This is a genomic window from Spirabiliibacterium mucosae (assembly GCF_014884965.1).
Classification (GTDB): Bacteria; Pseudomonadota; Gammaproteobacteria; order Enterobacterales; family Pasteurellaceae; genus Spirabiliibacterium; species Spirabiliibacterium mucosae.
The window spans coordinates 57,672-110,029 of the sequence record NZ_JABTBO010000005.1 but is presented as its reverse complement, the minus strand read 5'-3'; the positions used below and the strand labels follow the sequence as shown (position 1 = coordinate 110,029).

Here is a 52,358-nt window from a genome sequence, read left to right as displayed (position 1 = left end):
CTGATCCGCGAGATTGAAGATCTCGAGCACAAATCTCGTCGGCGGGATATTTTGGTTGACGAGCGCGAGCTGTTTGCGTTTTATGACCAGCGCATCGCGCCCGAGGTGGTCTCGCAAAAGCATTTTGACCGCTGGTGGCAGCAGGTGTCAAAACGTGAGCCTGAGTTGCTTAATTTTGAAAAATCCTTTTTGACCCGCGATGACGCGCAAACAGTCAGCCAGCTCGACTTCCCGAATTTTTGGTATCAAGGGGATATCAAGCTCAAACTCAGCTACCAATTTGAGCCAGGCAGCGACGCCGACGGCGTGACGGTGCACATCCCGCTGGCGCTGCTCAACCAAATTGAGCCCAAAGGGTTTGATTGGCAAATCCCAGGGCTGCGCCGAGAGCTGGTGATGGCGCTGATTAAAGGCCTGCCGAAAGCATTGCGGCGCAATTTTGTGCCCGCGCCGAATTATGCCGAGGCGTTTTTAGGCCGTGTTGAGCCACTCAGCGCGCCGCTGTTGGAAAGCCTCAGCCATGAACTGCGGCGCATGACCGGCGTGCAAGTGGACGTGGATGAATGGCAAGTGGCACAGTTGCCGGCGCATTTGCGCATGAATTTTCGCATCATCGACGACAAAGGGCGCAAAATCAATGAGAGCACCGATCTCGATGCGTTGAAGTTTTCGCTCAAAGACAAAGTGCAGCAAACGCTTTCGGCCGTGGCAGACGATGGCATCGAACAAAGCGGCATTCATATTTGGAATTTCGACACGCTACCGCACTTTTATGAGCAGAAAAAACGCGGCTACAGCGTCAAGGCCTACCCCGCGCTGGTGGACGAGCGCGATGCGGTGGGGATAAAGCTGTTTGAAACCGAGTTTGAACAACAGCGCGCGATGCAAGCCGGCCTGCGCCGTTTGCTGCTGCTCAACGTGCCTTCGCCGATTAAATACTTGCATGAAAAGCTGCCAAACAAAGCTAAATTGGGGCTTTATTTCACGCCGTTTGGGCAGGTGCTGGCGCTGATTGATGACTGCATCGCCGCGGCGGTGGACAAATTAATTGCCGACTTTGGCGGCGTGGTGTGGCAAGAAACGGAATTTGACCGCCTGCGTGAGTACGTGCGCGCACACCTCAACGACACCACGGTGATGATTGCCGAGCAAGTGGAGCAGATTTTGAGCTTGAACTTTCAGATCAGCAAGCGCTTAAAAGGCAAGCTGGATTTCACCATGGCGTTTGCGCTGTCGGATATTAAATCCCAGCTTTCAGGCCTGATTTATCCGCACTTTGTGCAGCAAACGGGCGTGGCGCGCTTGGGTGATATTTTGCGTTATCTCAAAGCGGTGGAAAAGCGCCTCGACAAACTGCTGCAAGATGTCAATCGCGATCGCGCTAATATGCTGCGTGTTGAAAAGGTGACGCAAGCCTATCAGCAACTGCTGGCGAAATTGCCGAAATCCAAGCCCGTGAGTGACGAGGTGGCGGAGATTCGTTACATGATTGAAGAGCTGCGCGTGAGCCTGTTTGCCCAGCAGCTGGGCACGCCGTACCCAATTTCAGACAAGCGCGTGCTCAACGCCATTGAGGCGCAAAGCTAAGCAGATGACCGCACTTGTACTTTTTCGGTTAAAAGTGCGGTCAATCTGTGTTATGTTGAGCATATAATCTAAGGAGAGCCTATGCATTGCCCATTTTGTTCAGCCATCGACACCAAAGTGATTGACTCGCGCTTGGTCTCCGACGGCTACCAAGTGCGCCGCCGGCGGGAATGCCTGCAATGCCGTGAGCGGTTCACCACCTTTGAATCGGCGGAGTTGATTATCCCCAAGGTGATTAAAAACAACGGCAACCGTGAGCCCTTTGACGAAAACAAACTGCGCGCGGGGCTTTCGCGCGCGCTGGAAAAGCGCCCGGTGAGCGAAGAAGATGTGCAAAAGGCCGTCAACCACATTATTCACGAGCTGCAAGCCACCGGCGAGCGCGAAGTGCCGAGCCAATTTGTGGGCACGTTGGTGATGAACGAGCTGAAAAAGCTCGACAAAGTGGCCTACATCCGCTTTGCCTCGGTGTATTTGAGCTTTGATGATATTCAACAATTTGGTGATGAAATCGCCAAACTGACAGAAGAGAGTGACAAGGATTAACATGACAGCGGCAGAATTTGATCGCAAAGCGATGCAGCGAGCCATTGATTTGGCGTGGCTGGGGCAATACACCACCAGCCCAAACCCGATGGTGGGCTGCGTGATTGTGAAAAACGGCGAAATCATCGGCGAGGGCTACCACCAAAAAGCGGGCGAAGCCCACGCCGAGGTGGCCGCCTTGCAAGACTGCGCGCTGCGCTGCATCAACCCGCGGGGGGCGACAATTTATGTCACCCTTGAGCCGTGCGCTCACACAGGGCGCACGCCACCGTGCGTTGAGCGCATTTTAGCTGCCAATGTTGAGCGCGTTGTGATCGCCCTCGAAGACCCCAACCCGAAAGTCGCAGGTAAAAGCATTGCGCGCCTGCGTGAAGCGGGCATTCAGGTGGATGTCGGGCTGCTCGGCGAGCAGGTGGAGGCACAAAACAAGGGCTTTTTAAAACGTATGCGCACAGGCATGCCGTTTGTACAGCTGAAAATGGCGATGACCATCGACGGCAAAACCGCCACCGCCAGCGGCGAGAGCCAATGGATCACCAATGCCGAATCACGCCAAGACGTGCAACGCCAACGCGCCAGCGCCTGCGCGATTTTATCCGCCAGCGGCACCGTGCTGGTGGACAACCCAAGTTTGAACGTACGCTGGGCAGAATTGCCCGAGCACGTGCAGCAGCGCTACCCTGAAAACACGCTGCGCCAGCCGGTGCGTATTATCATGGATTCCAAGCACCGCATTCGCGCTAATTTGAAGCTGTTTGAATCTCAAAGTGCGGTCTGGCTGGTCGGGCCTGACAACCGCCCGCGGGAGATGAGCGCCTTCCCTGATTTTTGCCAGGCTTTACAGCTGCCGCACAACGAGGAGCAGCTGACCGCACTTTTGCGCACCCTCAGCGAGCGAGAAATCAACTTAGTGTGGATTGAAGCGGGCGCCAATTTAGCCGGCTCACTGATTTCAGCCGGCGTGGTGGACGAACTGATTGTGTACATTGCGCCGAAATTGCTCGGCGACCAAGCCCAAGGCCTGTGTCACCTGCCTGATGTGCACACACTCTCAGGCGCACCGCACTTTGCTTTGTGTGATTGCGCGCGTTTTGGCGACGACATCAAACTCACTTATCGCCCTGTGCGCAAGGAGGCATCATGCTGAAAAAATTGCTGCAAGCGGTGGTTGTGGGGCTGTGCGCCGCGGCGATTGTGCTACTGGCCTTGCCGTTGGTTGAAAAGCGCGAAGGCGCCTTTTGGCATAAAAGTGGTGAGATTGTCAGCTATTCTGATGCCGTGCGCATCGCCGCGCCTGCGGTGGTGAACGTGTATAACCAATCGCTGCAAAACCGCACTTTGGATCAAAACCAAGGCGATCAACTGCGCGTCAACAACCTCGGCTCTGGCGTGATTATGCGCAAAAACGGCTACATTCTCACCAATCGCCATGTAATCGACAATGCCGATCAAATCGTGGTGGCGCTGCAAAACGGCCAAATCTATGAGGCGCATTTAATCGGCTCAGATTCGCTGACCGATTTAGCCGTGCTGAAAATTGAGGCCGACAATTTGCCGACCATCCCGCAAAATGCCAAGCGCCAGCCCCATGTGGGCGATGTGGCACTGGCGATCGGCAACCCGTATAATCTTGGGCAAAGCGTTAGCCAAGGCATCATCAGTGCCCTTGGCCGCAGCGCCTTGGGTGAAATTGGCCGGCAAAACTTTATCCAAACCGATGCCTCGATCAACCGCGGCAACTCAGGCGGCGCGCTGATTAACACCGCCGGTGAATTGGTTGGGATCAATACCTTAACCCTGGGTAAAGATCAAAACGAAATCGCCGAGGGTTTGAGCTTTGCGATCCCGGTGAGCATTGCCGATACCATTTTGGATAAAATCATCAAAGACGGGCGGGTGATCCGCGGCTTTTTCGGGGTGGAGAGCCAAATTTTCTACAACAATGATGAGCAAATCGGCCTAAACAAACAAGGCGTGCTGGTAACGGCCGTCACACCAAATGGGCCGGCGGCGCAAGCGGGCATTCTGCCTGGCGATTTGATCCGCGAGTTTGACCAGCACAAAGTCAACTCGCCAACGGAATTGATGCAAGAAATTGCTGAAATGAAGCCCGGCAGCCAAGTGAGCGTGCAAATTGAGCGCCTAGGCAAGGTGATGGACTTGCCTGTGACCATTGCGGAGTACCCAAGAAGTGAGTAGTGAAAACACCCCTGTTAGCCATTTTTTTGCTTGCCTTGACCGCTTGAAGTTGATTCAGCGCTGGTCATTAATGCGCAAAATTGAAAGCGAAAACCTCGCCGAGCACAGCCTGCAAGTGGCATTGGTGGCGCACGCGTTGGCGATCATTAAAAATCGCTTTTTTGCAGGCGACGTCAACCCTGAAAAGGTCGCGCTGGTGGCGCTTTATCACGACACTAGCGAGATTTTTACAGGCGATTTGCCAACGCCGGTGAAATATTTCAACCCTGAAATCACCAGCGCGTATAAGCAAATTGAGGCACAAGCCGAGCGCCATTTGCTCTCGCTACTGCCAAGCGAGTTGCAGGCGGATTTTGAACCGATTTTGTGCAGCGAGCACATTGATGCGCAAACTCATCATCTGGTGAAACAAGCTGATGTGATTTGCGCGTTTATCAAAGCCAAAGCTGAGCTTTACAACGGCAATCAAGAGTTCAAACCCGCCCTTGCCCGGCTTGAAAAACTGCTTGAGCAGTGGCACAGTGAGGAAATGGCCTACTTCCTCAATGTGTTTGTCCCCAGCTTTGGCAAAGCGATTGATGAGTTCGCCCTATGATAACAGTGTGGTGCGCGGATGAAACTTGAAGGCATTTATCAAAGTGCGGTTAAACTGGCGTTACTGGTCATTACCGCACTTTTACTCAGTCTAGCGGTGTGTGTGGCGCTGGATGTGGCGGTGCCGTCAGTGCTTGGGGCGGTGTTGGCTGGGGTGTTGTATTTGCTCCTCACCCCGAGCGTGTTGCTGCATTACCCCTTGGCGCACGGCGAGTTTTTGCCCCTGCCGGGCAGCTGGCTTGGCTGGGTGCTGGGCGTGCTATTTTTATTTTTATGTTATTTACCATTAGCCTGGCCATGGTGTTGGCTTGGCGTTTATTGAGAGTAAAACGATGATTGATTTTGATTATTTCTGCCTGCCAAAAGGCATTACACCTGAAATTTTCCTGCGTGATTATTGGCAAAAAAAGCCCCTGTTGATTAAACAAGGCTTGCCGCAAATTAAAGGGCTGTTGGAGCCGCAAGACATTATCGAGCTGGCGCAGCAAGACGACGTGACCGCGCGCTTGGTGCAAACCACCGAGCAAGATGGCGAAGAGCGCTGGACGCTAAAAACCAGCCCGCTGGCGGCAAGTGATTTTGACAACTTGCCTGAAAAATGGTCCGTACTGGTGCAAAACCTCGAGCAGTGGTCGCCAGAACTCGGCGATTTGTGGCGCGCGTTTCAGTTTATCCCACAATGGCAGCGCGATGACATTATGGTGTCTTACGCGCCAGCCGGCGGCTCGGTGGGCAAGCATTATGACGAATATGACGTGTTTTTGGTACAAGCTTATGGCCATCGCCGTTGGCAGCTGGGCAAATGGTGTGACCCAAGCACCGAGTTTAAAGAAAACCAGCCGATTCGCATTTTTGATGATATGGGCGAGCTGATTTTTGACGAAGTGATGGCGCCCGGTGACGTGCTTTATGTGCCATCGCGCTTGTCGCATTTTGGCGTGGCGCAAGACGAGTGCCTGACCGTGTCTTTCGGGCTGCGTTACCCGAATTTGGGTGATTTGATTGAGGGCATCAGCTGTACGCTCAATCACAGCTCACCGCACTTTAATGCCAGCGAGTTTGCCATCCCACTGCGTATGGCGCCAGAGATGCAACCTCTCGGCGAGTTAGATGAAGCAATGGTGCAAACCATGAAGCGCGAGCTGCTCAACACGTTAAGCCAATCGGCTGAGTTTGATAAATTATTCCGCCACGCGGTGGCACGCGCGGTGAGCACGCGGCGCTATGAATTGCTCCAAAGCGATGACGAATTTTACCCCGACGAGCTCAAACAAGCGCTGCAAAATGGTGCACGCATTGTGCAAGACAGCAACTGCAAAATGCTCTATATCGAAAAACCGTTCGCGTTTTATGTCAACGGCGAATGGCTCGATGAGCTCAACCCGATTGAGTGCGGCGTGTTGGCCTCCCTTGCCAACGGCAGTGCGCTGGATTGGGCGATGATCGAGAGCTTTGCCCCAAGCAGTAATGAAACCGCGCAAACCTTGCTGCTCGATTCATTGTGCGATTGGTTAGAAAACGGCTGGCTGCTGCTCGTGGATTGATATGGCTGAGACGATTTACAGCGTATCCCAACTCAACCAACGCGCCAAAAACGTGCTGGAAAGCCAGCTTGGGCGTGTGTGGTTGACGGGGGAAATCTCCAATTTTGTGCAGCCGATTTCAGGCCACTGGTATTTGACCTTGAAAGACGAGCAAGCGCAGGTGCGTTGTGCGATGTTCCGCAACACCAACGCGCGTGTCACCTTTCGCCCTGAAAATGGCATGCAGGTGCTGGTGCGCGCGCAAGTGAGCATGTACGCACCACGCGGGGATTATCAGCTGATTATCGACTCGATGCAGCCCGCCGGCGACGGCTTGTTGCAGCAAAAATTTGACAAACTCAAACGCACCCTTGCCGCGGAGGGCTTGTTTGACCAGCAATTCAAACAAAGCCTACCGCACTTTTGCAACACGGTGGGCGTGGTGACCTCGAAAAGTGGCGCGGCGCTGCATGATATCCTCAACATTCTCGCACGGCGCAGCCCGATGACGCGTGTGATCATCTACCCAACCCAGGTGCAAGGGCAAAGTGCGGCCTCAGAGATTGCCGAGGCGATTGCGCTGGCCAACGCACGCGATGAGGTGGACGTATTAATTGTTGGGCGCGGCGGTGGCTCGCTGGAGGATTTATGGTGCTTTAATGAAGAGGTGGTGGCGCGCGCAATTTTTGCCTCACGCTTGCCGATCATCTCCGCCGTGGGGCATGAAACTGACGTCACTATCGCGGATTTTGTCGCGGACCTGCGCGCGCCAACGCCATCGGCCGCGGCCGAGCTTGTCAGCCAAGACAAACAGGCGCTGACGCAACAGCTCGCCAATCAACTGCAAAATCTGTTTATCGCCTTTGATCGCCAAAGCGAACGTTTGAGGGGGCAGCTCAACACCTTGTTGCTGCGCTTGAATCATCAGCACCCCAGCCGCTTGCTTGGCGAGCAGCACACCGCCTTGCGCCACTGGGTGCAGCGCATGCAAAGTGCGGTCAAGCTCACGCTTAATCAATCCACGCAACGCATGGCGCTGGCCAACCAACGCCTTGGTGCCCAGCACCCCAAGCGCCAGCTGCAAGCCCAAACAGACAAGCTCACGCAGGCCCATCATCAACTCAAAAGTGCGGTTTTGCGCCAGCTGCAACAGGCTACGCAACGCCAGCGTTATCTCAACCAGCGCCTTGCGGCCACGCCGCTGAGTTTTCAACTTCGCCAAACGCAGCAGCACTTAGCCCAATCCAACGCCGCCTTGCAAAGCGCCATGCAGCGCCAACTCAATATGAGATCGCAACAATTTAGCGACAAAGTGAGAATGCTCGACAACCTCAGCCCGCTGAAGGTGCTCACTCGCGGCTATTCCATCACCTTAGATGCTAGGGGCAACAGCGTTAAAAGTGCGGTTGCGCTGCGCCCAGGCGATGTGATCACCACCCGCCTAATGGCAGGGCAGGTGACAAGCCAGGTGGTTTCAGTGCAAAAGAAAAGCGAGTAAACACTCGCTTTTGCTTATTTTTTCTTCGATTTTTTGATGAATTTCATCAGCCGTTTGCGTTTGCGCAGCTGGGTTGGGGTCAGCGTGTTGCGCTTGCCGGCATACGGGTTCGCCCCTTCTTGGAACTGAATACGAATTGGCGTGCCGATGATTTTCAAACTGCGGCGGTAATAATTAGCCAAATAGCGCTTGTACGAATCGAGTAGTTTTTCAACCTGATTGCCGTGGATCACGATAATCGGCGGGTTGTGGCCACCTGGGTGGGCGTATTTCAATTTCACACGCCGGCCTGAGACTAACGGCGGCTGGTGCTCGTCGGTCGCCATTTGCAAAATGCGCGTGAGCATCGAGGTGGAGTAGCGCTTGATCGCGCAAGCATAGGCCTCTTGCACCGATTTGAACAAGTTGCCCACGCCGCTGCCGTGCAAGGCCGAGATAAAATGCACCCGCGCAAAATCAATAAAATCCAGCCGGCGGTCAAGCTCGGATTTGATGCGATCTTTCGCATCCATATCCAGCCCATCCCATTTGTTGACCACAATCACCAGCGAGCGCCCCGCGTTGAGGATAAAGCCCAACAGCGAAAGATCTTGATCCGAAATGCCTTCGCGCGCGTCAATCACCAGCAACACCACATTGGCATCTTCAATCGCTTGCAGCGTTTTGATCACGGAGAATTTTTCCACCGCGAGGGTGACTTTGCCGCGCTTGCGCACACCGGCGGTGTCAATCAAGGTGTATTCTTGCCCGTCGCGCTCCATCGGGATGTAAACACTGTCACGCGTGGTGCCTGGCAGATCGTAAACCACCACGCGATCTTCACCCAAAATGCGGTTTGTCAGCGTGGATTTGCCTACATTTGGCCGCCCCACAATGGCGATTTTGATATTGCGCTGGGTGATGTCTTCAGGGTCGTCTTCTTCGTCGTCTTGATCTAAAAGTGCGGTCAGCGCGTCATCATCAAGGTTGAATTCCTCATCCCACTCATCATCTTCGTCATCATTGTCGAGCGCACTTTCATCTTGCGCGAGCTGCTCTTGCGCCAGTGGGGCGAGCACTTGCTCGATCAACGCGTTCACGCCACGCCCTTGGGAGGCGGCGATTTGCACAATCTCGCCAAGGCCTAACTGATAAAATTCCGCACAGTGGGAGTCGGCATCAATGCCGTCGGTTTTGTTGGCCACCACCACCGTGGTTTTGTCACGTTGGCGTAGATAGTTCGCCAAGCCAATGTCGGCAGGCATCAAGCCTGCGCGAGCGTCCACCATAAACAACACCACATCGGCTTCATCAATGGCCAGCAGCGACTGCTCGGCCATTTTTTCTTCCACGCCTTCCTCGCTGCCGTCAATCCCGCCGGTGTCAATCACGATAAAATCATGGCCGCTCAAATGCGCTTGGCCGTATTTTCTATCCCGCGTTAACCCCGGAAAATCAGCCACCAGCGCATCACGCGTGCGGGTTAAACGGTTAAAGAGAGTCGATTTGCCCACATTTGGGCGCCCCACTAGGGCAATTACCGGCGTCATCTTACTTATCCTTCTCAAAATGCTATTAATCCGCCATCATACCCAATTTTACCGCCAACAGATAGCAAAATTTATCAAAGTGCGGTTAAACTGCGGGCAAAAAAAATACTCGCCGCAGCGAGTATTTTCATTCTCGGTGAGATTAGGATTCTTCCCACTCTTTCAATTCTTTTTCAACTTCTTCTTTAGTTAAGCCGTAACGTTCTTGCAATTTGCCAGCAAGCTGATCACGTTTGCCTTCAATCACAGCCAGATCGTCATCGGTCAACTTGCCCCATTTTTCTTTCACAGAGCCTTTAAGTTGTTCCCATTTACCTTCTACTTGATCCCAATTCATAATTGCTCCTTTGTTGTAGTTACCACTGGACTTCAGTGGTTCACAGTATATAATAAACCAGCTATTAAATCAAATGCTTGCATATTTTTGAGCCGTTCACCGTTCGTGAGCGGTTCTCAACGTTTACGACCAAACACGAAAAAAGTGGCCCACCAGATGGCCCACCAGCAGGTATTTAATAGCGCGGAGACCATAACAAAAATTTGGGAGAATTATATGCTGAACGACACGCAGCTACGTCGGTGGCTGGGTAAAAAACACCCGACAAAAATTGAGCGCGCTGATACGCAAGGGCTTTACGTAAGGGTATCAACCAATGGGGTTGTTACTTTTTCTTTAGATATCAGTTTCAGGGCAAGCGTAAAAAATTCACAATCGGTAAGTATCCTGCGACCACGTTACAAAATGCGCGCAGTCGCGTGCTTGAGCTCAGCGCAGATGTTGCTAATGGTGTCGACCCCGCAGCTGAAATAATCCGAAGAGAGACTACTTTCGCTATGGCGTACGCTGATTATCGGGGCAGCAGGGAAGCAGAGCATGTGGCCGGACAAACAGCTATCCGATGCCACGCCCAAACAATACTCGATACGCCCATTGCTGAGGTTACACGGGCAGATGTGGTCGCGCTTGCAACACGCTGTGCTAAGACGTCGCCGTCAATCGTTGCCCCCTTGCTCTCGGAGATTAAGGCGACATTTCGTCGCAGTTTTCGTCTGGGCATAATAGACAACGACCCAATGACAGGGTTGATGGCGTCTGACTTTACAACTATCCGATGCGTGCGCCATCAGACGTTCACGGACGAGCAGCTGGTGATATTTCTGCGCGCGCTGAGTAAGTCGAAATCATACCCATACGCGATGGCCGCTATCTTGACAGGTTGCCGGCCGAAAGAGCTGCTAACGATGGAGAGGGCCGACCTCGACCCCGTCAATATGCTGTGGTCAATCCCAAAAGAGAAACACAAGACGGGCCGCAAGACAGGGGCAGCGCTTGTCCGCGCGGTGCCTGGGCCTATTTTTGAGTTGCTGACGTCTTTGGCTGATAGAAACCCGCCGCCTGGTACGTTGCTGGCCGCTGGGTCTGTTCTTCGTACGGTTAATCGTCGGACGGGTGGGGCATTGGATGGGCTGGTGTTTTATGACTTGCGTCGGACTGCGCGTACCCGCTGGAGCGAGATTACATCGCCTGTGGTGGCGGAGAAGATGTTGGGGCATACGCTTCGTGGCGTTATGTCAGTCTACGACAGACATACCTACTACGAGGAGATGCGCGAAGCGTATGCTAGGTGGTATGAGTACGTTAAGCGGTTAGAGGGTGAGGCTCTAGGCCGAACTCTTCAGTAAACCACCGGTCTACTGCAACCGCATCATACAAAACCCTGTTCTTTAAAGCCAGTACGGGTTTAGGGAACGGGTTTTCTGCCCTTACGCGGTATCTCCAAATGGTCGTTTTGGAAACTGAGTACCGCTCTGTAATGTCCTTGGTCGTTAGTACGCGTTTCACGATTATGCCTCCCGTGAAAAGTGTATCCCGTAGACGTATCGTACGGTGTCGTTTTCCCCAACAGGTTCAAACGTGCAGTTTGTCCCATCGCTACTCCAAACCTGTACAAACACCCCAACGAGGGCTGGTGTTACGTCTTTACGCAGTCGTCCGAGTTTATACGGTTCGCCCTCGCGTGACAGTATAACCATGTCGCCAGGTTTTGGTTCGATAGACTCAATGACTAGCACAATGTCGCCAGTGTGCAAGCGATAGTCAACAGTGTCAGCCATGATGCCGACTGCTGAGGCTGGTAAATTTGGTATTGGCACAATCTCTCTCCTAGGTGTTGCCAACCTCTTACCCGACATTTGCTCGGAGATGGTCAATTCCGATGATTCGCTCAAGCGTTTTATAACAGATACTACGTCGACGTCGATGGTTTTTGACAGCCTCTCTAAGAACTGGAAATTTAGCGTTGTGTCGCCGTTAATATACTTTGACAGCATTGGTTGAGATATCCCTATCTTTTTCGCGAGGGCTGATATGGTTGTCCCTGTCTTTTTCGTGTGTTCGAGCACTATCTGTTTAACCAAACCTAACATTTTCGGGTATAGAGCATGGTTTGTTAATTTTTGTTCCATCATTACGGTCTCACTTTTAGTAGTTTGTCCACCGTAGTATGGTACATCGGCACGATAAATACAAGAAAGTGGTTATACTCCTACGGTGTTTGCAATGAACCTCCCTAGCTCTTCATACGTCATAAGACGGGAACAGAACTCGGATTTGGTTATACCGTCGTTCCACTCCCTTGGAGAATCGAGAATCATGCCTTGCCGCCCAAAACCGATGACGACAATGACTTGTTGACCCCGCGACTCCAAGTCTACCAACATTCGGCGTTGGAGCTCTGACAGTTTTGGAACAATTTTAGTAGTGTCGAGCTTAGGGAGAGCCTTGATGTATTTATACTCGACCCAGAGCGATTTCCCGTTTGCGCCGACGTACATAGCGTCGGGGATGCCGCCCATATAGGGGTCCATAATCTTCCACCGCAGCACGCCTTTCGGTAGGCGTTTATTCACAGCTTGGGTATATTGTGACTCAATCATAGTGTATATCCTGTAAAAAACCCCCGGTAGGGACCGGGGGAAGGGTGCCTGCCCGTGGATTGGCAGGATTTGGGAGCATTACTTGTCGAAACCGAGCTCTGTGTACTTAGCTTTGAGGTCTTCGTACATAGCGTCATCGGCGTATCCGGCAAACTCAACATCGTAGGTGAAGTAGTTGCCTTTAGGGCCTGCTACTGGTTTAGACGACAGCTTCCAGATGGACGCGAAACGTGGTCCGCTAGTTAATTTAGGGTGTGAGTTCCACTGGCGTGAGAACTTAAGCTTGCTTGACTCCATATCGCAGAGAATTGGAGTGTATTGCAGGGTTTCATCAAAAATCAACAGCGCGTGGGTGTGGCTTTCAACTACGTCGTAGTCGTCGGGTTTTACATTTGGGTCAGCACTTAGTGTGTTGCGAGCTTCTTCTTCGGTTTCGAATGCGCCGTACAAGCCGCCGCCTAGATTGCGTTTACGCCACACGGTGTAGCCCGACTTAAATTTCATGTTGACGCAGTAGATTTCAGGGAATACTTCGCCTGTGAGCGAGTTGAGTAATAACCCAGCGCGTGCGCCCTCGATGTACTTTTCTGTGCCTGGTGTGACTTCTGGCGACATTTGTTGCAGAAGTTTTAGGCGCGGCATGATTATGTCAGAGGATGATACGTTCTCATTACCTAGACCTACGTCGTCTTGCGCTGCGGTAGGAAGTTGAGATACTGGTGTCCAGGTCGCTGGTACATTTGCGGTTGCTGTTTGTTTAGCCATAGATATTGGTCTCCGTTCTGTTTTGTTGATTGGTCATTTGGTTACTCTTGGTCGGACTTCACTTATTCTCATATGTGGGTATAAGCGAGGTTCAATTATAACCATTTTGCGAATAAAATAACAGTTAATTTTTTCGCATTGATAGCGAGGCGAGTTCAACAGGCTTGATTCCAGGTAGGTCGCCTAGGTTTTGAACATGCTCAGCGAATGCGGTTTGACTAATGCGGCGTTGCAGTAGGTACATCGCCTCATTATCTATGACGTAGCGGTAGAAAGCGTCCCAATCTTCCACGTTCGGTACAACTTTTACGGTGGAGCTGAGCGTGCCCACCCCGTCGATTGCACAACGTTTCAGGCCCGCGGTATCCATCGCTACTAGGATTGCTTGCTCGAGTTCGTCCTGTTTCTGTTTGAGCTCAGCGTCTTGTCGAGAAAGCTCGGTGCGTTGTTGTTTGACGTCTCTGAGTTGCTCACCTAGTTCTTTAAGCGTTGCCATCTGCCACCTCTCTATTTGCTGGTGTGATGAAGTCGGATAATTCGCATGGGCGCTCATCTACGTCGACTTTTGCTAGTTCTTCATTGATTAAGTATTTCAGTTTACCGATGGTTTCTAGCGCGTCTTCAACGTGGCTGTCGGTGCGCTCTTTAGTATCAGAGAGCGTTTTAATCTGACTGGATAACCGCATGATGTCGGACGCGTCGGCTTGCGGGTCAACGGCCAGCTCAGCCAGCTGTTTGCGCGCGGTGTCTAGCTTATCGTCTAGATCGTCAGTGGTTTCAATCTTGTTGTAGCGGTTTACGGCGTTACGTAAGCGGTTGGCAAGGTTGGCAATAGTTGTGTAGTCGATAGTTACTTGTTTCATAGTAGTTTCCTTATTTGTTTGCTTGATATAAGCGTTTGACATAGTGGAGCAAATCATCCATTGAGGAGAGTTTGCCTTCGAGTTTTTCGTAAACACCTTCTTCCACAGTACCTTTAGCGGCTATGCGGATAGTCTCGGTTTTACGTTGCTGTCCGATGCGATAAATGCGCCGGCAGAACTGTTGGTAATGCTCAGCGTTGTATGTCGGGCTCGCCCAGATGGTACGGTTTCCTCGTGTAAGGGTTAGCCCGTGCCCAGCTGATTGCGGGTGCGCGAATACTACGCGTAGATTACCTTCTTGATATTCCCTAACGATGCGCGTACGTTCGTCCGTCGGCGTTTCTCCGTCGATTACACCAAACGGAATCTGACGGGCTCGTGCGAGCTGTGTTAGGGCTTCTTTCTCGTGTTTCCAGTTAAAGGCCACAACTGAGAAATCGGTTTCTTCAACCAGGTCAATGACGAGGTTGTATCGGTTCGAGTGGATGTGTTTTACGTTGCCTTCACTGTCGTAAACCGCGCCTGTTAGAAGTTGTAACAGTTTTCTCATCTTGACGGCGGCGTTGATCGCCAACACATCACCCTCGTCCGTTGCTAACACCGCGGTGTTCATAAACTCTTTGTAGAGCTTACGAATCTGCGGTGGTATATCCACGGTGATTGTGCGCGTGTAGTTATCTGGGATTTCAACAACATCCTCGAATTTAAATCGAATGACGATGTCGGCCAGCATAGACGTCACTTGCTCAATCGCGCGGGGTTTTTCGGTCCAGAGTGTAATCTGTCTGCCACCGACGGAGAGAAGTCGGGGTTCGCAGGTCGCATTTCTGAACCCGAAAAAGTTTTTGCCTAGACGTTCACCGCCGTCTAGCATGTAGATTTGATGCCACAGGTCTAGCACACCGTTCGAGTTCGGGGTTCCCGATAAAATGATACGGTGGTCAAGGCCTTCAACAAGTTTGTCGATAGCTTTTGAACGTTGACTCGTCCGGTTTTTGAATGCGGTGGACTCGTCTACCACAATAGTATCGAACTCGCTTAACAGGTCTTTTTTACTCGCTAACGCTTTTACGCCATCGTGATTTATTAGCACGATGTCTGTGTCTTGTTTGAACGCCTTTTCTCGGTTTTTGCTGTCTGCAATCGAGTAGGTTAGGTTCGGCGTGAACTTAGTTATGTCCTCCCCCCATGACGGTTGCAGTATCGACAAGGGTGCGACTACGAGCGTACGTTTTCCTGTGCCACGCTGGTTGATGGCGTCTAGCGTGGCACGGGTCTTGCCCGTACCAGGGTCCGAGAAGTTTGCCACGATTGGCGTCTTTTCGAGCCAGAACTTAGTCGCGGAAGCTTGGTGAGCGAAGGGGCTGGGGATATTCGTTGCCATAATCAGTGTCTTCCTTTCCGTAGTCTTCATCGTTGATGTCATAGTCTATGTAGCTTACATAGTCGTCTAGGTCTAACTGCGCGTCCTCGATGTCGTATTCGGTTACGCCTAGCATACACAGCGCGGCAGCTGCAACTTCAGGCTTAGTCAAGCACAAGTCGTAGAGCTCATCGAAAGAGAGCGGTGCAGTGTAGTCGACGCGGTTGTACTTTGCGCCAGTGCCGTAATACGGTGGTGCTGGTTTTCGCTTAATTGGTAAAGCGTTCCAGTCTACTTTTGCTAGCGCATTTGCGAGCTCTTGCGCGTAAGCTAAGTCTGTCGATTCGTTGCTTGTGTGCGCGCCTTCGTACCCCGCAGAGATGTTGACCACTTCAGGGATAAACTCAGCAAAGAGCGAATTATCTGTGTACACACCTTTGTCAGACGGTTTGTGGCCCATGTTCAGCTGTTGCGCGAGAGCAAGCGCAAATTCAGCGCTGGCGCACTCACCAGTTGACTGATACGTAATGATTTCTTTCGTTCCGCGTCGGTCGATTTCGATACTGATTTTTGATTGTTTCAGTAGGTCGGGTGTGCTAGACACGATATAATCTGCGCCAAGTAGACCGACTTCCTCTCCGCGAGTGAACAGATAACGGCCTTCGACGCCGCGGCTGATTAGGTTGACCAAGACACCTAAGCCAACCGCGTCGTCGGCGCCGAGACAGTCATCCAGTTCGGCCAATGAGAGCAGGTTATTGTCAACGGTGACTTTCTGGCTTACTTTGTCGGGTAAGGTACGGTGCACAGAGTCCATGTGCGCAACGAATAGTACGTCAACCGACCCGATATCAAGCCAGATGTTTCCGAAGTCGTCTTCATTTACGGTTGCGCCTGAGACATCAATTAGTAGTTGTTTAAAATCCGCACGGAATTGCTTTTCGCCCGCGCTGTTGTGCGCACGACGGTAGGTGCAGATCTGAGGGATTAGGTCAATCGGGTTTGTTGCGGTTAATTTCATGGTGTTGTAATCCTTGGTCGTTTAGTTTATAGTGGTCTTCGTACTTCCTTGGTCGGACGTACAGCTGGTCGCCTGTTGGCGTTCAGCACCCAGAATATCTCTCATAGATGTTTTGGTCTCCGTGCCCCCAGTTTGGTCGCTGGGGGCCTTTTACTATCTGAGGTATTTAGGCACACAGTGTTTACAGTAGTGCGTAATTTCCCCGCTGTCTTCTTGCTCACTCGCTGCGTTTAAATAGTCGCTGTCTATCGGGTACGCCCGCCCGCAGTTTGGGCAGTACGTGTAGTCAGATCGTGTTTCTATTTCTCCAGTGCCAATGTTCGCCCGATAAATGTGATAAACCTCGCCGTCGCAGCATAGGTCATAGGCCACTTCCGAGCTAACGCCGAAGCATGTACCGTGCTCGTCTTCGATGATAGTATTGTCGCAGTCGATATACGGCGCTACGTTTGAGGGCATATTCAATTGCAGCCCAGTGAACTCGTGGCCCAGTAGGAACGCGGGGCAAGCTTGTGCTGCTGTAATAGCGCGTTCGTCCCCGTAAACGCGTGGCATGATTAGCCCGTCATCGTCGATTTGTACAATCGCACGAGCCACGAATGGATACTCGTCAGTGTTTTTAAATTCATCGGACGTTGGGTCAATGAATGTTGCTAAGGCGAGCCGGCAGTTAGGTGTTCCGTTATACGCCTCGCATGGGTGGACGTATTCCACGGTCAGTGAGTCAACGGGCACGCTGGCATATTTCGCGCGAGCGAGGGCTGCTTCTTCGAATGCCCAGTCAAAAGCGCGGATATGGCTAGCCCTAGGCTGGCCGTAGTTTCTCGGAGGTTTCGACATGCAGCTGTTCACGTCGCGCTCTTGGGCTAACTACTTTCGCGGCGACGCCGTTGACGGTTTGTTTTATGATTTCGTCTTTATGCATCGCATCGAGCTCAAGATTTTTGTTCATCCACTTGCCTAGACGCTGTTTGTCGTTTTTTCCGTACTCCCTAACGTAGATTACGCCGTCGATTGTTTGCACATCGGCGATCTTCTCGATGATGTTTGGCTCGTGCTCTGGGCAGAAATTCTTCGACACATTGAACACAGCGCGTGTTACTTCGTTTGAGATTAGCCTCGCATAAAACGTCGCCGTTTGAAAACCTCCTGTTTTCATCACTTTGCCAGTTATTAGGCCGTTCTTGGCGTCCTCGGCCATTGAGTCGAGGACAGTTTGTTTCAAGAAGTTGAACGTGGTTGAAGTGAAAGCCATTATGCAGCCTCCTCAGTGGTTAAGTAGTAGAGTCCATCATGTTCTTCAACTAGGTCGACGAGCGCGTACTCGCAGTCAAGTGCTGCGATTGCCAGTTGTTTCACGTCGTCGTTATCTGCGTCGGCCCAGTCGGTATCACCGTCGAGCGAGGTAAGTACTTCGACGGAATCTGACTTAAGTACGTATTGGTCTTCGATGTCTGAGTAAACAACATCATCGTCCTTGTCGATTAAGTACAGCTCACCGCTGATTTCTGCGAGGTTGCAGTCGCGGTGGGCGTACTCAGCGTCGTAGCCACGTCCGCCAGCGAGTTCTAAAATCCAGTCGCCGATCTCATCTTGGTGAGTGTAGTAGGTGTAACCATCGGTACCGATGTACTCGACGGCGTCATCTTCTGCAATGTTGGCGTCATTAAGGTCGTCCCAGACAGTTTCATCTAGCGGGTAGTACTCGTCGCGTGATTCGACCCAGCGGAGGTAGTCATCATGGTTCCAATCTGCGTATGGGTCGCCATGAACGTCCCAGATGATGTCATATTCATCGTAGATTGGTTCGCCACTACCTTCGCAGTAAGCCACAGGCTCTCTGTCGCAGTTGAGGCGACCTGATGAGTGCTCCACTTCATGTGTGTCGTACAAGGTATAGCCGAAAACTGCATAGGGAACTGCGTCGTCGTAGGTTGAGTTGTCCTCATCGCAGATGTGGATACGGTTATCGCAGTCTACGTAGGGTAATACGAGGCGGCCATCTTCGTCGCGTACTTGTCTAAGTTCAACAGTGTCTGGCATATCACCTTTAAAAGCTCGTGAGCAGGACATCGCGCGGACCGCTTGCTCGTTGCCGTAGGCGCGGTTGTAAGCGAAAACTACATCACCATGCTCGGTGTCACGGTGGACGATAGCGCGAGCGATAAATGGGTACTCTGCTTCTTTGAACGCTTTAGATTTAGGGTCTAGCGACGTAATCAATGCCAGTCGAAACTCTGTGTGGTTGTACGCTTCGCATGGGTGCGCATAGTAACTGTCGCCGAGGTCTAGCACGCCCGCGTTTTTGTACTCATCGACGTAATCGGCTTGGTGGCTCGGTTCGCGGCGGCGGCCATATCGCCCATTATTGTAAGCCATACAAGAAGTGAATTTTTGCGTGCGCTTGAGCGCTTGGTAGTGCAGCTCGATGAAACGGTCCGTGGTGCACACCCAGTATTTGGCCGCAAGTCGTGCAGTAAGCTCGTTTGTTGCGCGTTTTACTTGCTCGTCGGTTAGCCCCGGAAAAACTTTACGGATGGCGCGGCCGATTTTTGTTGACTTAATATGTAACGCGACAGAACTTACGGTTACGTATATCGTGTTGCGTTCAACTTTATCGACGTTCCAGCGTAGCTCTCTAAACCATTGGGGCCCTTGGTTAGGACTAGCAGAAAGTTTTTCTGTGTCTAACACGCTAGAAAAATCATCGTGGTTTAAAGCGTTACAAACCGCTCTGAAAACGCTAAATTCAATGTCTTCGCCCACAACATGTTTTGATTCAATGATAATTGGCTCGTAGCCGTCTTTTTCCATGCTATCGAGCACAGATTGTTTTAGCGCACTGTACATACGCATATCTCCCCTGGTCGTGTAAAAAACACCGCTGGTCAGGCGGTGGTATGTTATTTTTGGTCTCCGTGTGTATCTGTTACAACTGGCTCGCATCCCAAACGAGCGGGCAGATACCCTCCTTACCGTAATGACACCACTTACAGGCGTTCATCGACGGGGTTGCTGGGAACTCAGTCGCGGTTGTCATTGCGACGCCTCGACTGTGTAGACGCGGGTGAAAAATCAACGCTTGGTCGCGTGTAAATTCACGAACGAGTTTTTCACCTTTGTCTAGGTACCAAAATTCGACTTTGATGAAGTCAAGTTCTGGGTATTTCATAAATGCGCCGATAGCGTAGGTAAGGCCTTGCTCTCCATGCTTTAGCTCGTTACCGAATTTACGCCCGGTTTTGTAGTCAATGACCATCGCTGAGCCGTCGTCCTCTCGGTAGAAGGCGTCAAGTTTAGCCAAGTGCCACGTGCCTGGGTCTCTCCAGCCTTCTGTGCAAGACCAGTCGGTACGAAAGCCCCATTCTTCTTCGCATGACACTTTACCTTCAGCAAATGCAGCCTTAAGTGCTTCGAACCCGCGCTTGAAGCGTTCAAGTTCTTTCGGTAGCTCCTCAAGGTTGCCACGCACATACTGTTCAGCCATATCGTGTATCTTCGACCCTCGTTGAGCCGCTTCTCCAGACGGCTCAGGTATCTTGTCAATACGACGATATGCGAGTTTACGCGGGCACTGTTCAAACGAGCCGAGGCTCGAGAACGACCACGTCTTGATTGGGCCGAGCGTTAACTCGGTTTCAATCGTTGGTTCGTTTGTTTTCTTTAGCGGCTTAGCGGTAAACACCGCCCCAGCTGGAGATGGACTGGGTTTGGCGTGCGGTGTTACCTTTGCCAAGGGTTTGGGTGAAAATTTCATTAGTGTTTAACTCCATTTCCTAGCGTCATATTCGCAGTGTTGAACTTTTTGTTCTCGTCTGCGTCGGATAGTATGGTATCGAGGTGTTCTTTCAGCAGCGTTTCGTCCATCGACCATGTAACGCGGATTCCACGTCGTGTTCCTTTACGAGCAGAGGTGAAACCCATTTTGCCCATTAGCCTGCCGAAACGCGTCGAGGTCATTTCTCGAGTACCTTCGATTAGTTGAAACAGCTGTCGAAGGGATTCGGTTTCCACGAACGTGTTCTCTTCTTGCTTCGAGACCGCAATCAGCCAGTTTCTAACTGTTGTTCGCGCTTCTAGCACGCGAGAGATCGACACAGCGTCTTGCTCTTTAATCTCGAACACGGTCGTGAAGTAATCGAGGTCGCCGCGTCGGATGGCTGCGAAAAACGCTTCAGCTGTTGAGCGTCCTGCTTCACGGGCTTGGTGTTTTGCTTCGTTCTCCAGAGCGGTTAGTGCCATCGGCACGTTCACTTTGAAGTTTTGCAAATAGCCGGCGAGTTTTGGCAGCTCGTCTAACATTTGCTCATCTACTTCCTCGCGTTGATAGAGAAACTCAGGGTATTTGTCCACGAGTCTTTGCTCTTGCCGTGGTGCGACGTTGTAACGACGGTCCCCCTCCGGGATATTTAATGCGTCGAAGTCGTTGGTTGACATAATCACGCTGGTGAATGATTTAACTTGCACCTGGTCTCTGCGCATTGCGCGGATTGTGCGCTCATCATCAGTGATTAAGTTTTCAACAATGCTTCGAGCTTTTATCGCTGCGAGAGTGCTTCATGTTGACTTCGTCGATAAGTACCAGCATGGCGTACTGCTCCCAGCCGTTTTTATCGTCTTCGAAGTTTTGAAGCTGTTTCTCAAACGCGTACTTCTCGCCCCATAGAGGTCGGCACACATTGCGGTAAAATGCCCCTTTCCCTGTGCCTTGTGTGCCTTGTAGCACCCAGCATGTTTCAGGTTTAATGCGACGTTGGAAGATAAAAGCGAACCAGTTTAGAAAATGGCAGATGGTTTTATCATCGCAGCCGAGCATGTGGTGAATGATTTTGTACAGCGTCGGGCAAGCGTACTGTAACAAGGTCGCATTCTCATAACTGACACCGGGTACCGGAGACTCGTACGTTTCCTTCATGTACTTGCTAGGACGGAAGGTGTTAACGTATGTATATCCGTTGGTTGGGTCTTTCTGAAACACTTGGTTTGTCGTTGGATTAAAACGACGTTGGGCCGGTGGCACAGCTTCGGGTAAAGCAAATCCATAGTTATTGAACCACAGTTCTGCTTTTGTCTTATCGCGTGTGATTTCCTCCGCCACGATGGCGTTTTCTTCTTGAGAGTGGAGCAGTAACAAGTAGTTTGTACCGTCCTCAAGAAATGCGAGAGGTCGTTTTACAACCGTCGGTGATTTAATCGTAGCGTTTTTGAATCGTTCGCAGTGTTCTTCGTATGTCGCTTTATCAGCAGCGGCGAACATGAACGGTTCTTCGCCTTTGAAGTTAAATACAACCGTTGGGTTATCCAAATAAACGTAGTATGCGTTACTGTCGCCGTGCGGGCCGATGTTGTAGTAAGCAAATCGGTCGTTATGGTACGAGTAGTGCATTGATATACGTTTGGGGTTATCGACTACCTCGGTTGGTTGCCCGTTGAACTGCATAGACCTGAGTTTCGGTTTCTCACGTTTCAAGCCTTCTGACTTGTACAGCTCGTCTATGCGCTGTTCTGTTTTTTGGTGCAGCTGTTCCGGGTCGATATTCGCAATCTGGTCCGCGATGTACGCGGTCTCGCGCGATTTTTTAACGTAGATAACACGGTCTGCGTTGTCGGCAAACGGGTTTTCTACACCTTCAAACTTGGGCGGAGCAATGAAGATGCCGCGGCTGTTGTCCGCTAAGCAAGGGTCGACTATCCATTTCAATGACGCCCCGCTAGGGTTTAACTTCAGCTTGGCACTGAATACGCTCAAGTTTAACTCTTGAAGCCACATTTTTAATGACTTCGGTGCGACTGGTGCGTCGAGAAAAAAATGCAGGTGGAGACGAGCGTCGTCTACCAACCCGCAACTGGAGGATGCACAAGCCACGTAGGATACGTTCGACAGCCCAGTGATATTGTTGACGATAGCTTCAGCTACGGTCTTGAGCTTGTCTGCGTTGAACGCCCCTTTGATTATCATGCCTGGAATGTCGAGCGACAATCCGTCGATGTCTAAAACTAAAATTCTTGTGGGTGCAGCAATGTCTGTTAGGCCTTTCCGCGATTCGTTATTCAGTTCTTTTGTCGTTGCGCCTTTGTATAGCCAATGGCCGAGTGCTGCGTGTTTACGGATAGCGTCCGCATACTCTTGCAAGTTATTAACGGACTCCCTGTATGTTGTTAGCTTTTTCGCTAACGGGTACGGGCGCGTTTCGTTCGCTAGGAACGTTTTGCATAGGGGAACGCCAGCCCCGTGAAAGTCCACTTGCATTTGCTCCTCCCGCTATAAAATCTTTTGTTTGCTCAGGTTTTGCTCCCATTCATAGTCGTCTCTGCAATCTTCATCGCAGAACAGGCGTTCTGAATCGAGTTTTTCCTTGCAATAGTGACAAAAACCTGTTGGTTTAAGGTGTGAGTGTTTATGCCGTCGGGCATTAATGAGCGAAACCGCAAGCGCGTGCTGCGTTTGGCGGTCGGCGATGTCTGCTTCGTCTGCCATAGATGTCCTTGGTCGGATATGTAATTCGCCGAGTGGTCAGCTCGGCGTTAGTTATTTATAACTGTAATGGTTATAATATCACAATAGTGCCATAAAATTAAAAGGGTTTAGTGGTTATTTTGAGTATTCGTCAGCGTAACCTCCTTCACAATCGAGCGGCAACCCTTCGCACCAGTCGGGCGTGACGCGCATAAGTTCTTGGATTTTTGCTTGGATGTCGTCAGGAGAGAATCGAGGGTCATTATCTTTAGCTACAATGATGATTTCATCGTGCACCTGCAATACCACCTGTCCGAGCCCGTGTTGTTGTAGCCACTGGTCGACATCGTTCATTGACTGTTTGATAACAAGCCCAGCTAGACACTGAGTGATATTTTCCACCAGTAACCCACCGTAGGTTTTCTTCCAGAATTTACCGTTCCAGTATTCGTATCCGACGTCGACGCCCTCTGCGTGCTCTACCACGTATTGGCGTAGGCCGGGGTAGGATAAGAACAAGCCGTTCGGGATACGGATGCAGTTGTGTAATACGTGTAACGGACCCCATTCGATGTTGCAATTCGGGTCTGTCATCTGGACAATCATCGCCTCAGCGACTTTCCAGCCCTGGGCGATCATCGGATAACGTTCACGATAACCTTGAACACATTTGCGAGCGAACTCGTCTGTACACGGAATAGGGTCTGCACCCATCGGACCTGATTGTAGTGTGCGTTGGAATGTTTTCCAGCCCATACCGTACCCGAGACCGAGAATGCACACCTTACCGACCATGCGTTCCGTTTTGGTTTCTTTGCTGACAGGGTAGTGAAACACTACCTCCGATGAGAAGTTAGAGTAGATGTCGACCCCGTTGCGGAAGTCTTCTACAAGGTCCCACTGTCCCGCACGCCACGCGCCCATACGCGCTTCGATCGCCGAGAGGTCCGATACGTAGCACTTGTAGCCAGGGGGAGTTGAGAGAGCAAGTCGGTGCTTGCTCCCCCGAGGGAGGTTCTGTAAGTTAATCCCATCGCAATTGTGTACGATTAGCCCGTTCGCCCAGAATTGCTGTCTGGGTCCACAGTTTTTTATGTCGTACGTCGGGATTAGTGTCGGATTAGCCATTGTTTTACCTCTTCCGATAGCGTAATAGGATAGTATTTAATCCCCGAGCGGGATGTCACTACATCACCTGCAATCGACTCAATGTCGTCGGGCCGGATAAAGAACGGGCGCTTACCGTTCACCGTACCTAGGTGAATGAAATCTTTGAGTAGGTTGTCGCTGGCGTTGCTGATAACCGCCACGATGTCGAACGGGTCTGGAGCGTCGTCATCGTATACATTTTTACCGTCTAACGTCCACAGCATAGGGGTCTGTCGCTCGTCGAGGATGTGCCCCTTGAGCGGGTAGTTGGTACTGTAAGTTGCTTTTTCTGCGATAAAGGCTCGTGCGCCTGAGCGCAGACGCACGATGGTATTAGTTCTGTACTTCATCTTTCATCCCCTCCGGTACTAGTAGTAGAAAATCGTCGGTTGGTTCGTCTATGACGTAGGTCATGGACTGACACTGAACGGAGTATTCCCCGTCGGAAAAACGGTAAATTGACCCGATTTCATCTGGGTTAAGGGCGATCGGCCGCCCCGCCGGGTTTTTTCCTGCGTAAATTAGCATAGTGGTTTTACTCCCTGTTTAATGAGGTCGTAGATAGCGGACGCGGGTTGAAGAATGATGTGCGCTTCCGCGTCTTGGTAGGTGTACACGCGGTATACCTGACGCGGGGTATCTGGCGTTTCAATCTTGCGGATGTCGTCTGGACGTAGGTAGATTGCTGTATCTCTGTCATCACGGCCGATGAAAACGAGCCCGCTGTTGATTTCTCGCGTCTCTTCGTTCGTGTTTGGGATAATCTCGACGATGTCGAAGTCGGACATTCTTCCATCTCTCCAATACTGGCCGTCTGCCGTATAAACATGGCCGGTTATGTAATCTTCAGTTGCGACTGTGTAAGGATAACCGTCGACGTTAGGTTCGTATCTTAATAGAGTAACCCGATGTTTTGTATCGTCTCTTCGGAAACGGACGTAATCGCCTACTTTAAGTTTCGATAAATCAACCATTGATATAATCTCCAAAGTCTTGCCACTCATTTGTGACAGGGTTTAACACAAGGTGGTCAGGTGTTGCTGATAGCTGGCTTTTTGGGTCGGTTGTGACTTCTTTAATACCAGAAAACTGTAACCCGCCGTGCTGGACGTACTCTTCTCCGTCCCAGACAAGGTCTGTGTTGCGCAATGCGCCCAGTTCAATCTCTAGCTCTCGGCCTGTTTGTGGCTCAAGAACACGGATTTTTGCGTTGGCAGCTAAGCAACCCGACATGCGTCCGGTGATCGCACCGTAATAGCGCAGCGGTACTGGTAAGTAGCCTGTTGCAGCCGAGCAGCGGAGCATAGTTTCCGCGCGAGAAATGCCGATCGTACTCTTTGCAAGCTCCCGTGCGGCGTAGATAACCTGTAATTCAGGGTAATCATTCTGAAATTCGATGTATGGCACGTCTTTTTTCGAGAATGCCCAGGTGATTTGACCCTTAGCGTTCTCTTTGCGTGGCGGTTTGAGCCCAAAAACTTCTTCAAGTAGGCGAGCGTAACGTTGGTTGCTGCTAAGCAGCTTATTATCCAGCGGTAAATCGAACGCCTGGCGTTTCTCTTTTGGAAGTTGAGCCAATGTGCGCTTAATGAACTCCGTCGCTGTATCGAGCGCTTGCTCGCGCTCAGCGGTATCATCTTCGATGGCTTTCTCGAGTAGCGGTCGGTCGATATAGAACATCGGCTCGGCGTACATACGGATTACCATGTGAATCTGGTACATCTCGGAGTCAGGGTATCCGAACTCATCGCGCATTTTGTGGTAACTGGCATAGGTTAAGTCGACATCCTGAATGTTGTAACCTTTCATCACGGCGTGTTGTTCTGGTGTTAGGTCCTTAACGCCGAGGAAATTCACGAGCTCTTTACCCTTGCGCATGGCTGCGTCGTTCGGGAAGAGACGTTTTGTCATGTTGTCAAGCGACGCTGACTCGGTCGGCCAGAAGCCACGGGACATTGACATCGTATCGACGTAAAAATCAGGCTTAATGCCGTAATGCCAGTTAAGCACAGCGGCGTCGAACGCGGTGTTATGCGCGATCATCGCCCAGTTTTTCTGTGCTTTAAGTACCTGAATGGCGAGGTCGAGGTGCTCAGTGTCGAAATATTGTGTCGGCTGGTCGTTAATTTTGATCGCAATCGACTGTAATTTAAACTCTGGGTGATTGATGTATTCAGTCATCGTCATCTTTCGAAGCGAGTAGTCGTTGTCGAAGTAAGTCTCAACGTCCAGCACAACGTGGGTCATTCCTTGGTCGGTCATTTTATGGTCTCCGTGCCCCAGTTTGAGCATTGTCATAAGCCGCTTGAAGCTGGTCGATAATCGGCTTTAACAATGGTTCTCGGTTTTTTTATAGATATTCCCGAAGATGGCGATTAAGCGGTAGGTAAACTCACGAGTGAGGTTCTCTTTTCCGCTTGTAATGTTACTCAGCCGATAGGTGATGTTTTTCTGGTTCACCTTGTCCCGAGTAGCGAACCATCGGCCGAGGGTTACTGGCGCAGCTAAATCGTCGAGCCGTTTTCGGAGTAGTTCGAGGTCGATTTTAACGTAAGCTTGCCGACGAGGTTTTCGTCCGTTAAACATAGTGCACCTCTTCTTGAACACGGCCATCGCGTGTGCGGTAGTGGGTGATAGCGATTGGGAACTCCGCCCCTGTAAGTAAATCTTCTGGTGTGTGCAGCACGTCCTCGTTATAGCCGGTCGCTGTCATTAGGCGTGCCATCTCTTCGTGTGAGCGCTGGGTTGCATACGAGTTGACGTCGCCATCCACGTGGAGATTACGCCAGACAATGCGGTTCGACGGAGATAAACGTAACCCTACTGAAACGTAGTTGTTGCCGTTGCGTGATACGCGTTCTTGAGCAAATTCGATGGTGGCGTTGTATTCGCCCTCTGGAACGAGAACGGTTTGTAAGTTATTGCGGTTAAATGGTTTCATTTTGTATCCTTGGTCGTGGTTGTACATTGGGTTCGTTTATAAAAATCGGTCTGTATGTCAGGCGGGGCCTAGCACCGCCGTGGTCTAAACTGGTGGTATGTGTAGCCTAGTGTCATTTCGGTCTCCGTTTAGCGGTGCGACGGGTTGCCCCGTCTGCACCTGTGGTTGGTGAGGACGGACTTACATCCGTCTGCACCTGTGGGTTTGCCCTTCTCGGTCTCACGGATTTGTTGTCAAGACACGCTCGTGTCTTGCTGTTCTGCCTCCGTGCCAGGCGGAACAAAGTATTCAGAAAGACCCGATGTAATTCCGAGCATGCGCCGGATACGCTCTGGGCTTTCCTTCACTGTCAGTGTGTTAACCGGAACTTTTAGATTTAACACCGCGTTCGACGGGTCAGCCGGGCTGGGTGCTACGTTGGCGATTAGCACGTCGTCTACAATGAGCGTTAATGCCTGCATTAGTCCTCCCAGTAACCGATAATGTCTCGTTTTGATGGGGTGTCCTTGTCTGCATACCAGCCTGCGTCGGGCCAGATGTCGAAATTACTCAAGTCTTGCAGTCTACCGCTGAATGAAAATGTGCGATGCCCAGCGGTCGCACCTATCAGAGTTACTTTCAGCCCTGTACGAGTGCGTAGTGCTTTGCGATTCATCAACGCATCGAACATCTGCTCGGTGGTCAATGCGGGTGGATCGACATAAAAGCCTACGATGTCGAAGTCGTGCTTTTCTTCATCGCTGATTATGTGGCCGTTCGACATCCACGAATGAACGACTTCACGGTCGCCAAAGTCAACGAAACCAGTGAACGGCTTGGCCGCTTGGTTGTCATACGAGGCCAGTTCGACTCGTCGTCCGTCACGAGTAACTAGTCGTTTGTTGTTCATCAAGGCGTCGAAAAATTGTTCTTTGTTCATGGGTTATTCGTCCTCCCAATAACCTACGAGGTCGTTTTCGGTGGTCCAAGTATAAATACACGCAGCGCCAGTTTGCGCGTACCATACACCGTTATCGCACTGGAACGGTATTTCGCCGCGGTCTACTTGTATGATACGCACTTCATTTCCTCCACGCGTTCTTAATGCTCGGTCGTTTTTGAAGGCGTCGAGTAGCATGTCGTAGGTGAACTCAACGGGCTTTTCTTCCCACGGACCGATGATGTCGAGGCCGTGTTCTACGTCTTCCTCTTCGAAGCGTCCGTTATCACACCAAGTACAGCGGTCGTCTCCTACATAACCTAAAAATGGATAGCAGATGGCGTCTTTATCTAGGCATGTAACGCGAGCTTTACGCCCATCTCGGGTTTTTACCGGTTTATCGTTCAAGAATGCATCAAATACGAAGCCGTAGGTTACGCCAGTGGCTGGTGAGGGTTCTTCCCACGCGCCTACGATGTCATCACCGGGGGTGATGTCGCCGCCACCAGAGGAGGTCCACGTGGATGGTAGCTCGCAGTCACCGATATATCCGACCACGGGCCGTGGTGTATCTCGATTTGTGATATGGATAAGCTTAACTTTCTCACCGTTACGTGTTTTGAGCGCGGTGCCGTTGGCTAGTGCATCACGTAAGAATTGTTCATTAATTTCGATCATTTGGTGTACTCCTTATGAATAAGTGTTGCGATACCGTCAGCGGCGGTGTCTGGGTCGGACGTTGTGTACATCAGCGCTGCGCGGATTAGGCCACGTGTGTACGCGAGTTTTTGTTCACTCTTAGCGTGCTCGAGGTTATGTTCAGCCTCGTTAAGCAGCGCGCGGAGATTGTTGTCATCAATATCGTTGTAATCGTCTAGGTGGTCGTTGGTCATCTTTGTGTTGTCTCCATGTTATGTATAAGCGGTTGTAGATGTCGAACCATTCGGGGGTCCGTCGAAGATAACGGTGGATAGTGCCGTCATCTGTTTCGCTCTCTAGGGCAATCCAGTTCTGACTGTACCCCGCTTTCTTCAGGTCAAGAATCATCTGCTGAGGTGAGGGTAGTGTCTCCACAGCACTTCTCCCTTAAGGCGTAAAGCTTTTCGTAAGTCTGATGTCTAAACGTTCGTTTGCCCGAGTAGATGTGGGCTAGATACGCAGCGGTTGTGCCGAGGTGCCTTGCGATCGCCCGTTTAGTCAGTCCGAAAGCTGTTAAGTCATCAATCAGCTGTCGGGTGGTTGGTAATGTCGTCATACAAACGGCTCCAATTTCGGTTCAAAGTAGTTTTTACCTTTGGCAATCTTGCCGTTAGGGTGGAATACGGGCCCACCGTTCTCGAATTTGCTCCAGTTTGAGGCGTTGACCTCGTTCAATGCGCCTTGGATGTCGAGGCCGAGCATATAAGCAACGCCGATTGCGGTGACGATCTGGTCGCACAGACTGTCTAAGAGGGCGGTGCGGTCGATGTCTGTGATGATTTTGTTTGAATACCCTTCGTCTGCATTTTTGAGAAAGTCGGAGACCACAGAGATATTGGTCGGTGTAATACCAATCGCCTCAAACATCTCGTCAACTTCTTCAAAATGGCAACCAATCTGGGTCGTTACGTTGGCCGCCGTCGGGTTCGGTACCGCTTTGCGGAACCAGTCAAGGATTGGTGTGATGTCGGTCATTGCTAGTTTTCCTCCACGTAAAAAACTTTAAGCCACAAGTCATCGAAGTCGATTTCTCCATCATTTGCAGCGTTTTCGAAATCGCTTAGCGTATAAACGTCGAAAAATGAAACGCTTTTGACTTTTTCATCGGCCATCTTGATGAAATCGCGAATAGATGCGGCTTTAGACGGCAGCTGGTCGATATCCTCGCGGTCGAAATCGCTCACCGAAAATAAGGCTACATACGCCATCGCTTGTTTAGCCGGTGCTGACTCTTCCCACATGGCAATAATGTCGTTGAGTGGGTCGCTGTCCTTTGATTTTCCGTCGAACGCCCACTCGATGACGCGCGGATTAGGTTTAGGGGTAAAGCCAGCTGCTCCTGTACCGCGTGTGGCAAACATGACGTAGGCTTTCTCGCCACTCTTTAGTTTTACTGCATTGCCTTTAAGTGCGTTGATTAAATTAAATTGTTTCTCGTTCATTCTATTCATCTCCCCAGCTGACTGTGAATGCGTTGCCTGGCAATACGGTTACGCGGTACCCGCAAGATATGGCGACGTCGGTTAATGGGTCCATTACGTCATCAGCCTCCATATCGTCTAAAATATAATCGACATCTGTGTGGGCGAGGCGACACGCTTCGATAATGAGATTGTTTAAGCGCTCAATGTGGATATTCACGAGGTCTGTTATGCGTTGTGATTGTTTAAGCGCTTCCGATGCGGGCACGAGCGATGCCAGCACGCCCGTGTTGGCCCGTAGGCATACTTGTGGGGCGGTTTGCCCGCCTAGTTCTTTAACGTGTTCTCTTGTCATAGTCTTTGTCTCCATTTCTTTAAATGGTGGTAAGTGCCACCGGTGGTTCGGTATGAATGTGAAATAGTCACCAGGTATCGCCATCAATCCCCCCAGCGTATCTCAATCGCGATGGCGTACTCATCAGTGTCGGATACTGTGTAGCCCGCCTCGCGGAGTATTTCTTTTATCGTGTCAACCCGTTCTTGAGCCATGTGGCTAATCCCGCTGTAATGCACTTTCATAGCGCCTATGTCGCTCGCGTTCTCTATCAGGTCGTTTATTTCGTTTATGTGGTTTCTAACCGACGCTCTACGTGCTTGTTTGAGCGCCTGTTCAGCTGATATGATGTCTGTCATTTATTGTCGCTCCAGCTGATGATTAGGTCTGTGCAACCGTTCTCGTGGGTTTTTACTTCAGCGTTGTAGCCGGCGTTTTTGTACCTCTGGGCCACACGCAGCAGAATTTTTTCTGGCGTATCAGTTGGGTACAATGAGACCTGGTACGGTCCTTGCCCATCCCGTAGCGCCGCGCGAATCCTGTCGTTTAGCATTTGTGTTATCGTTACTACTAACTTGTCCTCCTCTTCACGCCGCTCGGCCTCCAGTTTTTGTTTGAGATCGTGCAACGAAGAGGTCGGTATCGGCCGGTTGTACCACGGCAGCGCGCATTCTTCGGCGTCCGGTTGTTCGTTCGGCTGTTCTCGTTTTTTCCAGAATTTAAAAAACATAATTCGTCTCCAGTTGATAGTTATTTAAGCACTCCAGGGTTCATTGGCTGGTCGGTTGCCAATGCGCGCTCCGCAATATCGGATATTTCTCGTAGCAATGCCCGGGTAATTCGGTCGTTAGCTTCATCGCTCACTGCGTCTATGTCTGCGCAACTTAGGTCTTTTATGAGGTCGAGAGCCTTCCGATGCGGGTTATAGCATGGTTGTAGTTCGTACATAATTGTTATTCGTCTCCAATGTCGATGAATTTTAGGGCGATGCGTGACGGGCTCGGGGCAATACACCCTTTGTTGAACAGGTCCTCGAAGGCATCGATCGGCAGGATACCTAGGTCGACATCTCCATTATCGTGAGCCCATGCGTGGAAAGCCTCTGGGCTTTTAAGTTGGCGTTCGAGGGTGGCTAGCCTCCGTTTGTGCTTATTTGGCACTGTGATGACGTATTTCATTTCGGGTCCTCCCACGATATGTTGAATGTTGTGGCGTCCTCACTGTGCGTTACTGAAACGGTGTAGCCAGCCTTGCGAAAACGGTCGACAATCATTTGAGCTACTGTTTCTGGGACGTAGTCGTCTTCGTCTATATAACGCACGGTCACTTGTTTCTTGTAACTCGCCGCGGCGTCAATTAATTCTCGGTTTATGTCTATCGTAATCATATGTACGTCTGCCAACGCGTCTACATACCGTTCTTCTCGGACTTTCCGGCCGTGTTTCGGTAACGAGGTGATGGGTAACGGGCGGGTGAACGGGATTAGCGTGTGCATGACTCGGTCGAGAAAATTTCGTAACATTTCGTTGTTCTCCGTAATAAGTGCTAAGTGGTGAGTTTGTGTGGACGTTGAGCCGTTCTACCTACTTCCTCACGTGCCCACCGAACGACGATGGCTGATTTTTTGCCCGTGCCACCGTAGTGCGTTGTAACACGGTATCCAGCTTCTTGAAAACGCTCGGCCACACTTTGAATGACATGAGCGTCTTTTATGGTGGTTACGCGTGCGTATTCTCGGTCTGTGTTATCTATCGCATCGCGTATTTTTGTGTTTAAAAGGTCGATGATGTCGCTCGTGTCTTCCATGTCATTGAGCCGCCGTTCTAAATCAACCTTCTGCTTCATCCCGGGTATCGCTTTAGCGGGGATGGGCTTAGTGCATATAAGCGCTCTGTGCAGCGCAGCAATTAGTCTGTGTAACATTTTGTTGTCCTCCTGGGTTAAAGTGGCTCAACGGCTTCACTGTTTCCGCCGTTCATGCGCTGGGGTGCGTGGTACACCCGTGTATGCACCGTGCCGTGTGCGGTTGTTATACTGATGTCGGTGCTGAATAAGCGGTGGTTGTAGCTGTCCAGCCGTACCGAGAGAAGATGCTCGCAGTACGGCACAAAGAATGTGTACACACGGTCTCTTGTTAACGGTGTCTCGAAGTCTTTTATCCGCCGTACCGCGTGGTCGGCAATATGGTATAGGTCGAGGTTAGGCACAGCTGCGTTTGTGACAGCTAAGTGCCGGTGGAATACTGGGATCATAGGTGTTTTGGTCTCCGTTTGGGGTAATGATAACCGCAGGGTGGTTAGTCCTGCGGTCTGTTGGTTGAGGTAATTATAACCATTTTAGTTATAATTACTATATGTTTATTCCTATCAATGGTTATTGACCTATTAAATCCTCCCAATCAACATCATCATTGGTGTCTCGGTAGTCATTGGCGATCATCGCGAGGATTTCGTCCTCGTCACGCACGAAGAAAGGTGTGAGTTCATCGAGTGAGCGGGTTAGGGTTGCTTGTTCGTTCATGGTAAAATCTCCTCTAGTTCTTTGATTCGGGCTTTCATTGTTGCAAGTTCGGTTTTTAACGCGGCGAGTTCATCACGTAACTCTTTTACCATTTCAGACGGTTTGTATCGGTTTCGCCACATATACACAGCGGTCTATGGCTTTTGCTACTCCGTGGTCCCATGCATACTGCGCTATCTCACGTTTTGCTTCTTCCGAGTAATAACCGTTTAGCGGATTTCTGAAACTCATAGCTTTTTCTCCATCAGTTGTTGTATCATTGCCTCGATGTTCTCAAGGCGTTGGTTAATCTGTTTAAGCACAGTGCGTTGTGTGTGCACCGTCGGTGTTTCTGGTGGGGTGTCGCCGTGCATCTCGTAGGCTGCTCGCCAGTTATAGAGCGCTGTTTTGCTTACTCCGAGCTCTTTGGCCGCCTGTACCACGCCCACTTCTTTAGCACGTTCCAATGCTTGGAGCTTTTGTCCTCGGGTGATACCATTCCGGTCCTTGAGCATAAAACGTTTTGAGCTCAGCCAGGGCTGTACTGTTTTTAGTTTTACGCCTAGTTGCTCGGCAATCTCTTTCGCTTTCATTCCGTTTACGTGCATTTTGATGGCTTTTTCTCTGATTTCTGGGTCTATCACCGGGTTGTTCTCTTTACAGTTGTGTTTATTTTTTGAACGGAAAATCTTTACATTGCCAGGTTTCACAAGTTTCACACTAAGTTTGCTGTTAATTATTTTAAAAATAAAAATCCAAAAATTAGTTTTTCGTTACTAAGCGACAAACTTAGTGTGAAACTCGTGAAACTCGTGAAGAGGCCTTGGGGGGGCAAGGGCTGGACGTTTCACACTAAAAAAAGTTAGTGTGAAACCCGTGAAGATTTGTTGGCAATTTTGCTGTAATTTTAACCGTTTTTCCATTGCCCAATATTATAGTAACTATAGTGATTATTTCATTTGTAACTCGCGTCACTTTTTGTCACTTTTTTACACGGGTTGGGGGCAAATTTTCACACTAACTTTTGTAAACCTGGCAAGTTGTCGTTGACAATTCGTTTACTGACATTTCTTCATTTGTCCGTTGTTAAATGCCCCTTGAACAAGGCTGCTCCATACGTTATTGTTGCGCCATGGGACTAATGTATCTTTTCATCATTTGCTACCTGCTCATCGCGTCCATTGTGCTGGGCTCTTTCCTGCTTTGACGAGGTGTTATGCTGTTACTGTTTTCAACCCTTTTCACCGTAGTCTGGTTCATCTTTGACCGTTTTATCGGCTTCGAAATTGTCTTTGATATGTCCGACGGTACCACACGAACCATTGAGCCATTTGGTTGGTGGTTGTTGTTTGTGGCTCTGGTGCTCGCTGTTCTTCATTTGTTGGCCCGTTGACCGTTGAGCACGGGCACCTTATTCCTCCTTGCTTGCCCCGTGTTTATTTTTATTTTATTATTTAGCAGATTTATTATTTCGTTGTGGTGCTTTATGGACTTTTATACCTTTTGGATTGCCGCGGTTGTTTTGATGTTTGTTTTTGGTGCTATTGGTTATTCGCTTGATGAGCAATCGTCCGTTCGCCCTGTGTTTGTGGGTCTCGGGATTGTGTGCCGTTTAGTGGTGTTCGTTTGCTTTCTCGGGTGGGTTCTTAACCTGTTGTTCTAGGCTCGGTGGTCTTGGGTTTGCCCTTTTTGGTCCACTACCCCTGGCTATTAGGGGTTTAACAGGGTATAATAAGGCCACTGGGACGTATTATTTACGAGTTGTGGTGACTTAAAAACGCGTTACCAGTAGCCCGCCTTTGTGGCGGGTTTGTTTTTATTAGCATACTCGTGAATGCGCTGATAAAAACAGGCGGAGCCGAAGCCCCGCCGTGTGTATTACATTTCCAGTAATTGCTCGAGAGCGCGAGCAGAGTAGATTTCGCGTTCTTTCTCTTGGTCGACCAGGCGCTCTTTGCTGTTATGCAGAGCTCGGGCGCTCAGGAAGGTGTTGATCGCCTCAATATCGTGACGGTTGAATGTTTCAGCGTAGATTGTGCGAGCCACAGGTACTGGAACGCCAGACTCTTTATCTTCTACAAACTCGGTGATTTCGAACGCTTGAGAGCAAAGTTCTTTCGGACCGACGAACCAGACTGCGTCTATGTCGACTTTTTGTGCCTTCCGCGCTTCATCAGCCCGCCGCACATCGCTGAAGCTTATACCGCTTGCCAGCTTAGTGATGATAGGCTCTAACGCATCACGAACAGCAATTTGCACCTCAATGTTAGCCTCACGCTCACGGTATGCTTTCAAGCTGTCGCCCAAATCGCGCACGTCGTAGGCGTATGGTTGCGCAGTCATCACACGACCCTCAGCGTCCCATTCAACCGGGTTCTCTTGTTGCCAGATTGTGCGTTCGAGCCACTCGGTTGAGTATGTTGCCCAGCCTTGTGTTCGCACTTGGTAGCGGGTACCACCAAGCAGCACTTCCTCTGTGACGACTTCTGGATTGAACGCGTGCTGATTCTGTGAGATTTCAGCGTTAAGACGCCGCCATGCTTTGATCGCGCTGCCTTTTGGCGTGTTAATTACACCGTTGAGTTGGTCTTTCACAATGCTCCATACACGAGGCTGAGTGATGCCCGCTGGGTCGATGTCTTCCTTAGAGCCGATTTGCCCTACGTCAACGCGGGGCGCGTCACCTGTATGGTCAGGGTAGAGTTGATAGCGGATTGTCGGTGCATTGAGCGCGAACTCACCAGGGTTGCGACCGTAGATGACCGCAGAGAGCTGGGTGTAGAACCACTCGAGTTTCTCGCATTCGGTTTGCGCGTAGTCGAACGCAGCATCGAAGCCAGCCGGCATCTCGTCATTCATGTACAGTTCGACAATGTCGTCATCAGTGAGGCCCTCGAACAAGATGCTTTCGTACTCCGTCCGCAGGCTGTTGTTCAGCACACGGTACACAGCGCTTTTTACGAGTTGATATGGGCAGTCAGCGCTGCTTTGTGCTGCGCTGTTTGCCCAGCCTTTGCGGGCTCTGAGTTTGTACGCCTCCTTGAGCGCGGTTGCGATGGCCATCTTCTCTTCACGAGTGAGAGAGTTGTGGCGGGTGTTCTCACTGATTGCGCCTTGGGTTGCATAGTTGTTGACAGTTGCGATTGCTTGAGCTAAAGTTTTCATAGTGGTATCTCCTAATTTAGATGATTGGATAGGTAGGGTTACTGCTGCGGTCTCAGTGGTTGCTGCCATTGAGACCTTTTCATTTTTAGAAGTCATAGTCTTCCTCCTCGCCGCGTTCGCGGGCGATAATGTCTTCGAAGTCGACATAGACCCCTTGTTCCCACCACGGTGTTGAGGTGTCTTCCATGTCGTTGTAGTAGAGACAGCCGTAGTTTTCGCTGGTCTCGATCTCTTCGATACGAACGAACCGGCTGTCGTCAGCCATTAAACGAATGTCTTGTTGTTTCATTGTGCACCTCCTGTTTGTGCGATGAGTAGATAAGCCATTACACGTGGTGTGTAATAGACGATGGTGATGATGACAGCAGCAACCGCTGTCGCTGATAGTTTCATAAGCAAGTCGTTCATAGTGTTATCTCCATAGATAAAAAGAATTGTTAAGGTAGGTTCAAAAACCTATTTTTGATTTTTGCTCCCATAAACCCGATTCGAACAACCGGGGGTCTGTGCAAAACGCACACACATAAGAACAAATATTTTTCGTCATAGAACCGTAGGCCGTTTTCAATTTTGCGATTTAAAAATGGCCGTCGAAAATGTGATCTGCGTAATAGTTTTTCTGAAAAAATTTTTATAAAATTTGCCCTAGGCCGATTCTCGCCAGGGGATCGGCGTTTATCGGACGACTTACGCGTGGTAAGCCGTCTTTTTTCGTGTTTTTGACTTGAGGGGCCACAATGAAAAAATCAATGCTTGCTGCACTATTCTTAGTTGTGTCTACGTCGGCGTATTCGGCTTGTTCACAGTCAGGTGTATTTACTACTTGCTGGGATGATAACGGTAATACATACGATGTTCAGCGGTATGGCAATACCACATATGTTGATGGGCATAACTATAATACTGGGTCTAGCTGGTCTAGCACCTATCAGACTTACGGTAATACCACATACGTCGACGGGACATCTGCGGACGGCAACAGTTGGAATGAAACCATACAGACCTTTGGTGATACCAGATACATCAGCGGTACCGATTCTAACGGCAACTCATTCAACTACTCATGTAATAAATACGGCTGTTATTAATTTAGTGGGCTTACTATGAATATCAACGCTAAGCGTCGAGTTTTGGCTTTTATTTAACGTGTACCACTGGTGTATCCGTGTATTTTTCGGTTACTGAATATATGCAAAAAAGCCACGAGTTTAAGATGGACAGTGATATAGCCTTTGAGGTTACAGACGCGATACATGAGTACTCTAGCTGCATGAATCCGATTAGAGACGCCCCTTTAAGGCAGTATGATACGTATGCCGCCCACTGTAAGCCTAACGACCCGAAACAAAAAACTGAGTGGTTCGCTGATATGATGAACACCCCGAGCAATTACAGGCGTTTACTAAAGGCATGTGAGTTTGCCCGCGGTTATTTAGGTCCGGAGTTTGGCGCTGAGAAACTCGTATGCCCTGAAAATTTGTAGGAGTCCCATCACATGAGTGGTAAGAATGAAAAACTTATAACCCCCCGTATATTAATTTTATCTATTTTGACGGTTGGTTCAGTCATGGCATTAGTTGCTGTAAAGGTTTCTTGGCACGCTAATTTCTTGGACCATAGCGCTCGACGCGTCGCTGTCGCCGAAAATATGCTATCTGGTAGTACTTTGGCAGTCGAATGCGAGAAAGAGGCCTATAAACAAGGGGTTGGTACCAAATACATAAAACCTTTTTGTCAGTGCTTGGGTATTAAAGCAAGATGGGGGTTTATTATATCTAATGCATACCGGTCAGGCGAGATGTATATAGACCCATCTATATTCTCCCGTGCCGTCGATTATTGCGCGAGAGACTTAGCTCCGAGGGTTACTCCGCCGACAGGGCAGTAGTATATTATAATATAGGACGCTATATGAAAAAGCAAAAAGACTTAAACGACATCGTCGCCGCGTCAGATGACGGCGACGGAGTCTTAGATGTAACAACAGAAGCAGATCGTATGCTTGAGGAGCGAGAGCAAACTCACTTCGAGCAAGAAGAAATCGACCAAGCTATGTACGAGGACGGTAAACGGCTAGCCTCAATGACCCCGATGGAGCTAGATGCTGAGCTCATTCGACGTAGAGACGCGATTAAACTGGCAAACACCCAGTTTTTCGGTACGCCATATTACGTAGATTGCCCGTCGAAAGAGGCTAGGCGCAGTATTCAGGAAGCGCTGGACTGGTATCGTGAGGTTGAGGGGTTAGAGCTACACTAAGCTCTAACCCTTGTACGTCTTTGTACGCTGTTAATGAACTTCTTGGTGTCGAGGAAGTAGTTTGGGTAGGCCTGCTTAACGTCGTGTAATGAGCCTGCTGACACTAAAACCACGTCCTCGTCAGCACTTGAGCTTTCTTCGAGCGCGGTGTACATCGCTTGTGCACGGTCGAACTGTTTCTCGGTGAAATGCGTAATGCTGGACTCTTCGCCCGAGAGTGCGATGACATAATATCCGCCTTTTTCACGCCCGCCTTGACCCTCTACCATAGTAGTTACCCCTGCAAGACGAGACAAGATGTGTAGTTTAGCATCTAGCTCTTTCAGCTCAGCAGCTATATCGCCCCCACAATCTGGTGGTAGTGGCGTATCCTCTACTTTAGCGAATAACGCAGACGCGAGGACAAAAAATCGACGTACACCTTCAGACCCTTCACCCGTCTTGATAGATTGATTTTCTATTGTGCCCATCACCTCAACAGCTGTCGCCCACGCATGCTCGAGTTCTGTGCGTATTTGTATCTCTACGCAGTAGCCAGATGAGTGCCGGACAACCTGATGGATACTACGATAGCCGTCAGCCTTCGGTTGATCGATATAGTCGTGGGCGGGGTGTACCAGCTCATGAGGGAAGCCGCTCTGGATAGTGCTAAACAGGGCGTACACATCATGGATTTTAGGGAATATAACCCGCACCCCAGCGATATCTTGCATGCGCGCCATTTGCATGCCGCTAAAACGCCGTAACTTACGAACGATAGACGGTGTACGCTTAAGCCGCTGGGCAATAAGGTAGCGTTTACGGATGTGGGAACAGCGCGTATCTAGCGCGTCACGGACTGACTTCATCGCGGGTTGGTGTTCAGCGCGCCACTGCCCGAGCACACTCATAGCCGTATGCTGCTCAGCAGCGGGCGGGTCTGTCCGACGCAGCTCATCGCCTGCACGTGAGATTTGTTTTTTCGAGAGTGACATAACATATCCCGTAGCTAGATTGAACAAGGCCAGTATAACAGAAAACCACCCCGCAAGGGGGTGGAGTTCCGATCAAAATTGGCGACGGTTGCGCCGTCGGATGTGATTATACCCTGTTTGGCTATAAAAGAAAAGCACCACGTATTTTGGCGAGATGTGGTGCTTTGTTGTTTTAAAGGCATAAAAATGCTAAAAAGCAGAGCTATCACACTGCTCATTATAACCGTTTTCAATTGATTTGGTTATAATCTGGTGGTATCATTCGCCGTATGGACGAACTGACAGTGCAAGAGATGCGGGTTGACTACCCGCTATTAGGCATTAATCTGACCCCGAAAGAAGAGCGGTATGTCCGCTTTAGACTTCGGGGGTTAACGCCTACCGCAGCAGCTAAACATGCAGGTTTGCCTTCAACCGCAGCGGAAATCAGAGCACTTCACGACCGTAAACCCCAGATTGACCAAGCGATCATCTACTACCGCGAACAAATCCGCGAGAAGGCTATCAACGCAGGATTAGAGATTGAGTTTTCTCGTGCTGACGCCCACATGATGTACCTCGATGCGTACAATGGGTCGGCCAACAGTACGGAGAAGATTAAAGCCACGGATAGTATGGTGAAGCTCTGGGGGTTAGCAGCTCCTGAGAAGAAACAGGTGGAGATAACCAACCGTAAGCAACTGGAGAGTATGTCCGACCAAGAACTCCAAAAACTTACTGGTATGACCTACAACCTTGACCCTGAGGATTACACCGTAAGTGACTAAAACCGCTGTATGCCCAGAATGTATGCAGTCTCGCCCCCGCGACCTCTTCGAGGACGGGGTTTGTCACGTTTGTGCTTCACTGGACCGACCTACGTTATCCGCTAAACCCACCCAGATTAAAGACCCGAAAGCTGAGAAAGAACGCCTTGAGTTAGAAATGCGTATTAACGCCGAGAAAGAGCGCGTGCGCAGAGAGCTTGAGGAAGAGTTCAATGCTGAGCAAGAGGCTAAAAAAGAGCTTGCCCGACGTGAAGCAGCCCGGCGAAATCTACTGCCGTTCGTTATGTATTTTAACGATAAGTATGAGCCGGGCTGGGTTCACGCTGACATCTGTCGTCGGTTAGAGAAGTTCTCACGTGACGTGGCCGAGGGTAAGTCGCCACGACTGATGTTGTTCTTGCCACCGCGTTCGGGAAAACAGCTAGCAGACAGCACTCCTATCCTGACTGTTGATGGGTGGAAAACCCATGGTGAGCTGCGTGTCGGCGACCACGTGTTTCACCCGAGCGGCAAGCCTACGCGTGTTGTAGCAGTGAGCGAGAAAACACCGTCAGATTATGTGGTCTACTTCGGCAATGGTGACAACATCCGCTGCCACGCTAACCATGAGTGGGTTGTTTGGTTTGGCGGTCACGAGATGACTATTAGGACAATTGAGCTGTTCGCGCTCGGTCTTACGGAGACCCCTCGGGTCATGGTAAACGGTGGTGATTTCACGTTTATTGACGGGGTTGTGCAGCTGCCTAACGGTGAGGTTGGTAACTGTATTCAGGTCGAGTCATCCGACGGGCTATACTGCGCGGGCAGAACGCAAATTGCAACGCACAATTCGGAGATTGCCTCGAAAACATTCCCTGCGTGGCATCTGGGCCACTACCCGCACCACGACGTGATCGCGTGTTCATATAACGCCGCACTGGCGATGGATTTCTCACGTAAAGTGCGTGGGCTGGTGCAGGACGAGCGTTATCACAACATCTTCCCGACCCGCATGGACGAAAGCTCACAATCGGCTGAACGGTGGAATACCTCCGCCGGCGGCGGCTATGTGGCAGCTGGTGTGCAGGGGCCTATCACAGGGCGTGGCGCGCACTGTTTTCCAGCAGGGACGCTGGTCACTATGGCGGACGGTACGCGTAAGCCGATAGAGAAGGTCGTACCTGGTGACACGGTGTTGTCATACGATACGGAATACGACCGTAGAGAGCCCCAGCAAGTGGTGGCTACTCAGTCGTCTCTTACCCGCCAGCTATGTATGGTATCAACTGACAACGGCAAGGTTATACGATGCACGCCTGACCACCGGTTTTTTACCCAACGACGTCCTAGACTCTGGACCCCAGCATGGCGGCTTGACAACGGATATTTACTCGTAAATGACTCTGGCCTTGGGGAATATGTTACTGGCGCCGAGGCTTACACACTAGATAGCGCTACTATCGTCTATGACATCCAGGTAGAACGCACGCAGTGTTTCTTTGCTGACGGGCTGTTGGTGCATAACTGTGCTATTATCGACGACCCGTTGAAAGATCGTGAGAGCGCAGAGAGTGAGGTCACTCGACAAGCGATTAAAGACTGGTACTCGTCTACACTGTACACCCGTCTTGCACCGGGCGGTGGCATCCTCATTATCCACACAAGGTGGCATTCCGATGATTTAGGTGGCTGGCTGCTTGAACAGATGAAGGAAGCAGAGCAGGAGATGGCAGAAACGGGCGAGTGGCCATCTGACGCTGACCGGTGGGAAGTGGTTAAGTACCCAGCAGTTGCCACCCACGACGAGCAGTTCCGTAAGGCTGGTGAGGCACTGCACCCCGCTCGTTATCCTATTGAGGCGCTGAACCGCATACGCCGTACACTTATCCCGCGCGACTGGGAGGCGCTGTATCAGCAGAACCCAGTATCCGCCGACGGTGACTACTTTAAAAAAGAATATTTCCGCACCTACGAGAAAGCGCCCGACATGAGCACGCTGCGTGTCTACGCGGCATGGGACTTGGCTATCGGCCAGAAAACATCGAACGACTTCACCTGTGGTGTGGTGGTTGGCATCGACCGGGACAATGACATCTGGGTGCTGCACCGCTATTACGGTCGTTGGGCGGCGAATGAGCTCATCGACAAGTTCTTTGAGTGCCAGCGTGTTTACAACCCTGTCTTGCAGGGCATAGAGGACGGACAGATTTCTATGACCCTCGAGCCGTTCATCATCAGCCGCATCAACGAGAGCCGGCAGAAATTCAATTACATCAAGCTTAAGACACGCGGTAACGACAAACAGACCCGTGCTCGGCCGATTCAGGGCCGTATGGAGCAGGGGCGCGTACATTTTCCGGCCTCAGCACCGTGGTTCCATGAGATGCAGAACGAGATGTTGGCATTTCCGAGCGGTAAACACGATGACCAGGTGGACGCCCTGGCGTGGATTGGGCAGATGATACTCATGCTCGCACCGGAGCGTGAGAAACGACCGCCGCCTAAAAAATCATGGCGTGACAGACTACGAGCTACGAGCCAGAGACAGGGCTTGAGCCACATGGCTTCATAATTTAAGGAGATACAATGGCGACAGAACGCACTATCGCTGAGGACAACTGGGCGCGGTACGAGCGGGCGCGTGATATGAAACACCGCCAGTACATCGAGCAGGCTATGAAAAACGACGCTATGTACCTCGGCGACCAGTGGAACGAGAACGACCGCAAGGCACTGGAGTCGCAGGGGCGACCGGCGCTTACGTTGAACCTCATTAAAGGGACAATCAACGCGGCACTCGGTGAGATGGCTAAATCGCAAGCTGACGTGCAGTTTAAACCAGCGCGAGGGGCTAATGAGCAGGCCGCTAAAGACCTGAACTATGTCTACCAGCACATCGCTCAGCAGAATGACCTTGAGCGTGTTGAGCAGGCAGTTGTGGCTGACGGCTTGATTCTCGACCGCGGCTACTTCGATGTTCGCATTGATTTCAGCGAGAACGTGCTTGGCGACGTTAAGATCGTGGCAGAGGACCCGTTAGACGTTATTCCTGACCCGATGGCAAAAGACGCTGACCCTACAACATGGTCTGAAGTGTTTGTTACCCGGTTTATGACGCTAGAAGACATAGAAGCGCAGTACGGGGCCGATAAGGCTAAGCAGCTACGGTTGTCATACGCGGACAGCATGGCGTTGAATAAAGACGCCGTAGAGCTCGCTAAGCGCACGTATGGTGGCAAGTCAGACATAGAACAGGATGACGGCGCGACGCTTGACGAGAAGGACATTAAGCGTGTCCGTGTAATCGAGCGCCAGTATTATCGCATGCGCAAGGTTAAACAGTTTGTTGACCTCGTTACCGGCGACGTGAAAGATGTGCCAGAGAAAATGATGGCTGACCCCGAGAAGTTGGTGGCGATGGTGGCAATGGACCCACGAGTTCAGCTTAGGGAGATAACTAAAAAGGCGGTCCGTACCACCATCACCGCTGTCAAAACAGTGCTGTACGACGACTGGTCGCTGTATGACAGCTTCACCATCGTACCATACTTCCCGTATTTTCGTCGCGGAAATCCGCAGGGTATGGTGACAAACCTCGTCGGTCCACAAGAACTGTTTAACAAGATTTCGTCGCAAGAGTTGCACATCGTCAACACCACAGCGAACAGCGGCTGGATTATCGAGGAAAACTCACTGGTTAACATGACCCCTGATGAGTTAGCCGCGTCAGGCTCGAAGACCGGTATCGTGCTCGAATACAAAAAGGGCTATGAGCCGCCGGGTAAGGTACAACCGAACCAGATTCCGACTGGTATCCACAACATCAGCCAGAAAGCGATGATGTCTATCCGTCAGATTTCGGGCGTAAACGAGTCAATCATGGGTATGGACCGTGCTGACGTGTCAGGTGTGGCTATCACGCAACGCCGTGAAGCAGGCCAGGTTCAGCTGACTATTCCGAGTAAGAATGCGAACCACACACGCCGTATGTTGGCCCGTAAAATCCTCGAGTTGGTTCAGAAGTTCTATACTGAGACCCGTATTTTCCACATCACGGACTATGAGGACCCTGAGCAGCCGCAGGTTGAGCACGCGATTAACGTGCCAGACGAGGACGGCTCTATCCCCGCTGACATCACTAAAGGTAAGTACGACATCGTTATCGGTCTACAACCGTCACGCGACAGTGTGGACGAGACTATTTTCTCAGAAGCCATCAGTATGCGTGAAGCAGGCGTGGCAATCCCTGACCACATCGTTATTCAGCACTCGAACCTGCCTAAGCGCATGGAGATCGCCGGCATGGTGGCCAAGGTTCAGGGCTTCGGTGAATTATCCCCTGAAGAAGAGCAAATGCAGACATACCAAATGCAGTTGCAGCTTGAACAAGCAACGAAAGAAGTGGCTAAACTGGACGCTGAGATTGCTGAATATCAAGCGCGCGCAGCCCTGCAAAATGCGAAAGCGCAAACGCTCGACGGTTACACCGAGGCTGGGGCTAAATTGGCTGAGCTTACTGCTAAACGTGAAATGGCGGAAGACGTGCTTAAAGCCCGCGTGGCTTTGGCGCAGTTGTCTGCTCAGAACCGTGAGATTCAGTCACAACGACAAACTACTGCTAAGTTGACCAGTGAGATGCTGCGTCAGCAAGGCGATTACCGCAAAGAGTTAGTACGTCACTACCACCAAAACCTTCCGCAAACATTTAAAGGAGAAATTTAATGTCTAAGCAAGATATTTTAATGGGTCAACTTCCGGTTGAAGAGTTCGACGAGACCGCTTTTACTGGCACAGGGGCTGACTACGAGTATGAGGACGTAGGTACAGACCGCGGTGATGACTATAATCCCAGTGCTGAGGTATCGGGCGCGGGAGAGAATGAGCCAGAGCCAGTACAACCGGATGATGAGAAAGCTCCGGAGGGAGAAACGGAAGCAGCGGAAACAGAGCCGACAGAACCAGAATCTGATAAGACCGAAACTGATGGTGAAGACGCCGTGCCTGCCGACGATAAGCCGAAGAGCGAGAAGCCGCAGAAACGCGTCCCGTATGACCGCCTCAAGAAGGAGATAGAGAAGCGTAAAGCGGTTGAAGCAGAGCTTGAGCGTATGCGTGCTGAATCGGGCGAGCGTGATTTCTCAGACTTGTCGGTTAATGTTGACTACAAGGTAGACCCCAAGAAGTTCGAAGCGATGTCAGCAGCGATGCTGGACGGAAACCAAGAGCAAGCGTCAGCCATCTTTGCAGAGATGATGTCGGACGTGGCGAACACTACGGCGGCAGCATCGGCCCGTGAGGCGGTAAAACGCGCCTATGAGCAGGCCACCCGTGAAGCAGAAGAGACTTACAAGGCTCGAGAAGCTGTTAGTGAGGCGCAGCGCGCGGCTGATTTGGTTATTGAAACCTACGACGCGTTTAACGACACCAGCGAAGCGTTCGACGAGGGAGCATTCAACGAGGTGCTACGTGTCCGCGACGGGCTGATTGCAACCGGCGCTAGCGCGGGTGAGGCAATTATCGAGGCGGCTGAGTTGATCGCCGCACGATACGGCTTCACTGGCATTAATGCCGAGGCGGAGAAAACTGCTAAACCCGCGGCTAAAGCGCCGAATGTGAAAGCGAAAATGGAGCAGGCGGCCAAAGCACCTCCGCGCGTCGGCGGAGAAACCGGCGGCAAAAAGCCAGAAATCGACGTGTTCTCACTCACACAAGAGGAGTTTGACGCGTTAGACCCTAAAGAGGTCGCTCGACTCCGTGGCGATTTTGCTTAATAATCACTTAAAGCCCCTAAAAATGGGGCTTTTTATTTACATTATACCCATTGTAGGTTATAATTAACCCAATTCGTTTAGCGCACGTCACGCGTAAGTCCCCCTGCACTTCTAAGCAGCGCGTATACCTTATCACTCGTACTTTCCACGTAACGGAAAAAGAAAACTCGTAATTTCATTTTCTATTCTGAGGAAATCTGTTTTATGGCCGCAGGCGATAACTTAACTAACTTTGGTAAGTTACTTACCAACCAGAAAAAAGTTTGGGACTTAGATGTTTGGAAACAAGCCCGAGCTAAAATGTTCATCAATAAGTTCATGGGCACAGGCTCTGACGCGATGATTCAGCACTTAACCAGCTTAACCAAAACTGCTGCTGGAGACCAAGTTGTTATCCACTTACTTGCTGACTTAATCGGTGATGGTGTGACCGACGACTACACTTTGGAAGGCAACGAAGAAGCAATGAAAGCGTACGACCAAATCGTTAAGGTCGACCAATTGCGTCACGCCGTCCGTAGCAAAGGTAAAATGGCAGACCAACGTTCTGTTATTGCGTTCCGTAAAAACGCGAAAGACCAGCTTGCATACTGGTTGGCTGACCGCATCGACCAGCTGGCGTTCTTGACCCTGTCTGGTATTAAGTACGAGGTTGCTAACACAGGTGCTAAGCGCGTTAAACTGGGCCATGCCCCTGGTACTACTGGCTACTTGCTAAAAGACTTGGCGTTTGCCACGGATGTTACTGCTCCGACCGATGCGCGTTGGTTGCGCGTAAAAGCGAACGGTGACTTTGACACAGGCGATATTACCAAAGTTGCAGCAGGCGACAAACTCACTTACAAACACATTGTCAACTTGAAGGCTTACGCACGCGATAACTATATCCGCGGCGTTGGTGCGAATAACGACAAGTACCACATGTTTGTAACTCCAGCTGGTATGGCGCAGTTGAAACTTGACGACGACTTCATGGCGAACGCACGTCACGCAGGCGTTCGTGGTAGTGGTAATGAGCTGTTTGCGGGCAGCGATACTCTGTTGGTTGATGGCGTATACATCCACCAATACCACCATGTGTTCAACACCCGCACTGCGACTGCTGGTACCAAACCGTCCGGAGCGAATAAGACCGAGGAGGGCCGCAAATGGGGCACTGACGGTAACGTTGAAGGCCAGCGCGCGCTGTTCTGCGGCGCTCAAGCACTTGCTTTCGCAGACGTCGGTGGCGGTTCTTGGGAAGAAGAAACCTTCGACTACGGAAACCAAAACGGTATCTCTTACGGCCGTATCTTCGGTATGAAGAAACCAGTTTGGCAGGATAAAGTCTCTGGTAAACCACAAGACTTTGGCGTAATCGCGGTCGATACCGCCATCTAAGCAACGATGTGGGGCTAGGGGCGCTTAACCGTGCCCCTTCAACCGAGAGGGGATTAAATGGCTCAGATTTTAATATCAGAGGTAATCGACCGAGCTAAAGTCACCGCCCAGGATGTTGATTTTATTCAATGGCCTGAAAGCGAGTGGCTTTCTTGGTTTAACGAGTGTATGTTGGCCTTGTCTGCTGCTCGCACAGATGCAGGGGCAGACTACCGTACAGTTACCATCAAAGCGGGCTCTAAACAAGACCTACCTGATGACGCTAACAAGCTTATCGAGGTTGTGCGTAACACCAGTTCAGGGCACGCAATCCGCCCGATTGACCGCAAGATCCTCGACGAACAGCATCTTGATTGGCATAAAACCACTGGCACAGAGCCGCGTTACTACGCATACGACGAGCGTACGCCGAAAGTGTTCTGGGTATACCCGTCAGTGAGCGGCGGTGATCACCAACTCGACATTGTCGTTGCGAAATCGCCTAAAAAAGCGACCTCGAAAACTGAAAAAATTGAGGTGGAAGATTGGTTTGCGCCGGCTATTGTCGACTACTTGTTGTACCGAGCGTACTTGAAACACGCCGAGTATACCAACGACTTGGGGCGCTCTGACTACTTCCGTCGCTCGTTCTACGACAAGATTGGCGTGAAAACCGAAGCGATTGATACCAAAGGGAATATGTAATGGCAGTGGCTGACCTCGACTACACAGAGCTGGCCGACCAGTTAGCTCTGTTTACTGGGGGTATCCCAGAACACGTCGTGATTCAAGTCATTCCAATGTGCGTGTCGCGTGTCGCCGCGGAAACAAAAACATTGGCGGGCTCTCTGACGGCGGAGCTTGATGACCACGACACTTTTCATTTTGACCTTGATGACGACCGCGAAGTCATCGAGGCATTATCTGCAAAAATTAACGGCAAGACAGTCCCGTTTATCGACCGACGTCGCATAGTCTCAGCCACCCATCCGTGCTGTTGTCTCATAGAGAAATACTCCGACGACGGACGGGAATCTGTCTTGCAGTTCTTCAATATCGGTCCGCGCGACGCAGACAGCGCTGTCGAAGCGAGCGTATCGTATACCTTTGCGCCTACGCTCGAAGCGACCAGTTGTCCTGTTCCGCGTGACAGTAACCTGTTTATTCGTGTAGTGCGCGAGCTCGTACTGTATGAGCTTTACATTATGCCAAACAGGCCTTGGACCGACTTTAAACTTGCAGGACACCACCTGGCTAACTACGACCAGCTAATCGTTGAGCTGCTACGTAAAGGACAGGTGAATGATATGCCTTCAGATCGCGTATGCGCGTTTTCTTGGTAGGGGGTTGAGTGAGTTTTTTTAGCAAAATCGGGAAGTCTGTCGGCCGCTTGTTTGGCATGGGCGGCGGTGGTGGCGGCGGTCAGGCATACAAAAAACCTGAAAGCGAGAAAGCCTCTCAGGCTATTGAAAGCGCGCGCTACCAGTTGGCAGCAGGGTTCAATAAACAATATCTTCCACGCTACGTTTCTGAGTCGCGACGTGACCTGTCAGCACAACTTGCAGGCCGTGCGAACGCTGACTCGATGAAAGCGATGGGCAATCAGTACATCGGTAACGCTAATCCGTTCCAGGCGTCAACCTCAGCTTCTGCGCTCGCTAACGCACGAAACACAGCGATCATCAAAGCGTATGGGCTTGCAGATAAAAACCGCACTGAGCGTACGGACTCAGCACTGAGCTCACTTAATGGGCAGGCGAGCGATGCGGCCGGTGGGCTTTTAAGCCAGGCTAGTCTCCAGAGTGAAGAAGCTATCCAGAAGGCGACTAATGAAGCTGCGCATAAAGCGATGAAGTACGGTGCGACTATGTCGCTTGTAACGGCCGCTGGCGGTATCGGGCTCGACCAATATCAACGCAAGAAGGAACTGGAGAAACAAAAATTGGGTACCGGCGGTTTGTGGGGCCTCCCCACTGGGTCTCGCCCAGGAGACGTATCCAATGCGTTCAATGAATTATATAAGCTCCGAGGGGGTGGTAAATAATGTCCGGATTAGACGACACTCTTGCACAGAATTACAAGGCGGACTGGGCCGTGATAAAACCTTACCTACAGCAGCTGATGGGGTATGAGGCACAAGATACCAACTCTACACGGTTGGTTGATGCGGCTAAACGACAAATGCAACGCACAGCGTTAGGCATCGACGGGTCAGTCAATCAACGTCAAATGTCTCGCGCTCAGACATACCTAACGCCATCACAGCGTCTGGCGATGAACTCGCTAAACAGCGTTAATGCGGCAGCGAGCAACACCGCCAACATGAACACTGCCCGTGTTGACCAATATGAAGCTAACACTGGTGCGCTGAACCGTCTTGTTGCGCAGACCAACGCAATGAAAAAAGGCTCAGCAGCTACGCTCGGCGGTATCGCGCAAAACGAAGCGCAGCGTCGTATGCAGAAAGACGCCCAATACCACGCTAATAAACAAGCTAAGTACGGCGCATTAGGTAGTATCGCCGGTCTCGGTGTTCGTTTGCTCGCTGGCTTTTTGTAGCCCTGCGGTTTTACCCACGTTCTATGGGTGCGGGTGTGTGCCCGCACCTTTTCTTTAAGGAGAGTCTATGGCTAACAGAGTAGCCTTATACAACGGATTTTTGCAAGGTATTCAGGGCGCGAAAGAGCTCATGAGCATCTACGACGGTGTGATGGACCGCCGTGATAAACGCGAGGCTGAGGCGTACCAGCGTGGCTTTAACGAGCGGAAGTGGGCGCATGAGGTTATGGATAGCAACCGTCGGTTCGACCTCGAGGTTACTAAGCACAAAGATACAATGGACTACCATAACCGCTCGTTGGCGGAGACTAGCCGGCATAACAAGGCCAGTGAGGGTATTTCTCGTGGGCTGCTCGGCGTGGCGTGGGCTAACCATAGCTTGAGTGCGAAGCGCCTGGCGTTTGAGCAGGATAAAGTCCGTCGCGCGGAGTTGAAAGAAGAACAGGCGAGGAAACGCAGGTCAGATGTGTTCAATATGCTGTATGGCGCCGGCAAGGCTGCTACTGATGCGTTCCCTCAGCTTAATACGACTGCTGCGGATGGCGCGCCATCATCAATCACTGAAGATGAGTTTAACGAAGCCACAGGTAGCCAGTATTCCGTATCTAAACATGGTACGGCGGTAGCGAATGTCTTAGCGAAAGAAAAAGGGATTAACGCCAACGAGGTGGCAAAAAGCATGGGCCTACCTGAAGGCGGTACGTTATTCCTTGGGCACAATAACAAGACAGGGCAGGTTGCCACTATCTACGCTGGTAAAGACGCAGACGGCAAAGTGTACATGAAGGAAGTGGACCACCACAGCCCCGAGGAGTTCCATGACATTGTGAAAACGTCCCCATTATTTGGCGGAAAAGCACCCGAAAAAAACAAAGCCGATGCTAAACCGAATGCGCTCGGCAGCCTAGCGTCTCTCGCTGGCGGCTTGGCTGATACAGCGGCTTTGAAAGCTGCCCCAGGCGCGGCGGTCGAGAGGGATACTGTTAAAGCTGCCCCATATGCAGCGTACGGTGAAGACATAGCGACAGATAAGGCTATCGCTGATCGCGGATTGAAGAAACGCGAGCGCGACGCAAAAGCTCGGCTAGCTTCCGCACAGGGGTTGCAGACCGAATGGCGCAACATGGATGATGCGGTAATTCCGCAAGGCGATTACGGCGACCAAGACTCGGAGCGCAAGGCTAAGAGTGACCTCGCTGCAATCGCGAAAGAACGCTCGACGTCGGATGCTGACATTGAGCAGCAATACATTGATAAATTCAACTCTAACGCTGAACAGGCGACATCGCGCGAGCGACTGGCGAAACAACAACGCGCTGAGCAAGTGCAAGTACGGGCGGATAATGCTAAACGCGCAGAAGCGTTGGCCGAAGCGGCCCGAAATGCTGAAACTGACGAAGAGTACAAGCTATATACGGCAGCGTACCAAGCGGCTGTTCGTAATCCTGACCTCAAATATAACAACTTAAACGAGCTGTTAGAGTACGACGACAAACAGGCTAAGGTTTCCGACGCCAGCTTTAAAGGGCAGCTTAAAGGCGTAGAGCAACAATTGCTTGCTGCTTCAAAAGAGGGGGCGCCAGCTACTGAGTCTGAGCTTAGCAGCTTCCGCGATAACCTAGCCAAGCGTAATAAACGGGGCGGTAAAGATAATACCCGCTTTGATGACCGTATCGAAGAGTTCGCTACACAAGCTACTGGCTATATGCAGGAAATGTACGGTAAAGATAATGCACTCGGGAAAGCCGACCGTACCGACTACACATTCCAAAGCCAGCTTGATAAGGCCGCTAAGATTTATGCGAATAACTCTGACATTGCGAGTGTCCCCGCGGCGATCTATTTCGCGCAACGACATAACGGCTCCAGCTACCTTGATGACGGCGAAGTGCTTAAAGTTAATGACGCGATTAACTCAGCGATGGAACAAGGTGTTCCACCAGCGGTTCTGGCACGCGCAGTTTCTAGGTTGACGATGAACGCCAATGCTGACATATCGAAAGACCTTGATACATACATCATTCGTGAGTTGAAGGGGGCTAAATAATGGCGAGAGACGCATTCTATATCGACGGCGATACGGTTTTTGTTCGTAACGAGGACGGCACTTACAGTAAAAACAAACGCGCTCTGGGGTATGATGCCCCAGAAACCCCACATGCAGGTACTGGTAAAGGCTGGTCCGCTGCTGGCTTGCTCGCGAAAACTGTCTCTCGAGAAACCGACCAGGATGTTGAGGATATAAAAGGTACTGGGGGGTATGGTCGTGGCTTATACACTACTAAATCTAGTAGCGGATTGACCTCCGCAGAGAAGCTGGTCCGCGCCGGTATCGCCGCTCCGATGCCTTCGCGTGATGGCTCGTTACCAAAGGATGTTGAGCATGCGCTTGCAACAAAAAACGCAAAAACATGGTTGCGTGAAGCTGAGGATAAAGAGGTCCAAGATGTCATAGATCGTAACCAGGCGCAAAACCGCGCTCTAGGTGCTAGGGCATTGTTGGGTTTTGACCCCTACCATAGTCAGATCGACACCGGTAACGGCACTGGATTAGTTGACCGAGCATGGCAACGCGGTAAAGACCAGCTGTCACAGATGACGTCGGGCTTTGTGGCCGCAGCGGCTGATGCTCTCGGTGCAGAAGACCTGAAAGAGTCAGCCGAAGAAGAAATGCACCTCGC

Annotated in this window: 60 protein-coding genes (1 of these 60 only partly in view); 23 read left to right on the top strand and 37 right to left on the bottom strand. The window is 50.9% G+C overall.

Annotation, left to right across the window (positions count from 1 at the left end):
- The 8 genes from HPC37_RS03080 to xseA all read left to right on the top strand — a co-directional run.
- A partial coding sequence (locus tag HPC37_RS03080; protein ID WP_208121764.1) for a DUF3418 domain-containing protein occupies positions 1–1,587 on the top strand: 1,587 nt, incomplete at its 5' end.
- A gap of 81 nt (positions 1,588–1,668) precedes the next feature.
- On the top strand, positions 1,669–2,133 hold the full coding sequence (gene nrdR / locus HPC37_RS03075) for a transcriptional regulator NrdR (RefSeq protein WP_208121763.1): 465 nt from the start codon (positions 1,669–1,671) through the stop codon (positions 2,131–2,133).
- A gap of 1 nt (position 2,134) precedes the next feature.
- Positions 2,135–3,280: a bifunctional diaminohydroxyphosphoribosylaminopyrimidine deaminase/5-amino-6-(5-phosphoribosylamino)uracil reductase RibD gene (ribD, locus tag HPC37_RS03070; RefSeq protein ID WP_208121762.1), complete on the top strand. Its 1,146-nt coding sequence runs from the start codon at positions 2,135–2,137 to the stop codon at positions 3,278–3,280.
- Positions 3,274–4,332, top strand: a complete 1,059-nt coding sequence (degS, locus tag HPC37_RS03065; protein WP_208121761.1) for an outer membrane-stress sensor serine endopeptidase DegS — start codon at positions 3,274–3,276, stop codon at positions 4,330–4,332. Before ribD ends, degS begins: the two co-directional genes overlap by 7 nt.
- On the top strand, positions 4,325–4,927 hold the full coding sequence (gene yfbR, locus HPC37_RS03060) for a 5'-deoxynucleotidase (RefSeq protein WP_208121760.1): 603 nt from the start codon (positions 4,325–4,327) through the stop codon (positions 4,925–4,927). Before degS ends, yfbR begins: the two co-directional genes overlap by 8 nt.
- A gap of 18 nt (positions 4,928–4,945) precedes the next feature.
- A complete protein-coding gene (locus HPC37_RS03055; protein WP_208121759.1) occupies positions 4,946–5,248 on the top strand; it encodes a hypothetical protein in 303 nt (100 codons plus the stop codon).
- Between the two features lie 10 nt (positions 5,249–5,258).
- The gene (locus HPC37_RS03050; RefSeq protein WP_208121758.1) at positions 5,259–6,470 is read left to right on the top strand and encodes a ribosomal protein uL16 3-hydroxylase; all 1,212 of its coding nucleotides are present in this window, start codon (positions 5,259–5,261) and stop codon (positions 6,468–6,470) included.
- A 1-nt stretch (position 6,471) separates the two neighbouring features.
- The gene (gene xseA / locus HPC37_RS03045) at positions 6,472–7,947 is read left to right on the top strand and encodes an exodeoxyribonuclease VII large subunit (protein ID WP_208121757.1); all 1,476 of its coding nucleotides are present in this window, start codon (positions 6,472–6,474) and stop codon (positions 7,945–7,947) included.
- 14 nt (positions 7,948–7,961) lie between these two features.
- Here the strand turns inward: xseA and der are convergent, their stop codons facing one another.
- Positions 7,962–9,476 carry a ribosome biogenesis GTPase Der gene (der, locus tag HPC37_RS03040; RefSeq protein WP_208121756.1) on the bottom strand — a complete coding sequence of 505 codons (1,515 nt, stop codon included), beginning with the start codon at positions 9,474–9,476 and terminating at the stop codon, positions 7,962–7,964.
- 142 nt (positions 9,477–9,618) lie between these two features.
- Positions 9,619–9,813 (bottom strand): CsbD family protein, encoded by a 195-nt coding sequence (locus HPC37_RS03035; RefSeq protein WP_208121755.1) that lies wholly within the window; start codon positions 9,811–9,813, stop codon positions 9,619–9,621.
- 216 nt (positions 9,814–10,029) lie between these two features.
- Here HPC37_RS03035 and HPC37_RS10870 point away from each other — a divergent pair, with 216 nt between their 5' ends.
- Together HPC37_RS10870 and HPC37_RS11215 are read left to right on the top strand one after the other, a co-directional pair.
- A complete protein-coding gene (locus HPC37_RS10870; RefSeq protein ID WP_235961333.1) occupies positions 10,030–10,287 on the top strand; it encodes an Arm DNA-binding domain-containing protein in 258 nt (85 codons plus the stop codon).
- Positions 10,188–11,159, top strand: a complete 972-nt coding sequence (locus tag HPC37_RS11215; RefSeq protein ID WP_427915945.1) for a tyrosine-type recombinase/integrase — start codon at positions 10,188–10,190, stop codon at positions 11,157–11,159. The genes HPC37_RS10870 and HPC37_RS11215 overlap by 100 nt, the downstream gene beginning before the upstream one ends.
- A 162-nt stretch (positions 11,160–11,321) precedes the next feature.
- Here HPC37_RS11215 and HPC37_RS03025 read toward each other — a convergent pair whose 3' ends face one another.
- From HPC37_RS03025 to HPC37_RS11165, 31 genes are all read right to left on the bottom strand, one after another.
- Entirely contained in the window at positions 11,322–11,945 is a 624-nt protein-coding gene (locus HPC37_RS03025; protein ID WP_208121754.1) for a helix-turn-helix domain-containing protein, read from the bottom strand.
- 69 nt (positions 11,946–12,014) lie between these two features.
- Positions 12,015–12,413 carry a hypothetical protein gene (locus HPC37_RS03020; RefSeq protein ID WP_208121753.1) on the bottom strand — a complete coding sequence of 133 codons (399 nt, stop codon included), beginning with the start codon at positions 12,411–12,413 and terminating at the stop codon, positions 12,015–12,017.
- Between the two features lie 78 nt (positions 12,414–12,491).
- Entirely contained in the window at positions 12,492–13,178 is a 687-nt protein-coding gene (locus HPC37_RS03015; protein WP_208121752.1) for a hypothetical protein, read from the bottom strand.
- A 124-nt stretch (positions 13,179–13,302) separates the two neighbouring features.
- Positions 13,303–13,674, bottom strand: coding sequence for a hypothetical protein (locus HPC37_RS03010; protein ID WP_208121751.1), 372 nt, complete (start codon positions 13,672–13,674; stop codon positions 13,303–13,305).
- Positions 13,661–14,041, bottom strand: coding sequence for a hypothetical protein (locus tag HPC37_RS03005; protein WP_208121750.1), 381 nt, complete (start codon positions 14,039–14,041; stop codon positions 13,661–13,663). The genes HPC37_RS03010 and HPC37_RS03005 overlap by 14 nt, the downstream gene beginning before the upstream one ends.
- 10 nt (positions 14,042–14,051) lie before the next feature.
- On the bottom strand, positions 14,052–15,425 hold the full coding sequence (locus HPC37_RS03000) for a DEAD/DEAH box helicase (protein WP_208121749.1): 1,374 nt from the start codon (positions 15,423–15,425) through the stop codon (positions 14,052–14,054).
- Entirely contained in the window at positions 15,376–16,425 is a 1,050-nt protein-coding gene (locus tag HPC37_RS02995) for a M28 family peptidase (protein ID WP_208121748.1), read from the bottom strand. The genes HPC37_RS03000 and HPC37_RS02995 overlap by 50 nt, the downstream gene beginning before the upstream one ends.
- Positions 16,426–16,578: 153 nt before the next feature.
- On the bottom strand, positions 16,579–16,884 hold the full coding sequence (locus HPC37_RS02990) for a hypothetical protein (RefSeq protein ID WP_208121747.1): 306 nt from the start codon (positions 16,882–16,884) through the stop codon (positions 16,579–16,581).
- Positions 16,885–17,230: 346 nt separating this feature from the next.
- On the bottom strand, positions 17,231–17,680 hold the full coding sequence (locus HPC37_RS02985; protein ID WP_208121746.1) for a hypothetical protein: 450 nt from the start codon (positions 17,678–17,680) through the stop codon (positions 17,231–17,233).
- A complete protein-coding gene (locus tag HPC37_RS02980; protein WP_208121745.1) occupies positions 17,680–19,275 on the bottom strand; it encodes a hypothetical protein in 1,596 nt (531 codons plus the stop codon). Before HPC37_RS02980 ends, HPC37_RS02985 begins: the two co-directional genes overlap by 1 nt.
- A 79-nt stretch (positions 19,276–19,354) precedes the next feature.
- On the bottom strand, positions 19,355–20,182 hold the full coding sequence (locus HPC37_RS02975; RefSeq protein WP_208121744.1) for a RecB family exonuclease: 828 nt from the start codon (positions 20,180–20,182) through the stop codon (positions 19,355–19,357).
- Positions 20,182–20,862, bottom strand: coding sequence for a hypothetical protein (locus HPC37_RS10865; protein WP_235961331.1), 681 nt, complete (start codon positions 20,860–20,862; stop codon positions 20,182–20,184). The genes HPC37_RS02975 and HPC37_RS10865 overlap by 1 nt, the downstream gene beginning before the upstream one ends.
- A gap of 82 nt (positions 20,863–20,944) precedes the next feature.
- A complete protein-coding gene (locus HPC37_RS02970; RefSeq protein WP_235961323.1) occupies positions 20,945–22,675 on the bottom strand; it encodes a primase-helicase family protein in 1,731 nt (576 codons plus the stop codon).
- A gap of 12 nt (positions 22,676–22,687) precedes the next feature.
- On the bottom strand, positions 22,688–22,903 hold the full coding sequence (locus tag HPC37_RS02965; protein ID WP_208121743.1) for a DUF2116 family Zn-ribbon domain-containing protein: 216 nt from the start codon (positions 22,901–22,903) through the stop codon (positions 22,688–22,690).
- 114 nt (positions 22,904–23,017) lie between these two features.
- Positions 23,018–24,010, bottom strand: coding sequence for a DNA polymerase (locus tag HPC37_RS02960; protein ID WP_208121742.1), 993 nt, complete (start codon positions 24,008–24,010; stop codon positions 23,018–23,020).
- Positions 23,992–24,381: a hypothetical protein gene (locus HPC37_RS02955; RefSeq protein ID WP_208121741.1), complete on the bottom strand. Its 390-nt coding sequence runs from the start codon at positions 24,379–24,381 to the stop codon at positions 23,992–23,994. Before HPC37_RS02955 ends, HPC37_RS02960 begins: the two co-directional genes overlap by 19 nt.
- A 171-nt stretch (positions 24,382–24,552) precedes the next feature.
- A complete protein-coding gene (locus HPC37_RS02950; protein WP_208121740.1) occupies positions 24,553–24,819 on the bottom strand; it encodes a hypothetical protein in 267 nt (88 codons plus the stop codon).
- A gap of 178 nt (positions 24,820–24,997) precedes the next feature.
- The gene (locus HPC37_RS02945) at positions 24,998–26,293 is read right to left on the bottom strand and encodes a DNA-directed DNA polymerase I (protein ID WP_208121739.1); all 1,296 of its coding nucleotides are present in this window, start codon (positions 26,291–26,293) and stop codon (positions 24,998–25,000) included.
- A gap of 316 nt (positions 26,294–26,609) precedes the next feature.
- The gene (locus HPC37_RS02940; RefSeq protein ID WP_208121738.1) at positions 26,610–26,972 is read right to left on the bottom strand and encodes a DUF669 domain-containing protein; all 363 of its coding nucleotides are present in this window, start codon (positions 26,970–26,972) and stop codon (positions 26,610–26,612) included.
- A 460-nt stretch (positions 26,973–27,432) separates the two neighbouring features.
- Positions 27,433–27,891 carry a hypothetical protein gene (locus HPC37_RS02935; protein WP_208121737.1) on the bottom strand — a complete coding sequence of 153 codons (459 nt, stop codon included), beginning with the start codon at positions 27,889–27,891 and terminating at the stop codon, positions 27,433–27,435.
- A 3-nt stretch (positions 27,892–27,894) separates the two neighbouring features.
- The gene (locus HPC37_RS02930; protein WP_208121736.1) at positions 27,895–28,569 is read right to left on the bottom strand and encodes a hypothetical protein; all 675 of its coding nucleotides are present in this window, start codon (positions 28,567–28,569) and stop codon (positions 27,895–27,897) included.
- A complete protein-coding gene (locus tag HPC37_RS02925) occupies positions 28,566–28,784 on the bottom strand; it encodes a hypothetical protein (protein ID WP_208121735.1) in 219 nt (72 codons plus the stop codon). Before HPC37_RS02925 ends, HPC37_RS02930 begins: the two co-directional genes overlap by 4 nt.
- Positions 28,785–29,142: 358 nt before the next feature.
- On the bottom strand, positions 29,143–29,565 hold the full coding sequence (locus tag HPC37_RS02920; RefSeq protein WP_208121734.1) for a nucleoside triphosphate pyrophosphohydrolase family protein: 423 nt from the start codon (positions 29,563–29,565) through the stop codon (positions 29,143–29,145).
- A gap of 2 nt (positions 29,566–29,567) precedes the next feature.
- Entirely contained in the window at positions 29,568–30,032 is a 465-nt protein-coding gene (locus tag HPC37_RS02915; RefSeq protein ID WP_208121733.1) for a hypothetical protein, read from the bottom strand.
- Between the two features lies 1 nt (position 30,033).
- A complete protein-coding gene (locus tag HPC37_RS02910; protein ID WP_208121732.1) occupies positions 30,034–30,366 on the bottom strand; it encodes a hypothetical protein in 333 nt (110 codons plus the stop codon).
- 83 nt (positions 30,367–30,449) lie between these two features.
- On the bottom strand, positions 30,450–30,704 hold the full coding sequence (locus HPC37_RS02905; protein WP_208121731.1) for a hypothetical protein: 255 nt from the start codon (positions 30,702–30,704) through the stop codon (positions 30,450–30,452).
- Positions 30,701–31,075: a hypothetical protein gene (locus HPC37_RS02900; RefSeq protein ID WP_208121730.1), complete on the bottom strand. Its 375-nt coding sequence runs from the start codon at positions 31,073–31,075 to the stop codon at positions 30,701–30,703. Before HPC37_RS02900 ends, HPC37_RS02905 begins: the two co-directional genes overlap by 4 nt.
- Before the next feature lie 223 nt (positions 31,076–31,298).
- Positions 31,299–31,523 carry a hypothetical protein gene (locus HPC37_RS02895; protein ID WP_208121729.1) on the bottom strand — a complete coding sequence of 75 codons (225 nt, stop codon included), beginning with the start codon at positions 31,521–31,523 and terminating at the stop codon, positions 31,299–31,301.
- A gap of 367 nt (positions 31,524–31,890) precedes the next feature.
- Positions 31,891–32,190, bottom strand: coding sequence for a hypothetical protein (locus HPC37_RS02890; RefSeq protein ID WP_208121728.1), 300 nt, complete (start codon positions 32,188–32,190; stop codon positions 31,891–31,893).
- Between the two features lie 528 nt (positions 32,191–32,718).
- Entirely contained in the window at positions 32,719–32,865 is a 147-nt protein-coding gene (locus HPC37_RS02885; protein ID WP_208121727.1) for a hypothetical protein, read from the bottom strand.
- A 227-nt stretch (positions 32,866–33,092) separates the two neighbouring features.
- Positions 33,093–33,563 carry a helix-turn-helix domain-containing protein gene (locus tag HPC37_RS11165; RefSeq protein WP_208121726.1) on the bottom strand — a complete coding sequence of 157 codons (471 nt, stop codon included), beginning with the start codon at positions 33,561–33,563 and terminating at the stop codon, positions 33,093–33,095.
- Positions 33,564–34,060: 497 nt separating this feature from the next.
- Here HPC37_RS11165 and HPC37_RS02875 point away from each other — a divergent pair, with 497 nt between their 5' ends.
- Positions 34,061–34,237 (top strand): hypothetical protein, encoded by a 177-nt coding sequence (locus HPC37_RS02875; RefSeq protein WP_208121725.1) that lies wholly within the window; start codon positions 34,061–34,063, stop codon positions 34,235–34,237.
- 485 nt (positions 34,238–34,722) lie between these two features.
- Here HPC37_RS02875 and HPC37_RS02870 read toward each other — a convergent pair whose 3' ends face one another.
- From HPC37_RS02870 to HPC37_RS11050, 3 genes are read right to left on the bottom strand one after another with little or no spacing between them, the layout of a single operon-like run.
- On the bottom strand, positions 34,723–36,105 hold the full coding sequence (locus HPC37_RS02870; RefSeq protein ID WP_208121724.1) for a hypothetical protein: 1,383 nt from the start codon (positions 36,103–36,105) through the stop codon (positions 34,723–34,725).
- Entirely contained in the window at positions 36,095–36,298 is a 204-nt protein-coding gene (locus HPC37_RS02865; protein WP_208121723.1) for a hypothetical protein, read from the bottom strand. Before HPC37_RS02865 ends, HPC37_RS02870 begins: the two co-directional genes overlap by 11 nt.
- Positions 36,295–36,417 carry a hypothetical protein gene (locus tag HPC37_RS11050; RefSeq protein WP_282435387.1) on the bottom strand — a complete coding sequence of 41 codons (123 nt, stop codon included), beginning with the start codon at positions 36,415–36,417 and terminating at the stop codon, positions 36,295–36,297. Before HPC37_RS11050 ends, HPC37_RS02865 begins: the two co-directional genes overlap by 4 nt.
- 1,503 nt (positions 36,418–37,920) lie before the next feature.
- Here HPC37_RS11050 and HPC37_RS02860 point away from each other — a divergent pair.
- Entirely contained in the window at positions 37,921–38,268 is a 348-nt protein-coding gene (locus HPC37_RS02860; protein ID WP_208121722.1) for a hypothetical protein, read from the top strand.
- On the opposite strand, the gene HPC37_RS02855 is transcribed toward HPC37_RS02860, so the two are convergent.
- On the bottom strand, positions 38,265–39,242 hold the full coding sequence (locus HPC37_RS02855; RefSeq protein ID WP_208121721.1) for a RelA/SpoT domain-containing protein: 978 nt from the start codon (positions 39,240–39,242) through the stop codon (positions 38,265–38,267). The two genes, HPC37_RS02860 and HPC37_RS02855, sit on opposite strands and share 4 nt — an antisense overlap.
- 269 nt (positions 39,243–39,511) lie before the next feature.
- Here HPC37_RS02855 and HPC37_RS02850 point away from each other — a divergent pair, with 269 nt between their 5' ends.
- The 11 genes from HPC37_RS02850 to HPC37_RS02800 form a co-directional block, all read left to right on the top strand.
- Positions 39,512–40,009, top strand: coding sequence for a hypothetical protein (locus HPC37_RS02850; protein ID WP_208121720.1), 498 nt, complete (start codon positions 39,512–39,514; stop codon positions 40,007–40,009).
- Positions 40,010–40,166: 157 nt separating this feature from the next.
- The gene (terL, locus tag HPC37_RS02845; protein ID WP_208121719.1) at positions 40,167–42,560 is read left to right on the top strand and encodes a phage terminase large subunit; all 2,394 of its coding nucleotides are present in this window, start codon (positions 40,167–40,169) and stop codon (positions 42,558–42,560) included.
- Positions 42,561–42,574: 14 nt separating this feature from the next.
- Positions 42,575–44,710: a portal protein gene (locus HPC37_RS02840; RefSeq protein WP_208121718.1), complete on the top strand. Its 2,136-nt coding sequence runs from the start codon at positions 42,575–42,577 to the stop codon at positions 44,708–44,710.
- Positions 44,710–45,759 carry a hypothetical protein gene (locus HPC37_RS02835; RefSeq protein ID WP_208121717.1) on the top strand — a complete coding sequence of 350 codons (1,050 nt, stop codon included), beginning with the start codon at positions 44,710–44,712 and terminating at the stop codon, positions 45,757–45,759. Before HPC37_RS02840 ends, HPC37_RS02835 begins: the two co-directional genes overlap by 1 nt.
- Before the next feature lie 204 nt (positions 45,760–45,963).
- Complete coding sequence (locus tag HPC37_RS02830; RefSeq protein WP_208121716.1) at positions 45,964–47,139, top strand: phage capsid family protein; 1,176 nt, start codon at positions 45,964–45,966, stop codon at positions 47,137–47,139.
- A 57-nt stretch (positions 47,140–47,196) separates the two neighbouring features.
- Positions 47,197–47,823, top strand: a complete 627-nt coding sequence (locus HPC37_RS02825; RefSeq protein ID WP_208121715.1) for a phage adaptor protein — start codon at positions 47,197–47,199, stop codon at positions 47,821–47,823.
- The gene (locus tag HPC37_RS02820; RefSeq protein WP_208121714.1) at positions 47,823–48,461 is read left to right on the top strand and encodes a hypothetical protein; all 639 of its coding nucleotides are present in this window, start codon (positions 47,823–47,825) and stop codon (positions 48,459–48,461) included. The genes HPC37_RS02825 and HPC37_RS02820 overlap by 1 nt, the downstream gene beginning before the upstream one ends.
- A gap of 8 nt (positions 48,462–48,469) precedes the next feature.
- Complete coding sequence (locus tag HPC37_RS02815) at positions 48,470–49,162, top strand: hypothetical protein (protein WP_208121713.1); 693 nt, start codon at positions 48,470–48,472, stop codon at positions 49,160–49,162.
- Positions 49,162–49,677 carry a hypothetical protein gene (locus tag HPC37_RS02810; protein WP_208121712.1) on the top strand — a complete coding sequence of 172 codons (516 nt, stop codon included), beginning with the start codon at positions 49,162–49,164 and terminating at the stop codon, positions 49,675–49,677. The genes HPC37_RS02815 and HPC37_RS02810 overlap by 1 nt, the downstream gene beginning before the upstream one ends.
- Before the next feature lie 67 nt (positions 49,678–49,744).
- Complete coding sequence (locus HPC37_RS02805; RefSeq protein ID WP_208121711.1) at positions 49,745–51,724, top strand: hypothetical protein; 1,980 nt, start codon at positions 49,745–49,747, stop codon at positions 51,722–51,724.
- Positions 51,724–52,358, top strand: partial view of a hypothetical protein gene (locus tag HPC37_RS02800; RefSeq protein ID WP_208121710.1) — the start only. It continues 7,837 nt past the right edge of the window; 635 of the gene's 8,472 nt are visible here — the first part of the coding sequence; its start codon is at positions 51,724–51,726; its stop codon lies beyond the right edge, outside the window. The genes HPC37_RS02805 and HPC37_RS02800 overlap by 1 nt, the downstream gene beginning before the upstream one ends.

Excerpts from the sequence above, each read along its gene's own strand:
- HPC37_RS03025 (WP_208121754.1), bottom strand. The coding sequence starts at position 11,945 with ATGATGGAACAAAAATTAACAAACCATGCTCTATACCCGAAAATGTTA.
- HPC37_RS02835 (WP_208121717.1), top strand. The coding sequence starts at position 44,710 with ATGTCTAAGCAAGATATTTTAATGGGTCAACTTCCGGTTGAAGAGTTC.
- HPC37_RS02995 (WP_208121748.1), bottom strand. The coding sequence starts at position 16,425 with ATGAAATTAACCGCAACAAACCCGATTGACCTAATCCCTCAGATCTGC.
- HPC37_RS03020 (WP_208121753.1), bottom strand. The coding sequence starts at position 12,413 with ATGATTGAGTCACAATATACCCAAGCTGTGAATAAACGCCTACCGAAA.
- HPC37_RS02970 (WP_235961323.1), bottom strand. The coding sequence starts at position 22,675 with ATGCAAGTGGACTTTCACGGGGCTGGCGTTCCCCTATGCAAAACGTTC.
- HPC37_RS02810 (WP_208121712.1), top strand. The coding sequence starts at position 49,162 with ATGTCCGGATTAGACGACACTCTTGCACAGAATTACAAGGCGGACTGG.
- HPC37_RS03015 (WP_208121752.1), bottom strand. The coding sequence starts at position 13,178 with ATGGCTAAACAAACAGCAACCGCAAATGTACCAGCGACCTGGACACCA.
- HPC37_RS03050 (WP_208121758.1), top strand. The coding sequence starts at position 5,259 with ATGATTGATTTTGATTATTTCTGCCTGCCAAAAGGCATTACACCTGAA.
- HPC37_RS02930 (WP_208121736.1), bottom strand. The coding sequence starts at position 28,569 with ATGATCGAAATTAATGAACAATTCTTACGTGATGCACTAGCCAACGGC.
- ribD (WP_208121762.1), top strand. The coding sequence starts at position 2,135 with ATGACAGCGGCAGAATTTGATCGCAAAGCGATGCAGCGAGCCATTGAT.
- HPC37_RS02985 (WP_208121746.1), bottom strand. The coding sequence starts at position 17,680 with ATGGCTTTCACTTCAACCACGTTCAACTTCTTGAAACAAACTGTCCTC.
- HPC37_RS02870 (WP_208121724.1), bottom strand. The coding sequence starts at position 36,105 with ATGACTTCTAAAAATGAAAAGGTCTCAATGGCAGCAACCACTGAGACC.
- HPC37_RS02820 (WP_208121714.1), top strand. The coding sequence starts at position 47,823 with ATGGCAGTGGCTGACCTCGACTACACAGAGCTGGCCGACCAGTTAGCT.
- HPC37_RS03010 (WP_208121751.1), bottom strand. The coding sequence starts at position 13,674 with ATGGCAACGCTTAAAGAACTAGGTGAGCAACTCAGAGACGTCAAACAA.
- HPC37_RS02830 (WP_208121716.1), top strand. The coding sequence starts at position 45,964 with ATGGCCGCAGGCGATAACTTAACTAACTTTGGTAAGTTACTTACCAAC.
- HPC37_RS02980 (WP_208121745.1), bottom strand. The coding sequence starts at position 19,275 with ATGTACAGTGCGCTAAAACAATCTGTGCTCGATAGCATGGAAAAAGAC.
- HPC37_RS02990 (WP_208121747.1), bottom strand. The coding sequence starts at position 16,884 with ATGCCCTCAAACGTAGCGCCGTATATCGACTGCGACAATACTATCATC.
- degS (WP_208121761.1), top strand. The coding sequence starts at position 3,274 with ATGCTGAAAAAATTGCTGCAAGCGGTGGTTGTGGGGCTGTGCGCCGCG.
- HPC37_RS02850 (WP_208121720.1), top strand. The coding sequence starts at position 39,512 with ATGGACGAACTGACAGTGCAAGAGATGCGGGTTGACTACCCGCTATTA.
- HPC37_RS02890 (WP_208121728.1), bottom strand. The coding sequence starts at position 32,190 with ATGAAGCAGAAGGTTGATTTAGAACGGCGGCTCAATGACATGGAAGAC.
- HPC37_RS02965 (WP_208121743.1), bottom strand. The coding sequence starts at position 22,903 with ATGGCAGACGAAGCAGACATCGCCGACCGCCAAACGCAGCACGCGCTT.
- HPC37_RS10865 (WP_235961331.1), bottom strand. The coding sequence starts at position 20,862 with ATGTCAACCAACGACTTCGACGCATTAAATATCCCGGAGGGGGACCGT.
- HPC37_RS02895 (WP_208121729.1), bottom strand. The coding sequence starts at position 31,523 with ATGAAATACGTCATCACAGTGCCAAATAAGCACAAACGGAGGCTAGCC.
- HPC37_RS02910 (WP_208121732.1), bottom strand. The coding sequence starts at position 30,366 with ATGACAAGAGAACACGTTAAAGAACTAGGCGGGCAAACCGCCCCACAA.
- der (WP_208121756.1), bottom strand. The coding sequence starts at position 9,476 with ATGACGCCGGTAATTGCCCTAGTGGGGCGCCCAAATGTGGGCAAATCG.
- HPC37_RS02925 (WP_208121735.1), bottom strand. The coding sequence starts at position 28,784 with ATGACCAACGACCACCTAGACGATTACAACGATATTGATGACAACAAT.
- HPC37_RS02875 (WP_208121725.1), top strand. The coding sequence starts at position 34,061 with ATGCTGTTACTGTTTTCAACCCTTTTCACCGTAGTCTGGTTCATCTTT.
- HPC37_RS02900 (WP_208121730.1), bottom strand. The coding sequence starts at position 31,075 with ATGTTTTTTAAATTCTGGAAAAAACGAGAACAGCCGAACGAACAACCG.
- HPC37_RS02920 (WP_208121734.1), bottom strand. The coding sequence starts at position 29,565 with ATGACCGACATCACACCAATCCTTGACTGGTTCCGCAAAGCGGTACCG.
- terL (WP_208121719.1), top strand. The coding sequence starts at position 40,167 with ATGCGTATTAACGCCGAGAAAGAGCGCGTGCGCAGAGAGCTTGAGGAA.
- HPC37_RS02885 (WP_208121727.1), bottom strand. The coding sequence starts at position 32,865 with ATGAACGAACAAGCAACCCTAACCCGCTCACTCGATGAACTCACACCT.
- HPC37_RS02955 (WP_208121741.1), bottom strand. The coding sequence starts at position 24,381 with ATGAAGTACAGAACTAATACCATCGTGCGTCTGCGCTCAGGCGCACGA.
- HPC37_RS03005 (WP_208121750.1), bottom strand. The coding sequence starts at position 14,041 with ATGAAACAAGTAACTATCGACTACACAACTATTGCCAACCTTGCCAAC.
- xseA (WP_208121757.1), top strand. The coding sequence starts at position 6,472 with ATGGCTGAGACGATTTACAGCGTATCCCAACTCAACCAACGCGCCAAA.
- nrdR (WP_208121763.1), top strand. The coding sequence starts at position 1,669 with ATGCATTGCCCATTTTGTTCAGCCATCGACACCAAAGTGATTGACTCG.
- HPC37_RS10870 (WP_235961333.1), top strand. The coding sequence starts at position 10,030 with ATGCTGAACGACACGCAGCTACGTCGGTGGCTGGGTAAAAAACACCCG.
- HPC37_RS02945 (WP_208121739.1), bottom strand. The coding sequence starts at position 26,293 with ATGACCGACCAAGGAATGACCCACGTTGTGCTGGACGTTGAGACTTAC.
- HPC37_RS02935 (WP_208121737.1), bottom strand. The coding sequence starts at position 27,891 with ATGAACAAAGAACAATTTTTCGACGCCTTGATGAACAACAAACGACTA.
- HPC37_RS02840 (WP_208121718.1), top strand. The coding sequence starts at position 42,575 with ATGGCGACAGAACGCACTATCGCTGAGGACAACTGGGCGCGGTACGAG.
- HPC37_RS02950 (WP_208121740.1), bottom strand. The coding sequence starts at position 24,819 with ATGTCCGACTTCGACATCGTCGAGATTATCCCAAACACGAACGAAGAG.
- HPC37_RS02940 (WP_208121738.1), bottom strand. The coding sequence starts at position 26,972 with ATGAAACCATTTAACCGCAATAACTTACAAACCGTTCTCGTTCCAGAG.
- HPC37_RS02915 (WP_208121733.1), bottom strand. The coding sequence starts at position 30,032 with ATGAACGAGAAACAATTTAATTTAATCAACGCACTTAAAGGCAATGCA.
- HPC37_RS03055 (WP_208121759.1), top strand. The coding sequence starts at position 4,946 with ATGAAACTTGAAGGCATTTATCAAAGTGCGGTTAAACTGGCGTTACTG.
- HPC37_RS02855 (WP_208121721.1), bottom strand. The coding sequence starts at position 39,242 with ATGTCACTCTCGAAAAAACAAATCTCACGTGCAGGCGATGAGCTGCGT.
- HPC37_RS02825 (WP_208121715.1), top strand. The coding sequence starts at position 47,197 with ATGGCTCAGATTTTAATATCAGAGGTAATCGACCGAGCTAAAGTCACC.
- HPC37_RS11050 (WP_282435387.1), bottom strand. The coding sequence starts at position 36,417 with ATGAACGACTTGCTTATGAAACTATCAGCGACAGCGGTTGCTGCTGTC.
- HPC37_RS02975 (WP_208121744.1), bottom strand. The coding sequence starts at position 20,182 with ATGAAATTTTCACCCAAACCCTTGGCAAAGGTAACACCGCACGCCAAA.
- HPC37_RS02865 (WP_208121723.1), bottom strand. The coding sequence starts at position 36,298 with ATGAAACAACAAGACATTCGTTTAATGGCTGACGACAGCCGGTTCGTT.
- HPC37_RS02905 (WP_208121731.1), bottom strand. The coding sequence starts at position 30,704 with ATGACAGACATCATATCAGCTGAACAGGCGCTCAAACAAGCACGTAGA.
- HPC37_RS02960 (WP_208121742.1), bottom strand. The coding sequence starts at position 24,010 with ATGGCTAATCCGACACTAATCCCGACGTACGACATAAAAAACTGTGGA.
- HPC37_RS03035 (WP_208121755.1), bottom strand. The coding sequence starts at position 9,813 with ATGAATTGGGATCAAGTAGAAGGTAAATGGGAACAACTTAAAGGCTCT.
- HPC37_RS02805 (WP_208121711.1), top strand. The coding sequence starts at position 49,745 with ATGGCTAACAGAGTAGCCTTATACAACGGATTTTTGCAAGGTATTCAG.
- HPC37_RS02860 (WP_208121722.1), top strand. The coding sequence starts at position 37,921 with ATGAAAAAGCAAAAAGACTTAAACGACATCGTCGCCGCGTCAGATGAC.
- HPC37_RS03000 (WP_208121749.1), bottom strand. The coding sequence starts at position 15,425 with ATGGCAACGAATATCCCCAGCCCCTTCGCTCACCAAGCTTCCGCGACT.